56 protein-coding genes, 1 tRNA gene and 1 pseudogene (1 of these 58 running past the window's edge) are annotated in these 57,671 nt (G+C 44.3%); 29 read left to right on the top strand and 29 right to left on the bottom strand.

The window, feature by feature from the left end:
* The 5 genes from L8S15_RS19725 to ybaK form a co-directional block, all read left to right on the top strand.
* Window positions 1–166 carry the final stretch of a SirB2 family protein gene (locus L8S15_RS19725; protein WP_009848726.1) on the top strand. The gene continues 218 nt to the left of window position 1, outside the view, so the window shows 166 of its 384 coding nt (coding positions 219–384); its start codon lies beyond the left edge, outside the window; it ends in the stop codon at window positions 164–166.
* Between the two features lie 6 nt (window positions 167–172).
* Window positions 173–982 carry a SirB1 family protein gene (locus L8S15_RS19720; protein ID WP_016791949.1) on the top strand — a complete coding sequence of 270 codons (810 nt, stop codon included), beginning with the start codon at window positions 173–175 and terminating at the stop codon, window positions 980–982.
* A 22-nt stretch (window positions 983–1,004) separates the two neighbouring features.
* Window positions 1,005–1,859: a 3-deoxy-8-phosphooctulonate synthase gene (gene kdsA / locus L8S15_RS19715; protein ID WP_022570845.1), complete on the top strand. Its 855-nt coding sequence runs from the start codon at window positions 1,005–1,007 to the stop codon at window positions 1,857–1,859.
* A 473-nt stretch (window positions 1,860–2,332) separates the two neighbouring features.
* Entirely contained in the window at window positions 2,333–3,994 is a 1,662-nt protein-coding gene (gene ushA, locus L8S15_RS19710) for a bifunctional UDP-sugar hydrolase/5'-nucleotidase UshA (protein ID WP_280574794.1), read from the top strand.
* Window positions 3,995–4,112: 118 nt separating this feature from the next.
* Window positions 4,113–4,586, top strand: coding sequence for a Cys-tRNA(Pro) deacylase (gene ybaK / locus L8S15_RS19705; protein WP_280574792.1), 474 nt, complete (start codon window positions 4,113–4,115; stop codon window positions 4,584–4,586).
* A gap of 106 nt (window positions 4,587–4,692) precedes the next feature.
* Here the strand turns inward: ybaK and rluF are convergent, their stop codons facing one another.
* The 3 genes from rluF to L8S15_RS19690 all read right to left on the bottom strand — a co-directional run bounded on the left by rluF (window position 4,693) and on the right by L8S15_RS19690 (window position 6,902).
* Complete coding sequence (rluF, locus tag L8S15_RS19700) at window positions 4,693–5,832, bottom strand: 23S rRNA pseudouridine(2604) synthase RluF (protein ID WP_010439188.1); 1,140 nt, start codon at window positions 5,830–5,832, stop codon at window positions 4,693–4,695.
* Window positions 5,833–6,008: 176 nt separating this feature from the next.
* Entirely contained in the window at window positions 6,009–6,590 is a 582-nt protein-coding gene (smrA, locus tag L8S15_RS19695; RefSeq protein WP_010439191.1) for a DNA endonuclease SmrA, read from the bottom strand.
* Between the two features lie 171 nt (window positions 6,591–6,761).
* On the bottom strand, window positions 6,762–6,902 hold the full coding sequence (locus L8S15_RS19690) for a DUF3149 domain-containing protein (RefSeq protein ID WP_004736246.1): 141 nt from the start codon (window positions 6,900–6,902) through the stop codon (window positions 6,762–6,764).
* A gap of 255 nt (window positions 6,903–7,157) precedes the next feature.
* Here L8S15_RS19690 and L8S15_RS19685 point away from each other — a divergent pair.
* Window positions 7,158–7,234: transfer RNA gene (locus L8S15_RS19685), tRNA-Pro, on the top strand.
* A gap of 70 nt (window positions 7,235–7,304) precedes the next feature.
* Here L8S15_RS19685 and L8S15_RS19680 read toward each other — a convergent pair.
* The gene (locus tag L8S15_RS19680; RefSeq protein ID WP_010439194.1) at window positions 7,305–8,192 is read right to left on the bottom strand and encodes a TraB/GumN family protein; all 888 of its coding nucleotides are present in this window, start codon (window positions 8,190–8,192) and stop codon (window positions 7,305–7,307) included.
* Between the two features lie 405 nt (window positions 8,193–8,597).
* Between L8S15_RS19680 and L8S15_RS19675 the strand changes: the two genes are divergently transcribed.
* Window positions 8,598–11,249, top strand: a complete 2,652-nt coding sequence (locus L8S15_RS19675) for a beta-N-acetylhexosaminidase (RefSeq protein WP_280574789.1) — start codon at window positions 8,598–8,600, stop codon at window positions 11,247–11,249.
* 535 nt (window positions 11,250–11,784) lie between these two features.
* Window positions 11,785–12,477 (top strand): oligogalacturonate-specific porin KdgM family protein, encoded by a 693-nt coding sequence (locus L8S15_RS19670; RefSeq protein ID WP_010439198.1) that lies wholly within the window; start codon window positions 11,785–11,787, stop codon window positions 12,475–12,477.
* 261 nt (window positions 12,478–12,738) lie between these two features.
* Here the strand turns inward: L8S15_RS19670 and L8S15_RS19665 are convergent, their stop codons facing one another.
* A complete protein-coding gene (locus L8S15_RS19665; protein ID WP_010439200.1) occupies window positions 12,739–13,179 on the bottom strand; it encodes a DUF411 domain-containing protein in 441 nt (146 codons plus the stop codon).
* Window positions 13,169–15,952, bottom strand: a complete 2,784-nt coding sequence (locus L8S15_RS19660; RefSeq protein WP_280574786.1) for a heavy metal translocating P-type ATPase — start codon at window positions 15,950–15,952, stop codon at window positions 13,169–13,171. The genes L8S15_RS19665 and L8S15_RS19660 overlap by 11 nt, the downstream gene beginning before the upstream one ends.
* A gap of 331 nt (window positions 15,953–16,283) precedes the next feature.
* Between L8S15_RS19660 and gltX the strand changes: the two genes are divergently transcribed.
* Window positions 16,284–17,711, top strand: a complete 1,428-nt coding sequence (gltX, locus tag L8S15_RS19655) for a glutamate--tRNA ligase (protein WP_280574784.1) — start codon at window positions 16,284–16,286, stop codon at window positions 17,709–17,711.
* A 121-nt stretch (window positions 17,712–17,832) separates the two neighbouring features.
* Here the strand turns inward: gltX and L8S15_RS19650 are convergent, their stop codons facing one another.
* The 18 genes from L8S15_RS19650 to L8S15_RS19565 form a co-directional block, all read right to left on the bottom strand.
* Complete coding sequence (locus L8S15_RS19650) at window positions 17,833–18,297, bottom strand: Sbal_3080 family lipoprotein (protein ID WP_010439209.1); 465 nt, start codon at window positions 18,295–18,297, stop codon at window positions 17,833–17,835.
* A gap of 8 nt (window positions 18,298–18,305) precedes the next feature.
* Window positions 18,306–19,529: a beta-ketoacyl-ACP synthase gene (locus L8S15_RS19645; protein WP_016791957.1), complete on the bottom strand. Its 1,224-nt coding sequence runs from the start codon at window positions 19,527–19,529 to the stop codon at window positions 18,306–18,308.
* Window positions 19,526–20,251, bottom strand: coding sequence for a 3-ketoacyl-ACP reductase FabG2 (locus L8S15_RS19640; RefSeq protein WP_016767037.1), 726 nt, complete (start codon window positions 20,249–20,251; stop codon window positions 19,526–19,528). Before L8S15_RS19640 ends, L8S15_RS19645 begins: the two co-directional genes overlap by 4 nt.
* Window positions 20,248–20,712: a hotdog family protein gene (locus L8S15_RS19635; protein WP_016767038.1), complete on the bottom strand. Its 465-nt coding sequence runs from the start codon at window positions 20,710–20,712 to the stop codon at window positions 20,248–20,250. The genes L8S15_RS19640 and L8S15_RS19635 overlap by 4 nt, the downstream gene beginning before the upstream one ends.
* On the bottom strand, window positions 20,705–21,904 hold the full coding sequence (locus L8S15_RS19630; protein ID WP_016767039.1) for a beta-ketoacyl-[acyl-carrier-protein] synthase family protein: 1,200 nt from the start codon (window positions 21,902–21,904) through the stop codon (window positions 20,705–20,707). Before L8S15_RS19630 ends, L8S15_RS19635 begins: the two co-directional genes overlap by 8 nt.
* 5 nt (window positions 21,905–21,909) lie before the next feature.
* Complete coding sequence (locus tag L8S15_RS19625; RefSeq protein ID WP_280574780.1) at window positions 21,910–22,533, bottom strand: DUF3261 domain-containing protein; 624 nt, start codon at window positions 22,531–22,533, stop codon at window positions 21,910–21,912.
* Window positions 22,530–24,902, bottom strand: a complete 2,373-nt coding sequence (locus L8S15_RS19620) for an MMPL family transporter (RefSeq protein WP_280574778.1) — start codon at window positions 24,900–24,902, stop codon at window positions 22,530–22,532. Before L8S15_RS19620 ends, L8S15_RS19625 begins: the two co-directional genes overlap by 4 nt.
* Window positions 24,874–25,572 (bottom strand): outer membrane lipoprotein carrier protein LolA, encoded by a 699-nt coding sequence (locus tag L8S15_RS19615; RefSeq protein WP_010439226.1) that lies wholly within the window; start codon window positions 25,570–25,572, stop codon window positions 24,874–24,876. The genes L8S15_RS19620 and L8S15_RS19615 overlap by 29 nt, the downstream gene beginning before the upstream one ends.
* Window positions 25,559–26,062, bottom strand: a complete 504-nt coding sequence (locus L8S15_RS19610) for an acyl-CoA thioesterase (RefSeq protein WP_010439228.1) — start codon at window positions 26,060–26,062, stop codon at window positions 25,559–25,561. The genes L8S15_RS19615 and L8S15_RS19610 overlap by 14 nt, the downstream gene beginning before the upstream one ends.
* A 73-nt stretch (window positions 26,063–26,135) precedes the next feature.
* A complete protein-coding gene (locus L8S15_RS19605; RefSeq protein WP_016785786.1) occupies window positions 26,136–27,683 on the bottom strand; it encodes an aromatic amino acid ammonia-lyase in 1,548 nt (515 codons plus the stop codon).
* Window positions 27,661–29,502, bottom strand: a complete 1,842-nt coding sequence (locus L8S15_RS19600; protein ID WP_280574773.1) for a glycosyltransferase family 2 protein — start codon at window positions 29,500–29,502, stop codon at window positions 27,661–27,663. The genes L8S15_RS19605 and L8S15_RS19600 overlap by 23 nt, the downstream gene beginning before the upstream one ends.
* Window positions 29,495–29,857: a 3-hydroxyacyl-ACP dehydratase gene (locus L8S15_RS19595; RefSeq protein ID WP_010439237.1), complete on the bottom strand. Its 363-nt coding sequence runs from the start codon at window positions 29,855–29,857 to the stop codon at window positions 29,495–29,497. The genes L8S15_RS19600 and L8S15_RS19595 overlap by 8 nt, the downstream gene beginning before the upstream one ends.
* A gap of 89 nt (window positions 29,858–29,946) precedes the next feature.
* Window positions 29,947–31,329, bottom strand: coding sequence for an AMP-binding protein (locus tag L8S15_RS19590; RefSeq protein WP_280574771.1), 1,383 nt, complete (start codon window positions 31,327–31,329; stop codon window positions 29,947–29,949).
* Between the two features lie 6 nt (window positions 31,330–31,335).
* A complete protein-coding gene (locus tag L8S15_RS19585; protein ID WP_010439242.1) occupies window positions 31,336–31,893 on the bottom strand; it encodes a septation protein IspZ in 558 nt (185 codons plus the stop codon).
* On the bottom strand, window positions 31,893–32,150 hold the full coding sequence (locus tag L8S15_RS19580) for an acyl carrier protein (RefSeq protein ID WP_004739745.1): 258 nt from the start codon (window positions 32,148–32,150) through the stop codon (window positions 31,893–31,895). The genes L8S15_RS19585 and L8S15_RS19580 overlap by 1 nt, the downstream gene beginning before the upstream one ends.
* Before the next feature lie 10 nt (window positions 32,151–32,160).
* Window positions 32,161–32,421, bottom strand: coding sequence for a phosphopantetheine-binding protein (locus L8S15_RS19575; RefSeq protein ID WP_004736154.1), 261 nt, complete (start codon window positions 32,419–32,421; stop codon window positions 32,161–32,163).
* A gap of 105 nt (window positions 32,422–32,526) precedes the next feature.
* Complete coding sequence (locus tag L8S15_RS19570) at window positions 32,527–33,297, bottom strand: lysophospholipid acyltransferase family protein (protein ID WP_280574769.1); 771 nt, start codon at window positions 33,295–33,297, stop codon at window positions 32,527–32,529.
* Window positions 33,294–34,022: a beta-ketoacyl synthase chain length factor gene (locus L8S15_RS19565; RefSeq protein ID WP_016784739.1), complete on the bottom strand. Its 729-nt coding sequence runs from the start codon at window positions 34,020–34,022 to the stop codon at window positions 33,294–33,296. Before L8S15_RS19565 ends, L8S15_RS19570 begins: the two co-directional genes overlap by 4 nt.
* Window positions 34,023–34,115: 93 nt before the next feature.
* Between L8S15_RS19565 and L8S15_RS19560 the strand changes: the two genes are divergently transcribed.
* From L8S15_RS19560 to L8S15_RS19550, 3 genes are read left to right on the top strand one after another with little or no spacing between them, the layout of a single operon-like run.
* Window positions 34,116–34,505 (top strand): hypothetical protein, encoded by a 390-nt coding sequence (locus L8S15_RS19560; protein ID WP_010439254.1) that lies wholly within the window; start codon window positions 34,116–34,118, stop codon window positions 34,503–34,505.
* A 28-nt stretch (window positions 34,506–34,533) separates the two neighbouring features.
* Window positions 34,534–35,607: a methyltransferase gene (locus tag L8S15_RS19555; protein WP_010439258.1), complete on the top strand. Its 1,074-nt coding sequence runs from the start codon at window positions 34,534–34,536 to the stop codon at window positions 35,605–35,607.
* Window positions 35,608–35,631: 24 nt separating this feature from the next.
* Entirely contained in the window at window positions 35,632–36,873 is a 1,242-nt protein-coding gene (locus L8S15_RS19550) for an NAD(P)/FAD-dependent oxidoreductase (protein WP_010439260.1), read from the top strand.
* 125 nt (window positions 36,874–36,998) lie between these two features.
* Here L8S15_RS19550 and L8S15_RS19545 read toward each other — a convergent pair whose 3' ends face one another.
* Complete coding sequence (locus L8S15_RS19545) at window positions 36,999–37,505, bottom strand: Fe3+-citrate ABC transporter substrate-binding protein (RefSeq protein WP_280574765.1); 507 nt, start codon at window positions 37,503–37,505, stop codon at window positions 36,999–37,001.
* Between the two features lie 139 nt (window positions 37,506–37,644).
* Window positions 37,645–38,778: a flagellar assembly protein FlgT gene (locus L8S15_RS19540; protein WP_016767048.1), complete on the bottom strand. Its 1,134-nt coding sequence runs from the start codon at window positions 38,776–38,778 to the stop codon at window positions 37,645–37,647.
* A 192-nt stretch (window positions 38,779–38,970) separates the two neighbouring features.
* Here L8S15_RS19540 and L8S15_RS19535 point away from each other — a divergent pair, with 192 nt between their 5' ends.
* Together L8S15_RS19535 and flgP are read left to right on the top strand one after the other, a co-directional pair.
* Complete coding sequence (locus L8S15_RS19535; RefSeq protein ID WP_010439267.1) at window positions 38,971–39,606, top strand: FlgO family outer membrane protein; 636 nt, start codon at window positions 38,971–38,973, stop codon at window positions 39,604–39,606.
* A gap of 9 nt (window positions 39,607–39,615) precedes the next feature.
* Complete coding sequence (flgP, locus tag L8S15_RS19530) at window positions 39,616–40,047, top strand: flagellar assembly lipoprotein FlgP (RefSeq protein WP_010439270.1); 432 nt, start codon at window positions 39,616–39,618, stop codon at window positions 40,045–40,047.
* Window positions 40,048–40,367: 320 nt separating this feature from the next.
* On the opposite strand, the gene flgN is transcribed toward flgP, so the two are convergent.
* The 3 genes from flgN to flgA all read right to left on the bottom strand — a co-directional run bounded on the left by flgN (window position 40,368) and on the right by flgA (window position 42,103).
* Complete coding sequence (gene flgN, locus L8S15_RS19525) at window positions 40,368–40,793, bottom strand: flagellar export chaperone FlgN (protein WP_010439272.1); 426 nt, start codon at window positions 40,791–40,793, stop codon at window positions 40,368–40,370.
* Between the two features lie 66 nt (window positions 40,794–40,859).
* Window positions 40,860–41,177, bottom strand: coding sequence for a flagellar biosynthesis anti-sigma factor FlgM (gene flgM, locus L8S15_RS19520; protein WP_010439274.1), 318 nt, complete (start codon window positions 41,175–41,177; stop codon window positions 40,860–40,862).
* A 179-nt stretch (window positions 41,178–41,356) separates the two neighbouring features.
* On the bottom strand, window positions 41,357–42,103 hold the full coding sequence (gene flgA / locus L8S15_RS19515) for a flagellar basal body P-ring formation chaperone FlgA (RefSeq protein ID WP_029189226.1): 747 nt from the start codon (window positions 42,101–42,103) through the stop codon (window positions 41,357–41,359).
* 77 nt (window positions 42,104–42,180) lie between these two features.
* On the opposite strand from flgA, the gene L8S15_RS19510 reads away from it, so the two are divergent.
* The 15 genes and pseudogenes from L8S15_RS19510 to L8S15_RS19440 all read left to right on the top strand — a co-directional run.
* Window positions 42,181–43,107 (top strand): chemotaxis protein CheV, encoded by a 927-nt coding sequence (locus tag L8S15_RS19510; RefSeq protein WP_010439280.1) that lies wholly within the window; start codon window positions 42,181–42,183, stop codon window positions 43,105–43,107.
* Window positions 43,108–43,118: 11 nt separating this feature from the next.
* The gene (locus tag L8S15_RS19505; RefSeq protein ID WP_004736174.1) at window positions 43,119–43,946 is read left to right on the top strand and encodes a protein-glutamate O-methyltransferase; all 828 of its coding nucleotides are present in this window, start codon (window positions 43,119–43,121) and stop codon (window positions 43,944–43,946) included.
* Window positions 43,947–44,200: 254 nt separating this feature from the next.
* Entirely contained in the window at window positions 44,201–44,596 is a 396-nt protein-coding gene (gene flgB, locus L8S15_RS19500; protein WP_004736175.1) for a flagellar basal body rod protein FlgB, read from the top strand.
* A 4-nt stretch (window positions 44,597–44,600) separates the two neighbouring features.
* The gene (gene flgC / locus L8S15_RS19495; protein WP_004736176.1) at window positions 44,601–45,014 is read left to right on the top strand and encodes a flagellar basal body rod protein FlgC; all 414 of its coding nucleotides are present in this window, start codon (window positions 44,601–44,603) and stop codon (window positions 45,012–45,014) included.
* A 17-nt stretch (window positions 45,015–45,031) separates the two neighbouring features.
* A complete protein-coding gene (gene flgD, locus L8S15_RS19490) occupies window positions 45,032–45,745 on the top strand; it encodes a flagellar hook assembly protein FlgD (RefSeq protein WP_010439286.1) in 714 nt (237 codons plus the stop codon).
* Window positions 45,746–45,795: 50 nt separating this feature from the next.
* The gene (gene flgE / locus L8S15_RS19485) at window positions 45,796–47,100 is read left to right on the top strand and encodes a flagellar hook protein FlgE (RefSeq protein WP_010439292.1); all 1,305 of its coding nucleotides are present in this window, start codon (window positions 45,796–45,798) and stop codon (window positions 47,098–47,100) included.
* A 272-nt stretch (window positions 47,101–47,372) separates the two neighbouring features.
* A complete protein-coding gene (locus tag L8S15_RS19480) occupies window positions 47,373–48,122 on the top strand; it encodes a flagellar basal body rod protein FlgF (RefSeq protein ID WP_004736179.1) in 750 nt (249 codons plus the stop codon).
* A 21-nt stretch (window positions 48,123–48,143) separates the two neighbouring features.
* Entirely contained in the window at window positions 48,144–48,932 is a 789-nt protein-coding gene (gene flgG / locus L8S15_RS19475; protein ID WP_010439295.1) for a flagellar basal-body rod protein FlgG, read from the top strand.
* A 94-nt stretch (window positions 48,933–49,026) separates the two neighbouring features.
* Entirely contained in the window at window positions 49,027–49,803 is a 777-nt protein-coding gene (gene flgH / locus L8S15_RS19470) for a flagellar basal body L-ring protein FlgH (RefSeq protein ID WP_010439297.1), read from the top strand.
* A gap of 127 nt (window positions 49,804–49,930) precedes the next feature.
* Complete coding sequence (locus tag L8S15_RS19465) at window positions 49,931–51,022, top strand: flagellar basal body P-ring protein FlgI (RefSeq protein ID WP_010439299.1); 1,092 nt, start codon at window positions 49,931–49,933, stop codon at window positions 51,020–51,022.
* A gap of 10 nt (window positions 51,023–51,032) precedes the next feature.
* A complete protein-coding gene (gene flgJ, locus L8S15_RS19460) occupies window positions 51,033–51,950 on the top strand; it encodes a flagellar assembly peptidoglycan hydrolase FlgJ (protein WP_010439301.1) in 918 nt (305 codons plus the stop codon).
* A 221-nt stretch (window positions 51,951–52,171) separates the two neighbouring features.
* On the top strand, window positions 52,172–54,052 hold the full coding sequence (flgK, locus tag L8S15_RS19455) for a flagellar hook-associated protein FlgK (RefSeq protein ID WP_280574756.1): 1,881 nt from the start codon (window positions 52,172–52,174) through the stop codon (window positions 54,050–54,052).
* 9 nt (window positions 54,053–54,061) lie between these two features.
* On the top strand, window positions 54,062–55,252 hold the full coding sequence (gene flgL, locus L8S15_RS19450) for a flagellar hook-associated protein FlgL (protein ID WP_010439304.1): 1,191 nt from the start codon (window positions 54,062–54,064) through the stop codon (window positions 55,250–55,252).
* 438 nt (window positions 55,253–55,690) lie between these two features.
* Window positions 55,691–56,827 carry a flagellin gene (locus L8S15_RS19445; RefSeq protein WP_010439307.1) on the top strand — a complete coding sequence of 379 codons (1,137 nt, stop codon included), beginning with the start codon at window positions 55,691–55,693 and terminating at the stop codon, window positions 56,825–56,827.
* A 633-nt stretch (window positions 56,828–57,460) separates the two neighbouring features.
* Window positions 57,461–57,671: pseudogene (locus L8S15_RS19440) on the top strand (flagellin B); the annotation flags it as partial.

Raw genomic sequence — 57,671 nt, 5'->3', positions numbered from 1 at the left:
AACCGAAAAACTAACCTGTGTAATGGCTTACATCGCATTAGGTTTCTTTGCGCTTAAGTTAGGTAAGAACAAGCTATTGAGAGTTTTCTCATTCTTTGGAGCTCTAGGCTGGCTAGCAATGGCAGGCAAAATCGCAATGACAAAGACTCCAACATTTTTCGGTTAATGACGTATGTACGAATTTTTTGATGAAGACTTTGACCAGCTAGAACTTGCTGAAGGTGCATTGATCTTAAATAAGGCCATTGACCCTGAAACTCAAGATAGTTGGGCAGAGCAAGAGCTCGCAAGATTATTAAAAGACGCTGAGTTTGCATTAGTTAATGAAACCGACGAGCAACAGAAGTTTGAATCTTTTATTCGATTATTCTTTTACGAGTGGGGCTTCGCTGGCGATAAAGACGCTTACTTCTCATCGGAAAACGCGTTTATCGATAAAGTACTTGAGAGAAAGAAAGGGATCCCAGTCAGTCTTGGGGCAATCTTCCTTTTTCTTGGTCGCAAGCTAGGCTTTCCTGTAGAGGGTGTCTCTTTTCCGACTCAGTTTCTGCTTAAAGTCAGTTGGTATGGCCAAACTCCGGTCTATATTAATCCTTACAATGGCGAGTATGTTGGTCAGCAAACGTTACGAGCATGGTTAATTGGCCATGATGGCCCATTGGCTAAGCTTAAAAGTGAGCATTTGAAAGTCGCAGACCACCCAACCATTATTGGTAAGTGGTTGGCTTTATTGAAAAGTGCATTGCTGAGAGAAGAACGTTATACGCTTGCATTGAAGTGTACCGATCTTGCTTTGACGTTTGTGCCAGATGATCCATATGAAATCCGTGACCGTGGTTTCATCTATCAGCAACTGGATTGTCACCAGATTGCCGCCACCGATTATCAGTACTTTATTGATCAATGCCCAGATGACCCTGCATCTGAGTTACTCAAATCTCAAGTGAATGTCATGACGGAAAAAACCGTCGTCGTTCACTAATTAATTATTATTTAGAGAGAATATGATGGAACAGAAAATAGTTCACATTGGCGATATGCCAATTGCTAACGATAAGCCATTTACGCTATTTGCGGGCATGAACGTTCTTGAATCTCGCGATCTTGCTATGCAGATCTGTGAGCACTACGTGAAAGTAACAGAGAAGCTGGGCATCCCTTATGTATTTAAGGCGTCTTTTGATAAAGCGAACCGCAGCTCTGTTCACTCATACCGTGGTCCTGGTATGGAAGAAGGTCTCAAAATCTTCCAAGAGCTGAAAGATACCTTTGGCGTGAAGATCATCACTGATATTCACACTGAAGCACAAGCTCAGCCAGTTGCAGATGTGGTTGATGTAATCCAGCTTCCTGCGTTCCTTGCTCGTCAAACTGACCTTGTTGAAGCAATGGCTAAGACTGGCGCGGTTATCAATGTGAAGAAGCCTCAGTTCATGAGCCCAGATCAAGTGGGCAACATTGTCGACAAGTTTGCCGAATGCGGTAACGATAATATCATTCTTTGTGAACGTGGTTCTTGCATGGGCTATGACAACCTAGTCGTTGATATGCTAGGTTTTGGCGTGATGAAAAAATCGTCGAACGGCAGCCCAATCATATTCGATGTGACTCACGCGCTTCAAATGCGTGACCCATCAGGTGCTGCATCTGGTGGTCGTCGTGAGCAAACTGTAGAGCTTGCTAAAGCAGGTCTGGCTACAGGAGTTGCTGGTCTGTTTCTTGAGGCGCATCCTAACCCAGATCAAGCTCGTTGTGATGGTCCTTCAGCGCTACCTCTAGATAAGCTAGAGCCGTTCTTGAAGCAGATGAAAGCACTTGATGACCTTATCAAAGGCTTCGATCATATTGATATCAAGTAGTTGATTAAAATTAAGTCGTTCGTTGATATGCTAAATAGCTGAGGCAGTTATTTAACACCAGTCGAAACAAAAAACGCCCACTTTTCGAAGTGGGCGTTTTTTTATCTAGAATCTGCGTTGAGGTCATGTTCTAGTTTAAAGAGTTGTTAATGAAGCGTGTAATATCTCCAAAAATGAGTGCATGAGTGTGAGGTCTGTCCTGTAAGTTGTAAATTGCTGACATGCATCACACTTTGTAAGTAAACGATTGCCTGTGATGCAGGGGAAGTTTGAGTGTAATCTCATAAATTTGTTACACTTAACTATTGATCTATGCGTGACCAATTCGACATAAATATGAAATCGTCGTGTTACATCCAGAATGTTAATTTAATATAAGTCATGTTGAAGTCTTATTGTTCGAACTCTAGGAAAGGGTCGCAATAGGTCATAAAAAAGCAGTGGATTCCCCTAAAAAGTTCAAAGGTATGACAATGAAGCAACGCCTTATTCTAAAGACAGCACTCAGTGCTGCAATCCTAGCGACATTAGCTGGGTGTGCGTCTCAATCAACCCATGATTGGAACCAAGACGAAACTTACAAGCTAACGATTCTTCACACAAACGACAACCATGGTCGTTTCTGGCAGAACAAATACGGCGAATACGGCATGTCTGCACGTAAAACGCTAGTTGATCAACTTCGCGCAGAAGTTGAAGCTGAAGGCGGTAGCGTGTTGCTTCTATCTGGCGGTGACATCAACACTGGTGTACCAGAGTCAGATTTGCAGGATGCGGAACCTGATTTCAAAGGTATGAATAAAATTGGTTACGATGCAATGGCATTGGGTAATCACGAGTTTGATAACTCATTAGACGTACTACAAAAGCAGATCAACTGGGCTAATTTCCCAATGCTATCTGCAAATATCTACGATAAAGCAACAGGCGAACGCAAGTTCCAAGCTTACGAGATGTTTGAAAAGCAAGGTATTAAGATTGCGGTTATCGGCTTGACCACTGAAGACACGGCAAAAATCGGTAACCCTGAGTTTATCGCGAGCATTGACTTCCGTGACCCTAAAGAAGAAGCGAAGAAGCTGATCGCGGAACTTAAAGAAACAGAAAAGCCAGATTTAATCTTCGCTGTGACTCACATGGGTCACTACGAAAACGGCCAGCGTGGGGTTAACGCTCCGGGTGATGTAGCACTTGCTCGTTACCTAAACGAAGGTGACCTAGACATGATCGTTGGTGGTCACTCTCAAGAGCCTGTATGTATGGAAGGCCCTAACGTTGCGAAGAAAAACTTCAAGCCGGGTGATGAGTGTAAGCCAGACGTTCAAAACGGTACTTACATCGTTCAAGCTCATGAGTGGGGCAAGTACGTAGGCCGTGCTGATTACGAGTTCCGTAACGGCGAACTAGAGATGGTGAGCTACGATCTGGTTCCAGTTAACCTTAAGAAGAAAGTTAAGATTGACGGTAAGAAGCAACGTGTTCTTATTCAAGATGAAATCGCACAAGATCCAGAGTTGCTTGAATTCCTACGTCCTTTCCAAGAGCAAGGTCAAGCACAGCTAGAAGTTCAAATTGCAGAGACAAATGGCAAGCTTGAAGGTGATCGTAACGTGGTGCGTTTCCAACAAACTAACCTAGGTCGTTTGATTGCGACTTCTCACATGGAGCGTGCAAAAGCAGACTTTGCTGTGATGAACTCTGGTGGCGTACGTGACTCAATTGAAGCAGGTAATGTCACTTACAAAGATGTGCTGAAGGTACAACCTTTTGCAAATATCCTGACTTACACGGACATGACGGGTAAAGAAGTTCTAGATTACCTAAATGTCGTGGCAACTAAACCAATCGATTCTGGTGCTTACGCTCAGTTTGCTGGTATCTCAATGACAGTAGAAAACGGTGAAGTATCGAATGTGTTTATCGGTGGTAAGCAACTTCGTTTAGACGAAACTTACCGCTTCACAGTGCCAAGCTTTAACGCTGCTGGCGGTGATGGTTACCCTAAATTATCTGATCACCCTGGCTTTGTGAACACAGGTTTTGTTGATGCTGAAGTACTAAAAGAGTACCTAGAAGCGAACAGCCCGGTTGACGTGAACAAGTACGCACCTTCTGGTCAAATGGTTTATAAGTAATTGACCCCAGTTGATGAGTCAATAGGTGCTAAATTAGATTGACTCTAGCACCATGATAAATTTAACTAAAGCGACGCCTCGGCGTCGCTTTGTGTTTATCTATCGTTTGGATTTTGTTATGACCCCTGCAATCAACCTTGCCAAGAAAAAGAAAATTGTTCATACCGTGCATCAGTATCATCATGATGCGAATAACACGAACTATGGATTAGAAGCCGTTGAAGCGCTTGGTCAAGATCCCAAACGTGTATTCAAAACGCTCTTGTTCTGTTTGAATGGCGTGGCGAAAATTTTGGCGGTTGCCGTTATTCCCGTCGACCAGAAGCTAAATCTAAAGTTGGCAGCAAAAGTGGCGAAAGGTAAAAAAGCAGAGATGGCTGATCCTGATATTGCTCAGAAAACGACAGGTTATGTGGTGGGAGGAATCAGTCCTCTTGGTCAGAAAAAAGCATTGCCTACCTTTGTGCATTCCAGCGCTACCGATTTTGAAACGATATGTGTGAGTGCAGGGAAGAGAGGATTAGAGATAGAGTTAGATCCGAAAGACTTAGTACTACTTACGCGTGGCCAGTTTGCGGAACTATGCCTGTAGCTTGTACTTTCCATAACGATAAACGTACATACTCACAAATAAAAAAGCCCGCTAGACTAATCTAGCGGGCGTTTCTTTATCGACAGTCCACCGGAAAGGGTTGTGACTACTTTTTCAGGCCTAAAGTACCACCAACACGTTTAGCAGCTGGTTTGTTCGGTCTGTTTGAATCTTGGCTGCGGTTTGTCGGCTTACCGCTTCTACGTTCGTTATTGTCGCGATCTGTGCGATTGCGATCCGAACGGCTTTTATCTGAATTAGAACGCTCTGAACGAGAGTTTGATTTCCAGTTCTCGGTATTGCCACCGCCACTGCTTTCACCATTCGATGAATTACGGCCTCGTTTCGAGTTAGGTGCATGACGGAATTCGTCCGCATTGTTACCACGATAGGTGCGAGTACGATTTTCGTTTTGATTGCGGCGCGCTGTGGAAGTTTGGTTTTCTTCACGGCTGTCGAAAAGTTTTGCGTCTGTCGCTTTACGAATGCGTTGGCCCTTAGCGTTCATTTTTGACGCGTCTTCAGTACTTACAGAGCCTTCACACATCGCTAAAATTTCAGTGATCTCTTCGTCGCTCAGGTAGCGCCATTTTCCGTTAGGAATACCGTCTAGTGAGATGTTCATAATACGAACACGGCGCAGCTTAAATACTTCATAACCCAGAGCTTCACACATACGGCGAATTTGGCGGTTAAGGCCTTGCGTTAGTGTGATTCGGAACGAGAACTTAGTCTCTTTCTCTACCTTACATGGCAAGGTAACAGTATCGAGAATATGAACGCCAGCGCCCATTTGCTTCAAAAACTCAGTCGTAATTGGTTTGTCTACACGGACCACGTATTCTTTCTCGTGGTTGTTACCTGCACGTAGGATTTTGTTTACGATATCGCCATCGTTAGTTAAGAAGATAAGACCATCAGAAGGTTTATCTAGACGACCAATAGGGAAAATACGTTTGTGGTGGCCGATAAAGTCGACGATGTTGCCAGGAATATCACGTTCAGTGGTGCAGGTGATGCCTGTTGGTTTATTAAGAGCAATGTAGATCGGCTTCTCTTTTGAGCGAACAGGTTTATTGTCGATCTCAACATCATCACCGGGCAAGACTTTAGTACCCATTTCAGGGATCTTACCGTTAATAGTAACTCGGCCTGCATCAATGAGTTTGTCGGCTTCGCGGCGTGAGCAAAAGCCAGTTTCACTGATGTATTTATTAAGGCGTTTAGCTTGGGATTCTTGTGACATGATATTCTCTTAGCGTTTCACAACGGAAATATAGATAAACAAAAAGCAACCTTTGGATAGTTGCTTTGAGTTGGGGTTCGTTAACTAAAGACAATTTTAGCACTTGGTGTGAGTCTAGGCACTAAATATCGATCTTGATGCAAAATCGCTATCAGGTACTTATCTGTTTCAACGAGTTAACTGGTGCGTTTTTGATGGCGCTCTCTGTTCTCTAGCTTTTTGTCATTGCTCTTTCTGAGCATTACGTACACTGCGCCAGTACCACCATGAAATTGCTGAGCAGAATGAACACATTGAACATCGTTAATTTGCATGAGCCAATTCGCCACGTAGCTTTTCATCATAGCTGGTGGATTTGAGCGCTCACCTTTACCGTGAACAATGATGACGGTGCGAACATCCATTCTTAAACACTGGCGTAAAAATGAGAGCACTTCGTTACGAGCGTCTTTCAGTGTTTTTCTATGAAGGTCGAGTTTGGCTTGAATAGGATATTTTCCTAAGCGCAGCTTTTTGTATACGCCTTCTTGTACGCCATCTTTCTTATAAGCAATGACGTCGTCTGGTTTGACCATTGGAGAATAGTCGAGTGAAAGGTAATCTTTTTCATCCTCAGACAGCCACATCGCGGCTTCACGCTTGGCAAGGTGAGATTCGGTAACTCTATGTACCTTTTGATGTTCAGCGGTGTCATGGTCGATACGCTTAACATCGCCCATCATTTGTTGGAATAACTCTAAGTCGTCATCATGAGACATAGTGTTCATCTCAAGTTGGAGAAGGATAGGGTAAGTATACCTAAGTTGAGACAGGGTTTGAAAATGAAAAAACCGGAGCAGGCAAGAGATATCTACTCCGGTGCAAAGCGTTTTAACATTTATTTATCAAGAAAATGATACTTAAAAGTAAATGATCCAGGTTGAGCGATTCTAGTGAGGAGATTTTTCGGTCATAACTTTGTAGATGAAGAAGCCTCCATAGAACATCATGAGACCTAGAGCCCCGAATATTACTATCATTGAAGATAGTCCCACTGCATTACCAAATAGGAGTTCTAGCCAAAAGTCCATGTGTATACCTCAAAGTTATATGACACGGCTTAGTGTATTAACTGGTGTTATCAATTTACTGATCTGGATCAATCCTGTTTCATAAGTTAAATACTTGTTGGCAACTGTGTGTTTTTCGTCACATTGGCATTGGAGTTGTACGTCTTTTGTTCGAACGATTCGATATTGTAAAAAAGAGTGAAAAAAGCTCTTGCGCATAAATTCAGAATCCGTATTATACGCTTCATCGACAGGCAAACAGCCCGTTAGATATCTCGGTGAATAGCGCAGCTTGGTAGCGCATCTGGTTTGGGACCAGAGGGTCGGGGGTTCGAATCCCTCTTCACCGACCACATTTAGAAAGCCTGCTCATTGAGCAGGCTTTCGTCGTTTCAGAGCATTGAAAATGGGGTTTGAACCTCGCTAGTTTTTTGCATCTACCTCAAATTGACACTCGGCTTGTTGGCTTTGTGATTGTTGAGTGACAATGAAACCTTTCTCTTCTAATAACTGTAAAAGGTTGCCTTCTCCGATGAGGTGTAAAGTACCAACGACGAGCAAGTAGTGTCCCTTTGAATCCAGTTTCCAATCATTAGCGAAGAGCTTGTTTGCCCAGTCGATATTTCGATCGGTTAGGAATGCTTTTTCTAGGTCATGTGGCATTTCCGACAGTTTCGCAAACTGCTCTAGTTTCGCTATATCTCCCGCTTTCCAACTCTCGATTAAGCAGTGAGTGTCGTCATCAATATGATCGAATTGTTCGAGGCTAGTCGTTAACCATTCTTTACCAGAATCTTTTTGTCCTGAAATTAGATCTATTTGAAATTGTAGAGGCTCTAAGCTGATAACAGGCACATCTTGAATCGTCGCCTTGTAAGCCAAAGTAGCATCAACACCGCCGGCCGATGCGTAGCCAAGATTCTTCAACTGTTGCATTTGTATCGATATCGCTGTCGCCCAAGGTGGGGCATTAAGTAGTTGCTGAGTTGGCATGTCTAATGACTTTGTTATGTCGACCAGCATTTGTTCTTGCTCTTCGTTTAATACATCACTCGTAGTCACTTTAGGCGTGGGATATACAACGCCCTCTGACTTTCTGACATCCGTTTCGACAATTAGCCCGTCACTCTTTTTCAACGTGTCAGTGATCTGTGTGGGAAGCGGGTACATGCTCTCGTTACCTACATGTATCGATCCTAGGATAGTGAGCGTCAAATCATCCTTTTTTGCTTGCCAATAAAGAGGTTCGGCGACCGCTTGCTTTGCGGAAAAGGCGAGAGTGAGTAACGTAAAGTACAAGAATGTGCGCAAAGAGAGCTCCTTTAGAAAGAAATAAACTCGTTAAAAAGGGTTTTGACGGAGTTTTTTAACGGTTTTTTTTGAGAACGATGTCACGTTGTTTGTACGAAAAGTATAACAACACCAACAAACTGTTAAACCTTTCTCTCTATCAACGACATGATTTTATGAAATCCTTTGAAAAGATTGTGATTTAATTCTCAGTTATTACGTCAAAATAAAAGTGACGGAAGTGTCGTTAATCGTAACTTGATGATTTTATTGCAATTAAATTTATCAATATTTTTTAGATTTGAAGCTGATCACTGAATTGGCCTGATTTAATTCACGGCAAAAAATAAGCCCATATAGTTTATCTAACTTTCGAAGCGCTCCACTTTGCTTCTGACTCAATTTTTAAATTAATGGGTGAATACGATGTTGAAGAGAAACTTACTATCTGTAGCAGTATTGGCTGGCTTGACGGGTTGTGCAGTAATGCAAGCACCTGAGCAACGGGTTGTTAATGCACTGGCTGATAACCTTGACGTGCGATATGAAATCCTAACCAATCACGGTGCGAATGAGGGTATGGCTTGTCAGGACTTAGGTGCTGAGTGGGCGTCATGTAATAAAGTGAACATGACCTTGACCAATGACGGTGAAGCGATTGATTCGAAAGATTGGACTATCTACTTCCACAGTATTCGCCTTATTTTAGATGTTGATAACGAACAGTTTAAAATCACTCGTGTAACGGGTGACCTACACAAACTAGAGCCTACAGATAAGTTCGATGGTTTTGCGGCTGGTGAAGAAGTGATTCTTCCACTGACGAGTGAATACTGGCAACTGTTTGAAACCGACTTTATGCCAGGTGCATTCGTAACCGCGCCAAACGCAGAACCTAAGATGATTGCTTCATTGAATACGGAAGATGTCGCGTCATTCGTAACGGGCCTAGAGGGTAACAACCTTAAACGTACACCTGATGACAATAACGTAATGGCTACAGCGGTGACACGTTTCGAAAAGAATGCGGATCTAGCAACGCAAGACGTATCAACAACGCTATTACCAACGCCAATGTCGGTGGAAGCGGGTGAAGGTTCAGTCAGCATTGCTGGTGGTATTGCCCTACCAAAAGACGTATTCGATGCTGATCAGTTCGCTGCAATTGAAGAACGTGCAGATGTGGTAAACGTAGATGTGAGTGGTGACCTTCCAGTAAGTGTTACCGTTGTTCCTACTCAGTTTACGGGTGATTTAGCAAAATCTGGCGCTTATGAACTAAGCATCTCGGAAGAGGGGATTGCGATTAAAGCGTTTGATAAAACAGGTGCTTTCTACGCAGTTCAGTCTATTTTTGGCCTAATAGACAGTCAGAACGCTGAATCATTACCACAACTGTCGATCAAAGATGCGCCACGTTTCGATTACCGTGGTGTGATGGTGGATGTTGCTCGAAACTTCCACTCAAAAGATGCCATCCTAGCAACGCTAGATCAAATGGCGGCATACAAGATGAATAAACTGCACCTTCACTTAACAGATGATGAAGGCTGGCGTTTAGAAATCCCAGGTTTACCAGAGCTAACGGATGTAGGGTCTAATCGTTGTTTTGATTTGGAAGAGCAAAGCTGTTTACTGCCTCAGCTAGGTTCAGGTCCAACAACAGACAACTTTGGCTCTGGTTTCTTTAGTAAAGCGGATTACGTCGAGATTTTAAGCTACGCCAAAGCGCGCAGCATCGAAGTAATTCCAGAAATTGATATGCCAGCACACGCTCGTTCTGCTGTGGTATCGATGGAAGCGCGTTACACTCGCCTAATGGCGGATGGTAAAGAAGCGGAAGCAAATGAATACCGCTTGATGGATCCACAAGATACATCGAACGTGACGACTGTTCAGTTCTACGATAAGCAAAGCTTCATTAATCCATGTATGGAATCTTCATCTCACTTTGTTGATAAAGTGATCTCTGAAGTGGCAGCAATGCACCAAGAAGCGGGCGTTCCACTAACGACTTGGCACTTCGGCGGCGATGAAGCGAAAAACATCAAGTTAGGCGCTGGCTTACAAGATATTAATGCAGAAGATAAAGTGGCTTGGAAAGGCAACATCGATTTGTCTAAGCAAGATAAGCCATTCCAACAGTCTCCACAGTGTCAGTCTTTGATCACTGATGGAACGGTAAGCGACTTCGGTCATTTGCCAAGTCACTTTGCAGAGCAGGTATCTAAGATTGTTGCTGACAAAGGCATCCCTCACTTCCAAGCATGGCAAGATGGCCTTAAATACAGCGAAGGCGAGAAAGCATTTGCAACCGAAAGCACTCGCGTAAACTTCTGGGACGTTCTTTACTGGGGCGGAACTTCATCAGTATACGACTGGTCAGCTAAAGGGTATGACGTGATTGTCTCTAACCCGGACTACGTATACATGGATATGCCATACGAAGTTGATGCTGCAGAGCGCGGTTACTACTGGGCAACGCGTGCAACAGATACACGTAAGATGTTTGGCTTCGCACCAGAAAACATGCCACAAAACGCAGAAACATCATTAGACCGTGACGGCAATGGCTTCTCTGGTAAAGGCGAAATTGAAGCGAAACCTTTCTATGGTTTGTCTGCACAGCTTTGGTCTGAAACAGTACGTACCGACGAGCAGTATGAATACATGGTATTCCCTCGCGTACTTGCAGCAGCAGAGCGCGCATGGCACCGAGCTGATTGGGAAAATGACTACAAAGTGGGCGTTGAGTACTCTCAAGAAACCAACTTAGTGAATAAGCAGGCTCTAAACAGCGACTTTAATCGCTTTGCGAATATTGTTGGTCAACGTGAACTAGCTAAGCTTGAGAAAGCAGGCATTGATTATCGACTACCAGTACCGGGCGCTCAGGTTGTGGATGGCAAGCTAGCGATGAACGTTCAATTCCCAGGCGTAGAGCTTCAGTACTCTGCTGATGGCGAAAACTGGTTAACGTACGATGAGCAACAACGTCCATCGGTTTCTGGCGAAACTTACATCCGCTCTATCTCTGAAAGTGGCGAGAAAGTAAGTCGAGTAACCTCAGTTAAATAATCGATAAGCAACATTAATAGAAGAGCTCCCTCGTTATTATCTTACTCAAGGTAAAAAGTGGGAGCTCTTTTTGTTTGTTGCGAATTAGGCTCTCATCCAAAACGGAAACATATAGAAACCGTCTTGGTTTATAACGTCAACAGTGCACATAAGATGAGGTTCATCACAAAAGTGACGCACTTCTCATTATTCTCTTCAAAAAATAAGTCCTTCATAAAAAACTCTAAATCAAATGTGATTCAACTTACTGAATCTAATTTCGCACCGTAAAATAATGTGATCCCGATCTGTACATTTTTCCATCTTGAGTTTTTTATCAATTTTTATGTTTTTAAGTGACTGATTTTAATCTGTTAAATAAGTTGTTGTTTTTTGATAGTGAGAGAGATCACTCTGCCTACTCTTTTATTTTGAAACGCAAATTAATTCGAGCAACATAGATTTCATGCCAGGGAGGCGACCAACTACTCAAGCGGTGAAGGTGAATGATGTACCGAAGATATGCCGCTGAAAAATCAAACTAAGGCAGTTTACTATGAAAAAAATTATCGCTCTAAGTGCTCTTTCTCTTGCTTTCGCTTCTAGTGCTTTTGCTGGTTCTTCTTACGTAACAGGTAACATCCAAATTCATGACGATGGCCGTATTCACGGTTCTGACATGACCTCTACGCTAGAAGCTGGTCACACGTTTGACAACTCTCTAGGCGGCTTCACGGTTTACTCTGAGTTTGATGGCATCCAACTGGGTAAACTTGAATCTGAAAATGGCGGTGCAGGTAATACTACTCCTGGCATCACTGTCGGTGGTGAGCAATCTTTCAACATTACTGACAACCTATGGGTTGCTGCTGGTTACCAACACCTATTCTCTGCGGGTGAGAGCATTCAGTTCCGTCCACTAGTTAAGATTGGTTACAACTTCGATAACGGTATCTCTATTAGTAACCGTACTCGTGCACACATTGACGATACTTCTGCTGATGCTGACACAGACTACCGCATGGATAACCGCATTGCTTACACAGTGAATGCTGACCTAGCGCTTAGCTACAACAACGTATACATGATTGATGCTGAAGCGATGGACCACGAGTTACGTGCAACATGGACTCGTCAAGGCGTTCAACCTTACTTTGAGTTCCGTAGCCAAGCTAACGGTGTAGATTTCGCAAACGGCGACTCTAAGCAGAACAACGCCTTCGTATTCGGTGCTTCTTACGGCTTCTAGCTGATTCACTTGGCTGTTTAGTCGATTAGATTATTGGCCAAGTGAGCTTCTTCGTTAATTAGCTTTTTGTTAAATAGCGTATTCGCAAACTAGCGACGAAAATACAGCGGCACTAACAGCCCGGTTAGTGCTGCGATAAGATTTGCTTTACTGTCCAAAAGCAAAGAGCCTAGCAAGTAAACCACAGTCTTGGGTTTGCTTAATGCTAGGCTCTATTTTTATAACTTCTTAAATATTGCTGTGTGTCAGTTTATTTACGCTCTAATTACCATTGTAATGACGGTATTCAAACACCTGACCTTTCTCGTTAAACGCATACACAGAATACTCGTCTTTCTTATCGCCATGCTCCATGCCCGGAGAGCCCATAGGCATACCAGGAACAGCCAAGCCAATCGCATTGCGTGGTGGGTTTTCTAAAAAGGCCTTCACGTCTTCTGCTGGAATGTGCCCTTCAAATACGTAACCGTCGATCTCTGCCGTGTGGCAAGAGGAAAGCTCTGGCGTTACACCTAGCTTTTGTTTGATTGGATTCATGTCATCGTGGAGCTTCTCTGTAACATCGAACCCGGCATCTTGCATATGTTCTGTCCATTCTGTGCAGCAACCGCAGTATGGTGATTTGTGGTTTAAAACATCAGTAGCTAAAGCTTGTCCTGAAATTGCAGCGAGTGCTGTAAGAGTCATAACTTTACGAATCATGGTTGACCTCATGAATATGGTTTTTATTGATATTAGAATGAGTGGGCTTGAACAATCTCAGCCTGTTGGCATTGCTCACTACTGTAATTGACGACATCGCCATCGCTGCGCCTGCAACGACTGGGCTTAGTAGAAATCCGAAAAATGGGTAGAGCACACCGGCCGCGATAGGAATACCAAGTGAGTTATAGATGAAGGCACCAAAGAGGTTTTGCTTCATGTTTCTCACGGTCGCTTGGGACAGCTCTATCGCGTTACTGACAGATAAGGGCGACGAGTTGAGTAGCGTCATTTGAGCACTTTCAATCGCGACATCGCTGCCGCTGCCCATTGCTATACCTATATCCGCCTGAGCAAGTGCAGGCGCGTCGTTAATCCCGTCTCCGACCATGGCTACGCTCTTATACTGTTGTTGAAGCTGAACAATATGCTGAGCTTTCTGCTCTGGAAGCACCTCCGAGATAACCTCGTCGATACCGACACTTTTACCTATCGCTTGAGCAACAGAATCGTTGTCGCCTGTTAATAGCACGGTGTGAATTCCGGCGGATTTTAGTTGAGCAATGGCTTGTTTGCTATCTATTTTTAATGCGTCTGAAATGCCAAATATACCTTCCAGTTTTTGATCGATTACAACGAAGATGGGTGTCCATGCTTGTGTACGACAAAGCTCGACAAAGTCCGCGCCAATTTTAGTCTCAATGCCGAGTTGGGTGAGGTACTTTAGAGAGCCGACTTGAACGTTTTTGCCGTTAATTATTGCTTGTACGCCAAGCCCTCGTTGATTTTCGAAATCACTATGGGGTAGTGCTGAAACTTGTAAGCTCTCTGCATATTGGCAAACGGCTTTGGCTAATGGATGCTCTGACCCTACCTCTACCGAATAGGCGTACGCTAGCAGTTCTTGCTCTAATAAATCGCCATAAAAGGCTTGCTGAACGGTTGGCTTACCTTGGGTTAGGGTGCCTGTTTTATCAAACACGACAGCATCAATTTTGCTTGCAGATTGCAACACATCGGCATCTTTGATCAGAACGCCAAACTCAGCGGCTTTGCCAACGCCGACAGTAATTGAGAGCGGCGTTGCTAGGCCTAAGGCACATGGACAAGCGATGATCAGCACGGTAGTCGATACCACAAGCATGTAGCTTGCACTGGGTTGCGGGCCGACCAAAAACCAAACTAAGGCAGCAGTTGCTGCGATCGCGACCACAACAGGTACGAAAACAGCAGAAATAGAGTCAGCAAGCTTCGCAATCGCAGGCTTGCTGCTTTGTGCTTGGCGAACCATCTGAATGATTCGAGCCAACATGGTGCTTGAGCCAATCCCGGTCGCTTCAATGATCAGGCTGCCATCACCATTAATGGTGCCCGCCGAAACGCCATCATTAATCGATTTAACGTTGGGAAGCGGCTCGCCAGTCAGCATCGACTCATCGATATAAGATTCGCCAGATACCACGACACCATCGACAGGGACTTTTTCTCCCGGTTTCACTCGTACTTGCATACCGACTTGGATGACCTCTACGGCGATAGTTTGCTCTTTACCATCGACGATAACCACGGCTTTTTGAGGCTGTAAGTTTATCAGCGCCTGTAAAGACTTAGTGGTACGTGCTTTGGCTTTGGCTTCAATGTAGTGACCCAAAGAAATAAGGCCAACAATCATGGCGCTGGCTTCAAAATAGACATGACGAGAAGCTTCAGGGAACCACGATGGGATCAGAACAACCAACATTGAATAGAACCATGCTGCGCCTGTACCCAGAGCGACCAAGGTATCCATGGTCGCACGTTTATGCATCAGAGATTGCCAAGCATTGGTGAAGAAGCTGCGACCTGAGGTTGCAAGCAGTATCAAACAAACGACACCAACCAAGCCCCAAGTCAGTTGGTCGTTAAACGTGGCAATGGTCATGCTGCCACCGAACACGCCCCAAGCCATTAGCGGAGCACCGATAAGCAGCGCACTTACTGAGTTTCTAAGAAAGGCTTGTTGAGTACAAAGTTGTTGTTCTTGCTGTTTTTTTTGTTGAGTTGCCGCGTCATCAACGAACTCGGCACCATAACCTGCGTTTTTCACCGATTCTATGAGAGCGTTCTCGATGACGTCACGTTTTTTAGACGTGAAGACCAAGGCTGTCTGCTCTGCGAGGTTGATCTGAGCTTGGTCGACGAACTCATTCTTTTTCAGCGCTTTCTCTACCGAAGAAACACAACTCGCACACGTCATTCCCTCAAGAACCAGGTGATAGGTATATTGGCTAGCAGCAGGTTTATCTTGTGTCGGCTCCACTGGCGCTGTTTTTTTATCGTCTTCTGAATCTGAATTAGATAAAGGCTCATTAACTTCAGTGTAGGGAGCCGCGTGATAACCCACGCTTTCGATCAGCTCAATAAGATCGGGTTCTGAAAGCAGAGTAACCAAGGACAATTCATGTTTGCTGATTTCTAGGTCTGAGATTTGCTCGGTGTGTTCAAGTGCTTGAGTCAGCTTGCTCACGCACTTACCGCAGCTAAGACCGGATAACGAAAGGTGTAGTTTATTGCCCATGCTATAACCAAGCGTCGCTAACTTTTCGTTGAGTTGAACGTAACTAAAAGGAGTCGAAATATCGATGTATGTCGGCGATATATCATTGATCGTCGTATTGTCGAGTTCGCCAAACAGTGTGCGAACTTTCTTCGCACAACCCATGCAATTTAGGCCGTTGAGCGCAGTTGTGTAATGGTTCATATCGATACTCCAATTCTCATCTACGCCTAACATAAACCTTCCCGTAAGGGTAAGGTCAAACATAAATTCAAGAATTTGATATTAGTGGCATATTAATGGGTGGGGTACGCTGGTGAAATAAGCGGGAGTTAAAGAAAAGCGTGGCTATAATTTATTGGCTCAGACTATAGATTTGCTACATCGAAGCTGAATTTGGCCTTTCTACAGTGGCTTTCGCACAAGATCCGCGCATTAATCATTCACTACTGATTGTAGATTTAAGCGGTGGTGATAAAATAGCGCCCAAAATTTAGTGATATTTGGCTATTACAGACTTTGTATTAGACCCCACTAAAAGAATCACCTACATAATCAAGGTATTTAAATGACGGTTAAAACTCGTTTTGCTCCTAGCCCAACTGGCTATCTTCACGTTGGTGGTGCACGTACTGCACTTTACTCTTGGCTATTCGCTAAGAACCAAGGTGGTGAATTCGTTCTACGTATCGAAGACACGGACCTTGAGCGTAACTCTCAAGAAGCGGTTGATGCAATTCTAGAAGGCATGCAATGGATGGGTATGGAATGGGATGAAGGTCCTTACTACCAATCTAAGCGTTTTGACCGTTACAACGAAATGGTTGATAAGCTACTTGCTGAAGACAAAGCATTCAAATGTTACGCGTCTAAAGAGCTGCTTGACGAAATTCGTACAGAGCAAGAAGAAAACAAGGAAATGGCTCGTTACGATGCGAACCACCCTAAAATTGTTGCAGCAAACAAAGCAGCAAAAGAAGGTGATGCGTGCGTTATCCGTTTCCGTAACCCTAAAGAAGGCAGCGTAGTATTTGATGACCAAATTCGTGGTCGCATTGAAATTTCTAACAGCCAACTTGATGACCTAATCATTCGTCGTACAGACGGCGCTCCAACTTACAACTTCGTAGTTGTAGTGGATGACTGGGATATGGGTATTACACACGTTGTTCGTGGTGAAGATCACATCAACAACACACCTCGTCAAATCAACATCTACGAAGCACTAGGCGCGCCAGTTCCAACTTTCGCTCACTGTGCAATGATTCTTGGTGATGACGGTGCGAAACTTTCTAAGCGTCACGGTGCTGTTTCTGTAATGCAATACCGCGATGAAGGTTACCTACCAAATGCACTGAACAACTACCTAGTTCGTTTAGGTTGGTCTCACGGTGACCAAGAGATCTTCTCTCAAGAAGAGATGATTGAGTTCTTCAGCCTTAAAGCAATCAGCAAGTCTGCATCTGCATTCAACACTGAAAAGCTACTTTGGTTGAACAACCACTACATCAAGACTTCTGAGCCTGAGTACGTTGCAAAATACCTGCAATGGCACCTAGACGCACAGAAGATCGATATAACAAACGGCCCAGCGATCACTGAAGTGATCAAGCTAGTTGGCGAGCGTTGTAACACGCTTATCGAACTTGCTGAGCAGTCTCGTTACTTCTACGAAGACTTCTCTGAGTTTGAAGCTGGCGCAGCTAAGAAGCACCTACGTGGTGTTGCTAAAGGCCCACTAGAACTTGCTCTTGCTAAGGTTGAAGCACTTGAAGATTTCACTACTGTAAACATCAAAGATGGTGTGATTGCAGCGGTATGTGAAGAGCTAGAGATCGGCATGGGTAAAATCGGTATGCCACTTCGTGTAGCAGTAACAGGCGGTGGTCAGTCTCCTTCTGTTGATGCTGTGATGGAGCTTGTTGGTAAAGAGCGCGTAATCGCTCGTATCAAGATGGCTCTTGAGTTCATCGCTGAGCGTGAAGCTAACGCTTAATTGAGCGATTGCTAGATTTAAAAAAAGGGTCAGTAACTTGGTTACTGACCCTTTTTATTTGTCTTGAGCTTCGTCGCTTAGAGCTTTGCTGATTAGAACAGTGTCGATTAGAGTTGAATCGTTATAGCTTGTCGTCAGTAATCAGTTGGGTCGCTTGAGCCGCTGTTTTTTTATCGAACAAGATATCCATCATCGCTTTGATGCGTTCGATATCGTCGCCAAACTTTGATAAATTGCCGCTATTGGGCGCCTTAAATTCTACGTTGCCTACGCGCTGTTGATCTTGATAAGCTGAGATCTTGGCGTCTGCCACAAAGGTTCTGAAATCCCAACTCCAGCGAGATACGTAATCAAGCGTAATATCCTCTGGGTTATGTTCTGAACCGTCTGCAACGACTTTACATTTCACCTGATTGTTCAGGCACCAGTCGAGCATGGAATCGAGGAAAATGCTGCGTGTTTTTACATCTTCTACGATAGTGATATTTTCGACGTTATTTGCTTCAGGAAGTGCATTTCCTGAATACTTCGGGGCACTACAACCTGCGAGCAAAACGACAACAGCAACAACTAACCAGTTTTTCATTATCTATCCTAGATTTTTTTGAAGATGATTGAAGTGTTGATACCGCCAAAGGCAAAGTTATTGCTCATTAGGTATTCAACATTTAATTCACGGCCAGATCCTGTGATGTAATCAAGCTTGCCGCAGCGTTCGTCGATGTTCTCAAGGTTCAATGTTGGGCTGAACCAACCTGAATGCATCATTTCGAGGCTTAACCAAGCTTCAATCGCACCACATGCACCAAGTGTATGACCAAAGTAGCTTTTCAATGAACTGATTGGCACTTCGCCAAAAATGTTCGCCGTAGCATTACTTTCTGCAATATCGCCTTTTTCAGTGGCGGTACCGTGCGCAGAAACATAACCGATTTTTTCTGCCGGAAGTTGCGCATCTTTCAGAGCTTTTTCCATACAGATTTGCATGGTTTCCATCTGAGGTTGGGTCACATGAGCAGCATCGCAGTTGCTGGCAAAGCCGATGATCTCCGCGTAGATCTTTGCACCACGAGCCACGGCATGTTCATACTCTTCAAGAACAAGCGTGCCGGCACCTTCACCAATAACTAAGCCATCGCGCTCGCTGTCGTAAGGACTAGGGGATTTTTCTGGCGTGTCGTTTTTTAAACTGGTAGCAAAAAGGGTATCGAAAACAGCAGACTCAGTAGGGCATAGCTCTTCACCACCACCGGCAACCATTACGGTTTGGTAGCCGTGTTTGATCGCCTCATAGGCGTAACCAATCGCTTGGCTTCCTGAAGTACAGGCACTGCTGGTGGGAATCACGCGGCCGCGCAGGCCAAAGAACAATCCTACGTTGACCGCTGCGGTGTGTGGCATCATTTGCACGTAAGTTGTTGCGGTGATCGCTCGTGTCGACTTCTCGTTGAGCATTACGCCAAACGCGCCTACAGCATCAGTACTGCCGGTTGAAGACCCGTAGGCAATGCCCGTTTCTCCGTTAGTTAGAACATCATGTCCAATCAACCCTGCTTGCTCTAGTGCATCTTCAGTCGCGACAGTGGCTAAGCGAGAAACCCGACCCATGCCTCGAACCTGTTTACGTTTGTAGTGTTTTGGTAATTGGAAGTCATCAATAGGCGCAGCTAGTTTAGTGTTGAGGCCATCGTATTGCTCAAAACTTGGCATATATTGAGTGGCATTTTCACACGCTTTCAGTTTTGGTTCGATGTGCTGCCAATCATTACCAAACGCGGTAACACCAGACATGCCAGTTACAACAACGCGGCGGGTCATACTAAGCCTCCATTGACTGAAATCACTTGGCGAGTGACGTAGCCTGCAATATCAGACATTAGGTAGCTAACTAGGCCTGCCACTTCTTCCGGCTCACCCATTCGACGCAGTGGTACTTGAGGAAGCGCATGATCTTTCACATGCTCATCCACCATACCTGTATCGATCAAACCCGGAGCGACACAGTTTACTGTGATTTTACGTTTCGCTAGCTCTAAAGCCAGAGACTTAGTTGCGCCAATCACGCCCGCTTTTGCTGCTGCATAGTTGGTTTGACCGCGGTTACCCATGATGCCGGATACAGAAGCCAGAGTAACAATTCTACCGCCTTTGCGTTTTTGAACCATAGGCATCACGCACGGGTGAAGAACGTTGTAGAAGCTGTCGAGGTTGGTATGGATAACGCCGTCCCACTCTTCTTCCGTCATGGCTGGAAATGCGGTGTCACGAGTAATACCGGCATTATTCACAACACCATAGTAAGCGCCATGCTCGGCAATATCTGACTCAAGTGTTTCGCGACATTCGCTGCGATTACTGATATCAAATTGGATTAGACGTCCAGCACCACCGAGCTCAGTGATCGACTTTAATGTGTCTTCGGCACCCTGTTTGTCACCCATGTAATGAACGGCGATTTCAAATCCGTCTTTTGCGAGTTGAATAGCGATCGCTTTACCAATGCCTTTGCTGGCACCAGTGACTAAAACCTGTCGGGTCATGATGGGCTCCTAGTTTTCATTTCTTGTAATTTTTGTTCGGTCGGCACGTAGACGTTGAGTTGGCATTGAGCCACTATCTCACCTTGGTCTTCGACTCGGGCGGTAAACACAGCCATGCCACTGTCTTCCATCAGTTGCTCGGCGTAGATATCAAGGGTCTGACCTTGAGTGAACTCATCACACAGTGACTTGTAACGGCGAGAACCCAGCAAGAAGCCGATCGGGGGAGCAGTGCTGTTTTTTAATGCGTGGTATCCAGACCACGCGGCAACCGACTGCGCCATAAACTCGATACCAACATAAGCGGGTACGGTTTGAGTGTCTGCGTTAAAGAACAGGTTATGTGCTCCAATATCCACTTGGCAGTGAATCGATAACGCCTCTACGCTGATGGCACGATCGATTAATATCATCGGGTCATCATGTGGGAGAAGTTGGTCTACAGAGGGGATATCAGTCATTTACTACACCAAAAATCAGGCTAATGTTGTTGCCACCAAAAGCAAATGAGTTACTTAAGATGTTCTTTACTTTAAGTTTCTGGGCACAGTTTACCAAATCAATCTCAATATCCTCAGCTTTATCCTGACATTTTTGTAAGGGAAGCGGTAAGTCATATTTTAAAATATGCCATGCTATTGCAGCCTCTATCGCACTTGCAGCGCCAAGAGTATGCCCGGTGAGCGGCTTGGTTGAGCTAACGGGAACCTTGTTTGCAAAAATACGATGAATGGCTTTGCTTTCCATCGAGTCATTGAGCTGTGTTGCGGTGCCATGAGCATTGATGTAACCAATGTCATCCGCTTGTAACTGTGCAGAATATAAAGCTTTTCTCATAGCTTGTTCTGCGCCATTTCCTTCAGGGTGGGGCGCTGAAATGTGGTGTGCATCAGAGCTATCACCACAGCCTAATAAAGCAATGCTAGGTATATTCTGGTTTGTATCAGCGACATTCACTTTTGTTTTACTGAGCAACATAAATGCCGCTGCTTCACCGATGTTGATGCCATTTCGAGAGGCACTAAATGGCTGACAATGTGTGGTCGAAAGTGCTTCCAGACCATGAAAGCCATTGAGCGTCAGCTTACACAAGGTGTCTACACCTCCAACCAACACAGCATCAGCCATGCCTGAATCCAACAAGCGTTGAGCGGCCAGAAATACACGGCCACTGGACGAGCAAGCGGTCGAGATTGCGTAGCTTGGCCCTGTTAATGAGCAATATTGACTAACAAACTCAGAGGTATTCCCTAGCTCTTGTTTTGAGTAGTGATAGTGCTCAGGAAACTCACCGTTTACCAATTTATGTTTGAAAGCGGCTTCACCATCAGAAATCCCCGAGGTGCTTGTGCCGATAATCACAGCAATTCTATCTGCGTCAAATTGTGACTTTGCTTGCTCGATAGAATCTTTGATTTGCTCAAGAGCCGATAAAGCTAACTGATTGTTGCGAGTAGCGTATTCGGCAAGGTGCTGAGGGATTTCAGGCAGTTCACCAGTCACCTTACCGATGACAGTCGACTTGCCATCATTCAGCATATCACTGACTTCAACCATATTGGATTTACGTATGTCTTTGAGGCAGCCGTGAATGTCAGCAACGCTCGAGCCTAGCGCCGAGTGGAAACCACAATCTTGGATGTAAATAGGCATAGTGTTCAGCTCTTACTTGGGTTATCAGTAATCGTTGAGTTCAACGTTTGTATGGTGATGGTGTAGCCTTGGACCAAATGCTTGAAAACAATGTTTCCAGAGAGCTTCGGTTCATTAGTTTTTGCTTGATACTCGATACGAATAATGGCTCGTTGGCTACTATCAAACACGGTTCTTGTACTGTTAGAATCGACTATGTGCCAACCTATATTTTGCATAGGCTGAGTCCACGCTTCAACTGGCCATAGAGTCAGCATTAAATTGAATAGCACCTGCTCCGGTTGTGGCAAAGTTGCACCAAGCCCAGACAAAATTTGCGTATCAATCACTTGGTCTTGGTACTGCAGTGACAAAATTCGAGTGCCCCAAGATGAAAAACCAGCTAGCACCACTTTATCTGGTGTCACTTCAACTTGGACAGGAAGTTGTTGAGTTTCGTCTTGCCAGGTTGCGATAATCAACTGACTTGCCGTAAATGAAAATTCAAGCTCAGAAGGCAAGGGTAAGGTTAATTCGGTATCATTGTCGACAGACACACTTGCGCCAGCCGGCTGCTGAGAAACCATTGAACAGGCAGTGAGTAGAATACCCACTAGTGTGGCGAAGGTTATCTTATATATCTTGCTCATCGAAAAGCCTCTCGAGAGGTTGGTCGTTCTACGTTTTTACTACTGTTGATCGCGAGCGGCGAAAGTAGCCACGCGACAAAGATCCCTGTCAGAACAGTAACACCGAAGCTATGAATGGCATGAGTCTGACTTAGCGACAATAAGCCAAATGAAAGCAACGTTGTGAGACCCGATAGGGTAATCGCTAATAAGGTGCTTAGTGATTTTTTCTGCTCAGCAAAGAACAGGGTATAGTCGATACCAATCCCTAAAATTAGAATGAGTCCAAGCAGGTTAAACAGATTCAGTGTCGAGCCTAAAATGCCCGTGACCGCTAGCCCTGCGACTCCGGAAATCAATGAAGGCAACAGCATTAATAGGCTTTGCTTCACACCGTAGCGCCAACCTAAAACCATTCCAATTGCTGCCAATGCTATCAATAGTAGTTCGGTGATCTTGACTCTATATTCAGCAAAAAGCGACGAGATTTCATCGGCTTTATTAAGGTATTTAACACCTTGTTGCTGAGCAAAGCTTGAATCGAGCCATTGAGAGAACAGTGCTGAGTTTGTAACGTCTTTGATCAAAATGACTGACGCCGCTTGTCCATCGATAGGTTTTAACCAAAGTGGTCGAACAGGTTCTGACACCGGTGATTCTAAAAATCCAGATACTGTGATTGCTTCGAACTTAGGTAATTCTGGAAAGCTAGGCCAACCAAGCGTGTTCTGTAAGATATGGCTTTGCTGGCGATAGAGTTGTTCAACCAATTGATAGTTATCATGCTGGTCTTGTTTACTTAACAACTGCTGATTGATGCTGCGATATCCTGAGATACCTTGGCTATCGATTAAAGATTCTAAGCTCGCGGTGATTTCCGACAGTTTTTTGAGTAGCTTTTGGTCGCTCTTGGCAGTCACCAAAAGCATACTTTGACCACTGCCTAATCCTGATATCTCAGTAATGGCTTGTTCTTGCTGTTTGAGTTGATTAGGTATCGCTTGAAGTTGACGAATATCGTCGTCGTAGCGAATTTGGCTGAGTGACATCAAGCTAACGACAGTCACTATTAATGGTAAGCCAATTCTAAATTTTTGGTTGCTCCACAGGCTTAACCAAGTATGCCAAAGCTTCGACAAGGGAAGAGGGCGTTCTTGGCTTGGTTTTGCCGCTAAAACCGGATACCAACACACCACACTGGCGTAAGCGGCGAACAGTCCAATCGACGAAAAAAGAGCAAGTTGCTGTAAACCCGGGAAAGGTGCCACCAACAGACCTAGGTAACCAATCAAGCTGGTGATCAGACCCAAGGTGATCGCAACAATAATATGTTTCAAGCCTTTGTCGCTTTGCCACTTGCTTCCTGCTGCCAAGCGATCAGTCAGGTAGTGAAAGGAGTAGTCGATGGATACGCCAATCAAGCTGGCACCGAACACCAAACTAAACAGGTGAACCTTGCCGAAGATAGCGACGGTACTTGCCAGCGCGACCAATAAGCCGCTACTGATTGAAAGTAAGGATAAGGCAAGTGGGAGGGCGCTACGAAATGTTAGCCACACCAATAAAATTACACCTACCAATGAGCCCAAACCAATGGTGCTGATTTCTGATTTCGCACTTTCGGTACCGTAATTGGCGTAGAACACCACACCGGTATGCTGCACTTTGACACCAAACTGCTTTTCGATCTGGCGCTCAATTGAATCAAGATCTGGAAGCTGCTCTTGAATCGCTAAACTATAAGGCGAACCTGCCAGAGTCGCAGTCACCAAAATATGAGTTTGCTCATTAGACTGGACTGTGAGGTAGCCTTCTTTCAGAACAAAGTTGCTTGATTGAACGCCAACTGCACTGATGTAGTCTCGAAATAGCAGAAATGGGTCGAGAGATAGCTCTGCTGCAGTGACGCCTGAGAACGGATTGTACAGAGATTGAATGACATATTGAGCTCGCGAATCCGGCGAGTAGGTCAGCGTCTCTTTTTGTTGTTGGGTTAGAAGTTGAGCTCGGTGACGAAAATAGAAATCGCTCCACTGGCTTTGAGTGCTGGCGTTGATTTTGCCTTGAACTTGCTTAAACAGAGTTGGCTGATTTGAGAAAGCTCTTTGGTTAAGTTTTTTTTCAAAAGCGTCAGTCGCTGTTATAGCCTGTTCGACGTCGGAGGCACTTATGATAAACACCACTTGCTCACTCATCGAGCTAGATATTTGCTGAAAGGCTTGCTCTACCATGGGGTCTTGCTGGTTTTCTGGCAGCAATTTCATGATGTTGCTTTCAATGGGTACTGACGAAGAAAAAGCGAATTGTTTGATCAACAATCCGCTAAATAGCATTACGACAACAAGCCAAGCAAGGGCTAGGCTAGAATTGGAATTGTTGCGCTTCAGCATCTGATAATACTTCCGGTAGATGGCTTAACTGGCTAAATTCGATCACTGTGCTATCTCCACGAATTTCCTTTAGCTCAATGCGCTCAATATCATTGTGTCCTTGCAGCGTGATGGCTTCAAACACCGCATTCATTGGAGAACTTTTTGGTATTAGAGTGAGTGTCCATGACGCACTCTCTGTGCTTTTATTTGCACTTTCATCTGAGCTTGGCTCGTTCGCTGGTTCAAATGACAGAGAGAATTGTTCTTGAAGTTTTTGCGTATCGCCGTGGAATACTGACAAGAAGATATGGCTGAAATAAAATGCCATTGGGTTTTCTTTGTCAGTAATTATCTTAGCAGGTTGATCAGCAAACCTTTGACTCAGTTTGTTATCTGTGAGCACTAGGCTCACAGGAAACGGGGTTGCTTGCGTCCAAAGTAAACCACTCGACTTATCTAATAAAAACGTTCCTTGTGACGTCAGAGGTTGGGCAAACATTTCCATATTGCGTGTTTGAGTAAACTCGCCACGGACAATACTATTTGCGCTCAACACCGTTTTCAGTTCTGAAATAGAAGTTACGCTAGTTGTGTTCTCATTAGCGGTAGTAAGGCCACTTACCATCACAGAAGCAAGCCCTAGCAGCGCGATGCTAATGTGTTTGCGACTGCGTTTAAACAGACTCATGTTTCACCTGTTGGTTGTTAGAGGCTTGAGATTTATGTTCAGCAGCTAGAGGTAAGCAACCGAATTGGTGCCAATGCTTAACTTTATCGGTAAATATTTTCGGCGAAGCAAAACACATCTCTTGCTCTTCAATGGTTACCGCAACTTGCATGGTATGAGCGCGTGTCATACGAGCACCTGTGTTGGCATCGTGAATTTCGTAGTCAACACGCAAGCGGTTTTCCCATTCAGTTAACTTAGCGGATACCTTGATCTGATGATTAAACGGTATCGCTTTGATGTACTTTACACGCGTGTCGATGATCGGCCACATGTAGCCTGAATCCTTCATCTCATGATAGTTGTACTCAATCTTATCCATCATGATGCGCCTTACTTCTTCAAAAAATCGGAAGTAATTACCGTGATAGATCACGCCCATTGGATCGGCATCTTGGAATGAGGTTACTAAAGTAACCTCAGATTGTAATGGATGAAGGATTTCAGACATAAATCGCTCTCAACAATATTGCGTAAAGGGGTAGCTACTTTATGAGGTTAGCTACTTTATGAAGTTAACCACTCTATGAGTAAAGTGACCAATACTGACTTTGAATACGAGAAATAAAGTGGCGTAGATTGCCTTCAAGCGGACGATCCTCGACAATAAACTCAAACTCTTTGAGTACTTCGTCGCGAATGTGCTTCAGATTTTCACTCATGTGGTGCTCATCAAGCTCATTGTGGCGCTTACGAAGTTCAAGCGCTTGTGTACCCGCGAGAAGTGATGCTGCCGCTACTTGTTCAGTCAGTTCTAGAACACGTAGGCAATCACGAGCCGCTATGGTGCCCATGCTGACTTTGTCTTGGTTATGGCACTCGGTTGAACGAGAGAACACGCTTGCTGGCATGGTGTGTTTCAATGCCTCTGCTGTCCAAGCTGAAACGCCAATCTGTACTGCTTTGAAGCCGTGGTTAATCGGCTTACGTTCGCCTTCTGCACCGGTTAGGTTAAATGGTAAGCCGTTGTTGAACTTGTAATCCATCAACTGCGCCATTTGGCGATCAAGTAGGTCAGCAAGGTTGGCTACTGCTGTTTTTAGCGTATCCATTGCCATTGCGATATGACCACCGTAAAAGTGTCCACCATGCAGTACGCGCTCATTATCACCATCGATAATTGGGTTGTCGTTGGCGCTGTTTAGCTCGTTCTCGATCATTTGGCGAAGCCAAGGTAGGGAGTCTTGAACGACACCGATAACGTGTGGAGCACAACGCAATGAGTAACGATCTTGCAGACGGTCACTGTTGCGAGGTGGGCGTTCTGCTTGAAGGTCGTCGCGTAACCACGCTGCAATTTGTTGTTGACCAGGGTGAGGTTTCACTGCGAACAAGGCTTCATCGAAGTGGAAGTCATTTCCTTGCATACCCACAGATACCATCGCCGTTATCTTAGTCGATAGTTGTGCTAGGTATTCCGCGCGTTTGTAGGCGATACAAGCCAAAGCTGTCATTACTGACGTGCCATTCATCAAAGCTAAGCCTTCTTTTGGCTTAAGCTTGATAGGGTTAATGCCTAATTCTTTGTAGACGTCACTGGTCGGGCGAACTTCGCCTTTATAGATAACATCGCGCTCACCAATCAGTGCTGCCGCTAAGTAAGACAACGGCGTTAAATCACCACTGGCCCCAACCGATCCTTCTTGAGGAATACGTGGTGAGATATCTTGATTAATCAGAGTAACGATCTGGTTGAGCAGATCGTGAGTCACACCAGATACACCTTGTGACAATGAACACAGGCGCGTTGCTAATACTGCACGAGATTGTTCGTGAGACAATATTTCGCCTAAACCACAGCCATGAAAGCGCGTTAGATGCAGTGGGAGTTCGTCGACTAGGTTTGGCGGAATCGCAACGGTACATGAATCTCCGTAACCGGTTGTCACGCCATAAATCACGCCTTCTTCTTTCAACAGACGTTCTAAGAAAGCGACACCACGGTCGATCTTAGATGTGAAGGCTTCACTTGAGTTCATCGAAGCTTTTGCGCCTTGTGAGATAGCTACAACATCCTCAATTGTGAGGCGTTCGGCACCAAAAGTGATGCTATTTGGATTCTTTTTCGTCATGGTGCTGGTTGCTCAATGTCCAAAAATTAAAAAAGTTATACCACTGAAGCGGTGCTTTCAGTGTGTAGTGCTGAAGTCGATCTGCGTATTTTTGCACGACTTGCTGTAAAGATTGTTCGCGTGTCTTTCTTGGCAGCTCGATCTTGTCGCTGAAATGCTCGAAATAAACATTAAAGTGCGGCTTAGGTTGTGAGTCGTCACGCAGCCCAAATAATAAAAATACCGGCGCTTTGAGAACAGAGGCTAACATAAATGGTCCTTGAGGGAAGGGAGCTTCCTTACCCAAGAACTCCGCCCATACTGAACGGCTCTCTTTGCTGGTGGAGGTTCTATCGCCAACAATCACAATCCATTCGCCTTGTTCTAGTTTCTGCTGCAACAAGATAGCGGTATCTGGCCCCATTGAGGTCACTTGGATTAGGTTTAAATCAGACTGCGGATTGACTGCTTTCATTACCGAATTAAAACGCTCAGCGTGTTCGGTGAAAACCAGCGCATTGATTTTGATGTTCGAGTGTCTGCGACCCAAAGCTCGGCACAGTTCGATATTACCAAGGTGAGAACCCAGAATCACGACACCTTGTTGGTTGGCTACCATGCTCTCGAATTGCTCTTGACCATGTATGGTGAGGTTATCTACCGAGAAATCGCCTTTCCATGCCGCTAACTTGTCTAGCATCGTATGACCAAAAGAAAGCAGATGGTTATAGCTGGTTAATTCAGTGGGTAACTCAATATTCTGTTGTTCAGCGTAGGTTTTCAGTTGAAATAGATACTGTTCTGAGGCGTTTCGTGCACGTTTTCCCGTTAGATGGTAGTAACCCATCACACCGCGTAAAATCAGATTGAATACGCCTCTGCCTAACAAGGTATAAACGGCCAATAACAGTTTGATTCCCAGCACAGTGCCGCGCTCTTGAGTTCGCGACCAATGGGGTTGTTCTGAACCCATTTGTTCTGAACCCATTTGTTCGGAATTTACCTGTCTTGAATCTGCCGAGGAACCTTGGCTATTTTCAGCCGATAAATTGTTCGCTGAGTCCGACTTGAAATGACGAGTAATCAGTTTTGGCGCTCTTGGCAGCATGCCGAAGAACAGTCTTGTGTGCATCCAGCTGATTTTTACGTTATCCCACAGAGCGTCGAAATGAGAAACACCATTTTCAGGATAAATAACTCGTGTCTCAATAAAGTCGATGTCGCAACCTTCCCAGTAAAGGCGAACCAGAATCTCAATATCGAAGTCCATTCGAGACCCAACGTCGTATTTGCTGAGCACTGCCCGTGTTTGGTTGATAGGGTACGCTCGAAAGCCGCACATGCTGTCTTTAATTGATAACGAAAGGGTTTCTATCCATACCCAGATATGTGTCGCGTAGCGTCCGTATAGCCTTGCCTTAGGAACGCTCTCGTCATAAACAGGCTGACCTGATATCAAGCGCTGAGGTTTGTCTTGCGAAGCCTGGATTAATGCGGGTAGCGCTTCAAGGTCGTGTTGCCCATCAGCATCAATTTGAATAGCGTGGCTAAAACCGAGATTTTGCGCTCGCTTGATACCCGCTTTTACTGCGCCACCTTTGCCTTGGTTCTGCTCAAGTGTCACCAGAGTTACGTTTGGATTATCAGCAAGGGGAGTCAAAAACTGTTTGGTCGCGAGTTCACTGCCATCATCAACAATAATGATCGGAAGTTTGAAATTAAGAAGTGATGAGACCACCGAGGGCATGGTTGCGCCGTGGTTAAAGCACGGAATTAGGAAGCAAGCCTTGTAGTTGCTTTCTTCAAGTGCGTGTTGAGAAACAGCCTCAGCGCTATTCACTTTTCTCTCCCAGCTTCATTTTGCCTGAAGAGTGAATCTGTTCGCCGTTGTTTGAGGTGTAACTAAAGCTCAGTTTGTCTTTGTCAGCGTCCCACTTTAATGACAACTGAATAGTCGAGTCTGGCAGGATCGGTTCTTGGAATTTGATGACTTCCATGCCTTTAAAGAAACCAGGGACACTCAGTTCTTGGACTGCGTAGTGAAGTGCCCAATCAATCTGTGTAACACCAGGAAGAATAGGAAAGCTCTTGAAGTGCCCCTTAAAATCGGTGATGTCACCAGCAATATGGAGTGTCAGGGTCGATTCTTTCTCTGCAGTGTCAACAGCAATGACGTTTGGTTTTCTCTTATCCATAGCGTGTGCTTAGAATCCTTGGGCTGAAAATGGGTGTTCTGACAAAAATATAAAAAGATAATCTCAGTGTAAAATACGAACAGCGGTTTCTATGATTTTATTAGCTGTTCGATATGAGAGGTTAGTCGCTTACCTTGGCTGTTGAGGGGAATTTCATCAACAATGCGATATTTTCTTGGGATAGCGATCGGTTCTAACCATTTTCTAAGTTCTGAACGCAGCATCAACCAGAATTTACCTTTACTCATGGTGGCGAATTTCGCTTGGCCTTCCTCTGATAATACCAAAACCGACGCCAAGATTAAGCGTTCCGGTTCTTCGAATGGAATCACCACGCATTCGGTTATCCAAGGCAGTTGCTCTAATCGTTTTTCCACTTCTACCAGTGATACTCGTTTCTCTTCTATCTTGATCACTCGGTCGGTTCGGCCTTTCAATATGAATTGACTCTCCGAGACCATTTCGCACTCATCAGCGGTTTGATACCAGTTGTTTTTATCGATGTACGGCGACAATAACTTAATGCAATTCTCACTGTTGAGACTAGCCTCAATACAGTCGAAAAGCTGCCAAGGTGTTTTCGCGCTCTCTTGCTGACGAAATGCGATGCCTCCGGTTTCAGTGCTGCCAAAAACCTCGATAGGTAAATAGCCGAGTAACTTCCGCGATTGGTGAGCGGACTCTGTAGGCAACGGGCCACCAGAAGAGAATATTGCAGCAAGCTGCGCGGTATTGATTTCGTTCTTTAATCGTTTGAGTAGAGCTGGGCTGCTGATCAGCACACAGTTTTTATTGGCGTGAGACAGAATCTGCTCAGGGTACTCAAGGTTGCTTCGAGCAAATGGAACACCAGAGCATAGTGGCCATAAGATTCTAAACAGCAAACCATAGATATGCTGGTGCGAGACGGTACTGTGAACTCGATTACCTCTGATCAATTCTCCCCAGTTCTTATCTAGCTGAGCCGTTTCAATATCTAGGTGTTCTAATGTTTTATTGATTGCCTTGGGTGTACCGCTTGAACCTGAAGTAAACAGGGTCAAATGGATTTCTGCCAAATCAACGGGCGGAAGATTATCGGTTCGAGGCTCGCGTGTTTCGGTGTCTAATAAGGTTTGGACATTGCGAACGTCACTAACCTTTACTTCGCCAATCGAATCATCAACTAACAGGCAGTCAAAATGTTCACTTAACTCGGCAAGCGCACAAGGTTGATAGTTGCCGGGCAAGATGATGTGCTTTTTGTTGACTGCACATGCCAAAAAGGCCAACGAAAATAGGTAGCTGTCTTGGGTACAAATCGCGACTCGTTGAACAGGGAATGGAGATAAAAGGTGTACGAGTTGAGATAAGTCGTCGTTAAATGTTTGCCATGTAATCTCGCAATTGTCGTCAAAGCAAACAATAGAGTCAGGCGATCTATTTTGACTGAGAAGATCAGACAACGAAACATAGGTTACAGTTTGGGTCATAACAATTTAACTCTGGCGAATGCGCTGTCTAACTACCCACTCACCCGCAAAGAGTAACCCGGCAAACAAATAGCTGAGTAGGCCATTGTATAAGGTCCATATTTCAAGCGGTTGGAAGCAAGTGTAAAGTGCGATTGAGCCATTAATAACGAAGAACAGACACCAAACTTTGGTGACTTTTCGTGTGTAATCAACGCCACTTTGCGGAAGTTCAGGTTCTTGGATGCGAGCAAGGCGTTCGATAATTGTTTGAGGTTGCCATAGGCTTGTAGCAAATACAGCCAACATACAAACGTTAACGATAACGGGATAGTAGGTTAACCAACCATGTTGCTTGAACGTTAACCCTAATACCAACAGAACAATTCCGGCACTTCCACTGATCCAAGCTAAGTGTTTTAGCTCTTTGATTTTAGCCTGACCACCAGTGAAAATGCGTACAGTAAAGATAACGGCCAGAACAATGCCAACGGTTTGTAGACCAAACTTGTTGAGCCCAAAGTAAACCGCTATTGGATAAGTGAAAAGTATGATTGCCGACAATAAAGTCAGCAGAGGACGCATTATGCGTCCTTCAATAGTTCAACCACAGACTCTACAACGTCATTAACGGTGCGTACTGCTTTGAACTCTTCAGGTTTGATCTTTTTACCCGTTACGTTTTGTAGATGTACGACTAGATCAACGGCATCAATGCTGTCTAGGTCAAGATCGAGATAAAGGTGAGCTTCAGGAGTGATATCTTCAGCATCAAGCTCAAACAGCTCAATCAGCGCATCTTTAACCTGGTTGTATACTTCTTGTTGGTTAGCTTGTGTCATAAAGATCTGTCTAGTTGTTCGTTTGAGATGAGATGTAATTAGCTAGGTTTTCAACCGAAGCAAAGTGCTGGCGAGTGTTTGAATCGTCGGCATCGATAACAATGTTATATTTTTTCTTGATAGCAAGACCAAGCTCAAGGGCGTCGATAGAATCCAGTCCAAGTCCATCGCCAAATAGTGGAGCCTCTGTTTCAATTTCATCAATGCTCATATCTTCAAGGTTCAGTGCGTCGATGATCAGTTGTTTTAATTCGTTGTGTAATGTTTCCACTTTGGCCTACTTAGTGCTTTATCTGAAATACTGCTTCAAGGGGGCGATTCTACATTATGCGTTGTATTTTCGAAATGCTGATATCGCCGTCGTTTTATTGAAGAGCTAAATACTTTCTTCGGAAGGGAAAATACTTTGTGCAAGATGATGGTTAAGGCGTCTTGCTGCCGAAGTTAAGTTGTTCGAATTCTCAATAAATGGTGCGACTTCTATTTTACCTTTCACCGTGACATGAAAAAAGGGTTTCGTAGCAGGAACTTGATACCATTTTTTCTCTTTCGTTAAGAATGTCGGAGAAACCGTAATGTGAATCACGCGTAAATCGGTTTGCGTTCGAGTGGCTATTTGTGCTGCACCACGTTGTAATGATGGTTCAACTCCTGGCGTTGTGCGAGTTCCTTCAGGAAAAACAAGCAACACGTTGCCACGTGAAAAACGTTCTTCACAGCGCTCTAAAAGGTCGTCAGGTGCTTGGTTAGGTATGTATCCCGCCGCTTTGACGATCCTTTTCATAAAAGGGTTTTCCCATATTGCAGCCTTAACGAGGCAATCGCATTGCGGCAGTTGAGAGGCGATCAGCACGTAGTCAATCAAACTTGGGTGATTGGCGATGATGATGCAGTTGCGATCTTCACGGAGCAGTTCGGCGCCATCAATTCGATAGTCAATAGCGCCAGTGAACTTCATTATTTGGCAAAAAGCATTGAATGAAAAGCGAATCAGTCGTTGAGCTTTAAGCTCTTTTTTAATGGTGTTAGATGTGGTGAGTGCGATCGACGGCAAGATCAAGAAGCTGAGAACTAAGCCTCCTAGACCAAAGATGGAGAAGCAAAGCCCTGTCGCGAATACTCGCCAATATTGATCGACCTTACTCATTCTTGAGTTCCAGTTTTTACGTTGTTGACCCACGACCAAGCTTGGTGCTTGCCTGCAATCGTCCAACGTTGGGTATCCAAAAGGATATGTTGTAGCGCTTGAAGGCCTTGTGGCAACTCGGATACTGATTGACTTGTTTCTACTGCTCTATAAATAGAGTAGTCATCGCCCGCAGTGAGAATTAAACCTAACGCGTAATCTGCGTAGTTTTGCGTCTCATATTCCTGGTAGAGCTCTGGCAGAGGTTGGTCGAAATCAATGACTAAAACACGGTGCGATGGATGTTGGTAGAGGTAAAGGTACGCCTCAATCAATGCATTATGGAAGGTGTCTTGTCCGGCCGCTATTGAGGTCAGTGGAATTGGTGCTTTCGCGGCAATCGTTGTGAGACCAGCAGCCGTGTTGTGTACTGATTGCGAGAATGCCATTGGCGAGGCATCATCACCTTCTAATATAGATTGAATTAAGATGGCGGTTCGGTGCAGTTCACCATGCCGACTGGCAAACACTAGGTAATCAATCGAGGTGTCTTTTAACAGAACCAATGCGGTTTGGACAGCAAGCTTGCTTTGTACGCTCATTCGGCGGCGCATCATTGGCGGGATGGCTTTAAATTCAGCTGTACCATTGTCTGGCCAAGCTAAATTAGCGCTCCATGTTTGCCATTCGGCATCAGAATTAAGACCGGCCGCATTTGCAGACCATTTCTCAATATTAAACGACATTAATTTGGATTGATTTGACATAGAGTATTGATTTGCTTTGGGTCTAACTAAATACTATGCGCGCTTATAAATAAACACAGGTAAGGGATTTAAATGAAATTACTAAAAATAGCCGTTTCAATATTGTTCATATTCGTTCTTGCAGGCTGCGGACGTGTACAGCCAGTAATGAATGTTGAGGATACTCCAGTTGCACTGAATCTTCAAAGTAAACAGGTGAAATCAGCTATTTATGAATCAGCTGAGAACCGAGGTTGGTTGGTTTCAGAGATAAAGCCTGGCTTGATCCGTGCAGAGCTGTATGTTCGCTCACACCATGCTGTGGTTGAAATTCCTTATAGTGACAAATTTTACTCTATTCTTTACGTTGAATCAGAGAATTTGAAGTATGACGATGGTGAAATACACCGTAATTACAACCGTTGGGTTAATAACTTAAACGTTGATATTAAACGTAAGCTTGCACAAATGGCAGCTGAGTAATCCTCTATTATTTAAAGTTAGGTTTTTCGTGTCGGAATATAAATTAGATCCATTCAACGCTTTAGAAGCAAAAACAGAAGCGCAGAAGTTGTCTTTCGCTCCCATTGTTTTTCATACTGCCCGTACACTTCGTGATTTAGGTATCTTGAAATCGTTAGATGACGCGGGTATTAGTGGTTTACCTGCGGAGACTCTTTCGGAAATAACGGGCGTATCTGAGTACGGCGTAAAAGTTCTGCTCGATATGGCGTTAAGTGCTCATATTGTTATTTGGGACAAACCTAACTATAAAATGGCTAACCTTGGTTTCTACCTTCTGCACGATGGGATGACCAACGCGAACATGGACTTCACGGCTGATGTTTGTTACGCCGCGATGATGCATTTAACGGAAGCGATTGAAGAAGGCACACCTGCGGGCTTAAAAGAGCTAGGTGACTGGGAAACCATTTACCAAGGTTTGTCTCAATTGCCAGAAAAAGCAAAAGAGAGCTGGTTTAAGTTTGATCATTTCTATTCAGACCGTTCGTTCCCTGTTTTGCTTGAGAAGGTCTTCAGCAAGAAACCTAAGTCGCTGGTGGATATCGGCGGTAATACGGGTAAATGGGCGATGCAGTGCTGCAACCACGACTCAGATGTTGATATAACGATTGTAGATTTGCCACAGCAACTAGAAATGGCAATGGCAAACGCGACACTACATGGCCATCAAGACCGAGTAACGCCATTCCCAGCCAACATGCTCGACAAACAACAAGTGTTGCCGACGGGTGCGGATGTGTGGTGGATGAGCCAGTTCCTTGACTGCTTCTCGCCAATGGAAATTCTAAGCATATTAAAACGAGTTCGCTCTCATATGTCAGAAGAGGCGACTGTCTATATCCTGGAACTGTTTTGGGATGCACAGAAATACGATGCGGCGTCTTATAGTTTAAATGCGACTTCTCTTTACTTTACTTGTTTGGCCAACGGTAACAGCCGTTTTTACCGCAGTGAAGATTTCTTAGAAATCGTTGAGGAAGCTGGCTTTGAAGTGGTGACTCGTACCGACGATATCGGCCTCGGTCACACACTGCTTGAATTGAAAGCTAGCGCGCAATAAAAATAACAAATATGGCTTAAATAAATGAAGAAAATATCAACTCAAGTGGTGATCATCGGAGCTGGACCATCAGGGTCTGTTGCCGCGTCTTTGCTTCACAAGAAAGGCATCGATGTTCGAGTGATTGAAAAGAGTCTTTTTCCTCGCTTTTCTATTGGCGAAAGCCTGTTACCTGCTTGTATGGAAGTGATTGAACAAGCCGGTATGAGCAAAGCAGTAGCTGAAGCTAACTTCCAATTTAAAGATGGCGCGGCTTTCCGTAAAAATGACGTTTATACGGCGTTCAATTTTGAAGATAAGTTCTCTTCTGGACCGGGAACCACGTTTCAAGTTCAACGAGGCGCCTTTGATAAGGTGTTAGCCGATGCTGCTGAAGCACAAGGTATTACCATTGATTATCAACATGAGTTGATGGGCATTGATTTCACCGAAGGCAGCACGACTTTAGATGTCCAAGTTCTTGATGGAGAGCGTTATCAGCTCGAAGCTCAGTACGTTTTGGATGGCAGTGGCTTTGGCCGAGTACTGCCTAAAATGCTTAACTTGGAAGAGCCGTCATCGCTTCCTCCACGCAAAGCTATTTTCACGCACATTAACGATCATGTTTTAGACGTTGATACTGAACTAGAATATGACCGCAATAAAATTCTCATATCAGTGCATCCATCTAATCCTGATGTTTGGTACTGGTTAATTCCGTTTAGCAACGGCGTCTCATCATTTGGTGTCGTCGGTGAGCCTAAGTTCTTCGAGTCATACCCGGAAGATAAGATTGCCGCTCTTAAGCAATTAGCAACCGAAGAGCCTGGATTAGCTGAAATTTTAGCAAATGCCGAATACCCAAACCCTGCAGGTGAAATAGGTGGCTATTCTGCCAACGTAAAGCACCTTGCAACGGATAAGTATGCGCTGCTGGGTAATGCCGGTGAGTTTCTTGACCCTGTATTTTCATCAGGCGTTACGATTGCGATGAAGTCGGCCCAGTTTGCCGTTGAGTGTGTGGAAAAGCAGCTTAATGGTGAGAACGTCGATTGGGAGCGCGATTATGCGGCTCCGTTGATGGTGGGCGTAAACACTTTTAGAACGTATGTTGAGGGGTGGTACTCAGGTACTTTGCAGGATGTGATTTTCTATCAAGATCCAAACCTGAAGATTAAGCAAATGGTATGCTCGATTTTAGCTGGTTACGCATGGGATCAAACTAATCCGTACGTGAAAGAATCGCAGCGTCGATTGGCGACACTGGCAGAGATATGCCGAAGCTAGGTAGTCTATTCAGTGTGTGAGAGTATCTTCAAGCGCTAAGGTGACTAACCTACAAACAAAAACAGCCGCAAATGCGGCTGTTTTTGTTTCTGAAAATATGGGATTTCAATTCAATCGAGTGAAGACTACTTCAAGTCGATGCTGTTCAGTCGTCCCATAAATATCAACAGATCAATCACATCTTTATGGGCATCAAGCAGGGCGCGTTTGGTTTGGCTATAAGCGGCAAGTCGTCCATGCTTTCTGATTGAGCACACTTTGGTTTTGTATTTGTAGTCGCCGTTATCTGAGAATACACGCCACTTAGCGATGTAGCATTCGTCGCGGTGTTCAGGATCAGTCTGGGTAGGATTAGGCTTGAATACAACTTTTGGCTCTAAACTATGAGGTAGGCGCGTCATCAGATAGGGCTCTTTGAGGACTTTGGGCCAAAACTTGCCCCAAAGCTGTCTGCCCAGTTCGTCTCGTAACTTGATGGTTTTCTTTAGTGCTTTGTCTTCACCCATGCGAACAAAGCCGACAGAACGATGCAGTACCGTATCATCGGGTGTATGGATGTGAATTTTAAAAGCGGTTTTACCTTTCGATATGAAGCGGTAACCGGTAGCACCAATTAGATTATTCAGGCTCATAGTTTGCTAAATGATGATTATGTTATTAATAAGATTACGACAAATACGTAAAAACCGAAACTAATCATCATGAAAAAAATAAAGCCTTAGTACTTTTGCTAAGGCCTTATTAGAAACTATGAGCTGGGAGTGACACTAACTACATGATTTTCTGCATCACATCACCAATTTGAATGCTTCCTGCAAGGCTAGGCTGATCAATCGTGAGTTCGGCTTCATTTTCATAAACACGAGAAACCGTCAGAGTGATATCACTTTGAGATACTTTGTTACGTGGTAAGCCTCTTTGGTCGATAAACGAACCCGTGTGCCACAATTGCAGTTTGTCACCTTGTTGCACGCCATGCATTCGACCAAGATCAATGGTTACTGTATTGCCGTAGACCGCCGCAACTTCCGGAAGGGTAATCTTACACGATACTTCTGATTCCAAGTCCAGCATGATATTACGGCTGACGCGAAGCATCATGCTGCCATAAGTGGATGCCCAGAAGCGCGCGCTGCGTGTATCGACTTCACTGGTTTTAGCAAATGGCCATTTTGCTACTTCACGATAGCTACGATTGTAAACTTGGTGACCTGTTTTACCGTCGAACACTTGCATCTCTAGTGCAAACTGTCGGTTGATAACGTCATCTTTCAACAACTTAGATTCGACGGTTGCCGTTAAGTCGGTAATGTCGCCACCAATGATGTACTGCGCGCCTGTGTCTTGAGCGATCATCTTGATTATGTCAGGTCGACGCTTATCGATGTCATAATTTGTTGTACCAACCGAGACAAAGCTACGAGACTCTTTTGCCAACTGTCGATCAACGACATGGCCGAAATCATCACCGATGTTATAAATTCTTCCCATTACGGCTTGTTGAGGGGAGGTCACATCAATGTTGCCGACCAAAAATGTCTTCTTGTACTGACTTTCATGGCAAGCATTTGCCGAAGGATAGATGTCGATCCTTGCGGTGATCATTAGGTTGCCACCGCGAGTCTTTACTTTATCAACCAATATGTAGCGTACTTCGTGATTAGTAAACTGGAACTCTTTTTTACTCGCATCCAGATAAGGCGTGAGGTTGGAGATACTACCGATATCAGCACCAGAGAACTGAACCGCTTTATATACCGCGTCTTCCAGAGCGTGGACTCTTGCGGATTCTTCCGACGATACGATGGCTGCTGTACCGGTAACCTCATACCAAGAGGCATGAGCACTGAAGCTTATGGTTATCAGTGAACTTATTGAAAATAAGTAAGAAATTATTTTTTTCATCTATTCGTTACCAGTTGGGTATAAATATTGCTTAACAAATAACTATAAGCTTGAAGCTGACTTAAGTGCGTTTTTCTTAATCTGAACTATTAACGAAAAGCAAAGACTGTTCCAACATTGTAATCCATTGAAAAGAATAATGGTGAGAACATATTGGAACAGGCAGCACTAAAACTATCTGGAGATTAGATAATGAAAAAATGGCTCGTAGTTATGAGTGTCGTGTTACTGACATCATGCGCTTATTCGCCGATCTATAACGGCAAGTCTGAATATTCAGGCAGTCAGTTTATGTTGATGGACAGCCCTCGTCACACCATGGATTTTTTCGTGGAAAGTATGACCGAAGATTTAATCGTGTCGAATACGAGTATCTCAGCAAGAACACCGATTGCGATTACCTCGTTTGTTGATCTACAACACATGGATACAACCAACTGGCTAGGAAATTCGGTATCGGAAGGTTTCATTCATCAGTTTCAGCGTCGTGGCTTCAAGGTTGTCGATTTTAAAACGACGGGTTCTATCCAAGTGACTCACCAAGGTGACTTTGCGTTAAGCCGTGATTGGAAAGATTTAGCTCAAGAGCAAGACGTCCAATACGTGCTGACGGGGACTATGCTTCGCCAAGAGGGTGGTGTTCTAGTTAACGCTCGTGTGGTTGGAATGCAAACTCGTATTGTGGTTGCTTCTGCACAAGGCTTCTTGCCGGCAGACCGTATTGGTCGTGACCTTGATACTCTGAACAGTATTCGAACTCAAGATGGCGTTATTATTCGTTCTGACCCAACGATCAGCCAGCCTTACACTGTTATTCTTCGCCCTTAGGAGTTCGAGATGAAGAAGTTAATATTTGTTGTTGCCGCTTTATTGCTTGTTGGTTGTCAGCCACTGCAAAGTATGAGGCCTGATGATTTCTTGGTTGCGGTTGGTTACGCGAGTATCAGTGAGCAAAAAGGTCGTAACGACGAAGAAAGGCGCATCCGTGCGATGAGAGCCTCTAAGATTGACGCTTATCGTGAGCTTGCTGAACAGGTTTACGGTATGCGAGTAAGCGGCCGAGCTGAACTTGAAGATCAGCGCCTTGGTACTGAACGAACTTCAGGTGCGGTTGATGGTGTTATTCGTGGCGCAGAAGTAGTACGTAGTTACCCTGTGGGTGATAGTTATGTAACGGAACTTCAATTAGATATTCGTAAGATGGACCAACTACGTAATTACGGTGAAGTGCAGGCTGTGCCAGAAAAGAGACAACAAACGCTATTCTAGTTGTATGATCTCTTAGGCTGTAGGTTAATGATCATCGAGTTCTGTTTATCTAGTTAAAAGATTACCCAGTTATATGAGTTGCCACTCGTTTTCCAGATGGCGTAGCGGCAATTGATAACTGACGTAAATAAAAAAGCGGCAAGTATGAAGATACTTGCCGCTTTTTTATTTATCGATTTTGTCAGGGCGCTCAAAGGCTGATTAGACGTTTTGATAAAGAATAACGACAGGAATAGTCTGGGATACAGATACAGATACAGATACAGATACAGATACAGGCAGAAGGTTAATAAGGGGTATTACTGAAGAGGGAGGCTTAACTAGGCTTTTACGTTGGTTCCCAGCGTAGAAATCGTATGCGTTTGACCACCGGCATTGTAGGTCATGCCAATTTTACCGTGGCTTTGTTGCATCATATTACTGAGTTTTTTGAAGCTAAGGTGTGCTCGATTCAAGGCTTCGCCATTAACCAGGTTCGCTTGATGGCAATCGTGCACTATGGACTTGATGGTTGCGACTAACTGAGCTAGTTCAGAGTTCTCGGTCAGTTCTGAGATATTGGTATGGGCTGCGATTCGTTGATCGGTTGACCTTAGTTGCTCAACTAGGACCACTTTTTCTTTGGCGATTCTCTCAATATCGTTTGATTGTCGGCTCGTGATCGCGGTTTTCTCTGAACTTAATAATTCAGATAAGGCTTTGGCATTTTGAAGTTGAAAATTAACTAAATCTGCTAGTGCCGCCATAACGTAAACCTATTCATAACCTCGTGTGCTTTAAGGCAATCACTTTAATCAAAAGTGATAGTTGGCTTAAAGACCTTTTAATTCATCTTCGAACTTGATCATATTGTCTGCCAGTTTTTCTGGATCGACAGTGTATGAACCGTTCGCAATCGCTTCTTTGATCGCCGCAACTTTTACAGAGTCAAAACTCGGTTGTGCCGCCATATCTTGGTGGAGTTGACCAATGGCTTTGCCTTGTTGGCTAAGCGAAACCGCATCTTTGCTTGCTGGTGATTTAGTTGATACATCAGAGCGTGATGCCTCAGAGCTAGAATCAGAGCGTACTGCTGATCGGTTGGGGGTCGTTAGGGTTTGCCCTGAACGAATATTATCAATGCCTGCCATAGTTAAGCCTTTTTCTTCAAAAATGGGAACCTGTACAGTCATTATCGACCATGGGTTCGAATACTTTAGCAATTTTTAGCTCAATAGTCGAAAAGGGACAAAACACTGTAGCCGTTATATTTGGCGTTAAGAGTGGAGAGCAAAATGGCTAACGATACCGTCAATTTAGAAGTAGAGAGTTAAAAGTAAACCGTGACTTCAGACATGCTGGTAACAATACCTTCAATTATACGTTGTGATTTATCATTTTTCACTCTTACTTGATCGCCCATTGAGCCATCCGTAAGTGCAGTACCTTTAGTGGTAATGGTCATGCCACCTTTAACTGCCTGTATGATAACCTTCTCATTTCGGCAAACGACACAAATATCGCCTCTTTCAACGACATCACCCGGTCTTAGGTTCTTTTTTACTTTGGCACCGATAACCTGTTGTGGGTTGGTGAAACCTTGGCGGCGAAATTTGTTAAGAGAAATCATGTCGGTAGTCACATCGTATTGACCGACAATCTCGCCTCTTGCAATTGAGCGCGTGGTGGTGACGAGTGGGACTGACATTGATAAGCGTACGGGCACATAAACTCGCCACTCGTCAGGAATGCATTGCACTAAAACCGTAATGCTACTGCGGGTATTGGTGGTGGTTGATGCGCTAGTTTCAAGCGGCACTGGACAGTCTGTTGCTTTAATTCTTGAGTCAACATTTGCTGAATTAACAAAGAGTTCGCCGCCTTGTGGCTGCTCAACCGTATCATGGATGTGTTGCTCGGCCGCAGACTGGATTATTTCAATTTGCTCTGGAGTCGCAGCTTGCACAAAAAAACTAAACAATATTGATAAAATGCCGATAAACTTAGCGACAGTTTTAAAAGTAGCTCTACACATTGCTATGGAAAGAGGTGGCAAATTTATTTTATAATATGTCATTCCGTTTCTCTGGTGGTTCGTAGCCTGCAGTAGACTAACACTTTTTATACAAAAAAGTTTGATATGGAGATGAGCTCATGACGGGTATTCTTGATTCGGTGAATCAGCGTACGCAACTCGTCGGTCAAAACCGATTAGAATTACTAACCTTTCGCCTAATGGGGCGTCAGCGCTACGGCATTAATGTCTTTAAAGTAAAAGAAGTGCTTCAATGCCCTAAGCTGACAAAGATGCCAAACTTGAACCCACTGGTTAAAGGTGTAGCACACATTCGTGGCCAAACGATCTCTGTTATCGATTTGAGCTTAGCGATTGGTGGCCGTCCTACAACGGATGTTGAAAAGTGTTTTGTGGTTATTTCTGAGTTTAACCGAACTATTCAAGGTTTCTTGGTCAGTTCAGTAGAGCGCATTATTAACATGCACTGGGAGTCAATTCTTCCGCCGCCGGATGGCGCTGGTCGAGCGAACTACCTGACAGCGGTAACTAATATCGATAATGAATTAGTTGAAATTCTTGATGTTGAAAAAATTCTTGCTGAAATTTCGCCTGTTGATGAAACAATGGACAGCAGAATTGCTGAAGAAATCGCAGAAGTAGAACAAGAGAAAGAATTGGTTCGCCGTATCTTGATTGCTGATGATTCAACTGTTGCTCGTAAGCAAGTTCAACGCGCCATTGAATCGATCGGATTTGAGGTTATCGCGGTGAAAGATGGTAAAGAAGCCTATGAAAAGCTGGTGCAAATGTCATCAGAGGGTAGTATTTACGATCAAATTTCATTAGTGATCTCGGATATCGAAATGCCAGAGATGGATGGATACACGCTGACTGCTGAGATTCGTCGTCACGCCGAACTTAAAGATTTATACGTAATTTTACACTCATCCTTGAGTGGTGTATTTAACCAGGCCATGGTTGAGCGTGTTGGGGCGAACTCCTTCATTGCAAAATTCAACCCTGATGAGCTTGGGGCAGCGGTTAAAGCTGCGTTAACTAACTAAAAGAGACATTAATGACTGCTATAACAATAAGTGATCAAGAGTATCGCGATTTCAGCCGTTTTTTAGAATCTCAATGTGGCATTGTATTAGGTGACAGCAAGCAATATTTAGTGCGCAGTCGTTTAAGCCCATTAGTAACGAAGTTTAAGTTAGCTTCGTTATCTGATTTGTTGAGAGATGTAGTAACTGGTCGAAACCGTGAGTTGAGAGTGGCAGCTGTCGATGCCATGACGACGAACGAGACACTTTGGTTCCGAGATACTTACCCGTTTGCTGTACTTGCGGATAAGCTACTACCGGAAATAGCGGCAAATAAACGACCTATTAAGATTTGGTCTGCAGCAAGCTCTTCAGGCCAAGAAGCATACTCAATGGCAATGACGATTCTTGAGACTCAAGCTCGCAAGCCGGGTATGTTGCCAAATGTATCGATTACCGCAACCGACATCTCTGCAAGTATGTTGGATATGTGCCGCACAGGCGCATACGACAACCTTGCATTGGGACGTGGACTTTCTCCTGAGCGCCGTCGTACTTTCTTTGAAGATGCGGGCGATGGTCGTATGAAAGTCAAAGACAACGTTAAGCGCATGGTGAACTTCCGTCCACAAAACTTGATGGACAGTTATGCGTTATTAGGTAAGTTCGACATCATTTTCTGTCGTAATGTATTGATTTATTTTTCGCCAGACATGAAGTCAAAGGTACTTAACCAGATGGCAAACAGCCTCAATCCTGGTGGTTACTTGTTGTTGGGTGCATCTGAATCGTTAACAGGCTTAACGGATCGTTTTGAAATGGTTCGCTGTAATCCAGGCATCATCTACAAATTAAAGTAATGAGTGGCACCAGTATTAGGTGTAACGTTACTGTCTAACTTCAAAACCCAGCCAAGTGCTGGGTTTTCTTTTTCCGGCTTAACCTATATCTTTAAGTCAGAGTGACATTCCAACCCACTCTATTTTTGGCTTGTATATTGCAAGTTTACCTACGAGTAACCTGTAAAAGTAATGGTCGGCCACTTTGTTTTAAAAGTTGGTATATATATTGCTTTGGTTATCTCATAACAGTCAGTTCTTGAGTTGAGGTTTACATGGCTATTTCTTTTGATAATGCTTTAGGCATTCACCAGCACACAGTTGGTGTACGTGAGCGTAACGCTGAGGTGCTTTCCACCAATATCGCGCAAGCGAACACGCCTGGGTATAAAGCAAAGGGACTAGATTTTAAGAAATCACTGCAAGCGGCAAGTTCTGGGGCAAGCATTGGTCTTAGCCGTACAGATGGTCGGCACATTTCTGCCTCAACAACGGTGAACGGGGAAACGAAGTATCGAATTCCTACCCAACCTGATACAGGAGATGGCAATACGGTTGATTTGGATTTGGAAAGAAACCTTTTCATGCAAAACCAAATTAGGCATCAAGCCTCTCTCGACTTCTTAGGAAGTAAGTTCAAGAATTTAACTAAAGCGATTAAAGGGGAATAATTAGATGAGCTTATTTAATGTATTCAATGTGACCGGTTCTGCGATGAGTGCTGAATCTGTTCGTCTAAATACGACCTCGAGCAACCTTGCGAACGCAGACAGTGTAAGTAGTTCTGCTGAAGAAACTTACAAAGCTCGTCACGCAGTGTTTGGCGCTGAGTTAAATAAAGCACGCAATAGTGGTCACACTGTGCCGGTGAAAGTATTAGGTATTGTGGAAAGCGATAAGCCGCTTAGTGCGGAGTACAACCCAGATCACCCACTAGCGAACAACGAAGGCTATATCTACAAGCCTAACGTGAACGTTATGGAAGAAATGGCAAACATGATTTCGGCATCACGTGCGTACCAAACGAACGTACAGGTTGCTGACTCGAGTAAACAAATGCTGCTGCGTACGCTGCAGATGGGTCAATAAGGATAAGGAGGTAGCATATGGCTGGAATCAACAACAATGTTGGTCAAAGCGGCTTGTCCTATGTTGACCAGCTGAAGAGTCTTCAAGATGGCGCTAAGAAGCCCGACGAAACAACAGGTAAGCAGGATCTTAAACAAGAAGATTTCTTATCTCTGTTGACTAAGCAACTTGCACAACAAGACCCTTTTAAGCCGGTTAGCAATGACCAGATGATTGCGCAAATGGCTTCATTTGCGACCGTAGATGGCATTGGTAAAATGAATACACAGTTTGAAAGCTTGAATTCATCAATGACTTCTAACCAAGCGCTTCAGGCCTCTTCTTTAGTAGGTCGTGATGTATTGGTTCCTGGTGCGGCAGGTGTGAAACCCGGTGATGGCGGTATGGCGGCAATGGTTAAGCTCCCTCAAGCCATGGACAATGTAATGGTCCGTGTTGAGAACGAAGTTGGTCAGTTGGTTCGTACATTTGATATCGGTTCTAAACCATCAGGTGACACGCGTGTTGAATGGGACGGAAAAGACGAAGACGGTAACCCATTGCCGGCTGGTAAATACAACGTTAAGGCGTCGGGTTTACTGGATGGCGAGAACACAGAGTTCCAAGTTTCCAGTTATGCGAACGTGAACAGTGTGCTTCTTGGTAAGGGTGATGGCAACGTACTACTCAATCTGGCTGGTTTTACATCGCCAGTACGACTTGCTGAAGTACTAGAAGTTGGTAAAGCGTAACTCTTTAAAAGAGTGATTATGCTAGCTAGATAGATTAGGAGAATATTGGAATGTCATATGTAGCTTTGAGCGGCCTATCCGCTGCACAATTAGATCTGAATACAACCAGTAACAATATTGCGAATGCAAACACGTTTGGCTTTAAAGAGTCTCGAGCAGAGTTCGGCGATGTGTATTCAAGCTCGTTGTTTACTAACGGAAAGACTACCCCTGGTGGTGGTGCTCAAGCAAATAAAGTTGCGCAACAGTTTCACGAAGGTTCAAGTATTTATACAAATAACCCAATGGACTTACGTGTCAGTGGTACAGGTTTTTTTGCAGTATCGAAAGACCGCATGGTGCCAGAGATCAACGAACTAACGCGTAACGGAGCTTTTCACTTAAATAAAGACAACTTCATGGTAACCTCGAATGATGAATTTCTTTTAGGTTACGATGTTGACCCAAACTCGGGTGAAGTTCTTTCTTACGCGCCAAAGCCTCTCGACATTCCTGCTGAGTTTGGTAAGCCAAAACAGACAGAAAACATTGAAGTAGGAGTTAACCTTCCTGCAAATGGTGATCTTAAAGACCCGGCTGCATTTAACTACCAAGATTCTGACACTTATAATCGAGCAACGTCTTCGACGGTATACGATTCTATGGGTCAGTCTTACAAGTTAACGACTTACTACCTCAAAGATCAGACTCAACCAAACACTTGGCAGACGTACTACACCATGTCAGATGAGAACGGTGAAAAGCCGGTCAACATTACTGGTGGTGATGCGACGAATGCACAAGGTCATGTTGGTCACACAATGAAGTTCAACAACGACGGTACGTTAGCAAGCCTGAACAATGGTCAGCCGATTAACTCGGAACCACTTGGTGCTGGCGCGAACCCAATTGACTTGAACGGTGCTGATCCAACTCAAGTGCTTAAGTTTGGTCTGGATTCTTCAACTCAGTTTGCTGCTCCGTTTGAATTGACTAAGTTTGATGAAGATGGTGCAACAACAGGTTTCTTAACAAAAATCGATTTCGATGAGTACGGCAGTGTTCTGGGTACTTACTCAAATGGTGAAAACGTGATGCTTGGCCGTGTAGGCTTGGTTCGCGTACCCAATGAGCAAGGTCTAGATAAGAAAGGCGGCACTCAGTGGGATTCTACTAATGACTCAGGTTCTAAAATCTGGGGTGAATCGAACAAAGGTTCATTTGGTAGCATTAACAACGGTTCGCTAGAGCAGTCGAACATCGATATGACTCAAGAATTGGTTGATTTGATTTCTGCTCAACGTAACTTCCAAGCGAACTCACGTTCTCTAGAAGTACACAACCAACTGCAACAGAATATTCTTCAGATTCGTTAATCGTTTCGAGCGTTTGAATCATCTGTGAATACCCAATTCAATGTTATTGAATTGGGTATTGTTGGTGAATTTAAATATGGCTGTTTGTCTTCTTATTTGCCGCCCCTATTGCCGCACGGTAATGCCACTGGCAATAACTCCTCCTCAATGATCCTTTAATGATCACCCCTCTTTGTTTGTTTCCTATTTAAATTATTGATAAATAACAGTTAAAAATATTGGCACAGTGTTTGCTTTATAAGCTTTAGAAGATGATTTTTTGGAGCAAAATTATGGATCGCGCACTGTTTCTTGCCATGAGTGGCGCAAAGCAAAATATGCAGGCTTTGCAGCTACGTGCAAACAACCTTGCCAACGTTAGTACAACGGGTTTCCGTGCCGATTTAGCACAAGCACGTTCAATGCAAGCGTATGGTGAAGGCATGCCTACTCGTGTTTTCAGCATGACAGAACGTCCGGGTCATAATTTCGCACAAGGTAGTGTGGTCACTACTGGTCGCGATCTCGATGTCACGATACAAGGTGATGGCTGGATTTCGGTAATGGACAACACTGGCCGTGAAGGTTTAACACGTAACGGTAACCTAAAGGTTGACCAAAACGGTTTGCTAACTAACGCAAGCGGCCATTTGGTGTTAGGCGAGAATGACGCACCTATCACGTTACCTATTCCTATTAGTAAAGTAGAAATCGGCACAGACGGTACTATTTCGGTGATTCCTCAAGGCGCTCCAGCTGAAGAATTAGCGATTGTCGACCGAATCAAACTTGTGCGTCCAGATAATCAAAGCTTATTTAAAGATACGAATGGTCTATTCCGTTCGAAAAACCCAGATCAGGCATACGAAGCAGATGCAGCGGTAACGTTGCTAAAAGGTGCCATTGAAGGCAGTAACGTAAATGCTGTCGGTGAGATGACCAGCCTAATTGACTTACAACGTCAATTCGAAATGCAGGTCAAGATGATGAGCACTGCAGAGGAAATGGACAAGTCGTCTGATTCACTGCTTCGTATGAGCTAATAGAATTTAAAGGAATTTGCTATGCATCCAGCATTATGGGTAAGTAAAACAGGCTTAGACGCCCAACAAACCAATATCTCAACCATTTCAAACAACCTTGCCAACGCCTCAACCATTGGCTTTAAAAAGAGTCGTGCGGTATTTGAAGATTTGTTCTATCAGAACATCAATCAGCCGGGTGGCCAATCGTCGCAGAATACCGAGCTGCCAAGTGGTTTGATGTTGGGTGCCGGTTCTAAAGTCGTGGCAACTCAAAAAGTTCACACCCACGGTAACGCACAAACGACATCGAACAGCCTAGATATGATGATCGAAGGTGACGGCTTCTTCCAAGTTGAAATGCCAGACGGTGAGACAGGCTATAGCCGAAATGGTCAGTTCACGCTGAACGGTGAAGGCGCAATCGTAACCTCAGGTCAAGGTTATGCTCTACAGCCAGAAATCGTGATTCCAGAAGATGCGATCTCGGTGACGGTTGGTAACGATGGTGAAGTATCAGTTCGCCTACGTGGTGAGCAAAACAACGTCGTGGTTGGCCAAATCACCATTACTGACTTCGTAAACCCAGGTGGTTTAGAGCCTGTAGGTCAAAACCTTTATTTACCAACGGGAGCAAGTGGCGATCCGCAAGAGGGCGTTCCGGGCTTTGATGGTTTGGGTAACATCCGTCAGTCGATGTTAGAAACATCGAACGTAAACGTAACCGAAGAGCTGGTTAATATGATTGAAGCTCAACGTGTTTACGAAATGAACTCGAAAGTTATCTCGTCGGTAGACAAGATGATGAGCTTTGTTAACCAACAGCTGTAATTGGTTTATTTGCCGTTTACGTACTTATTCATAATTAATAGATCTGCTTCTAGTCATTGATCTATTTACCATTGCCTGCTGAGAGTATATCGCCATGAAACGTATTTTTTGTTTAGTTTTGTTAGCTTCTATGACCGGGTGTACTGTGTTGGATCCGATCGAGACTCCGGCACAAGAAAACGCAACCACAGTGGTTGATGCGGTAGAAGGCGATAAGTCGGCTGATGAAAGCTCAGGCATTATCGATACACTTCGTGGTAGAACAGACCCAATTGCAGGCGATCCTGCATGGGCGCCGATCAATCCAAAAGAAAAACCAGAGCATTACGCAGCGGCAACAGGTTCACTGTTCAATATCAACCATATTGGCAGTATGTACGATGATTCAAAGCCTCGCGGCATTGGTGATATTATTACCGTTGCGTTAGATGAAAATACTCGAGCGACCAAAAAAGCTAATGCTGACATGTCTAAGTCTAACGATGCATCGATGGAGCCTTTGGCTGTTGGCGGCCAAGAGTTGACTATTGACAAGTACAACTTCTCTTATGATCTGAGCAATACCAACACCTTTGCTGGTGATGCATCAGCCAACCAAAGTAACAGCATTAGTGGCTACATTACCGTTGAAGTCATCGAAGTATTAGCCAATGGAAATCTAGTGGTTCGTGGTGAAAAGTGGATGACACTGAATACAGGTGATGAGTATATCCGCCTAAGTGGTACTATCCGCCCTGACGATATAGATTTCGAAAATACCATCGCTTCAAACCGTGTTTCTAACGCACGAATTCAGTACTCAGGGACTGGAGTGCAAAAAGATATGCAAGAGCCTGGATTCTTGGCACGATTCTTTAATGTATCACTGTAGAGCTTGAGAGGATGTCGGCTTACTGACAGCCTTTACCACTCGGCCATATTTAGCTAAGTTCTTGTAAATTAAATTATTATAATTACATAGCTACTATAAATTGAAAGCAATACAGACAGGTTACTCAATGAAAAAACTAACACTCGTACTACTTGGCATGCTATTTCTTGCCACCAGTGCCCATGCTGCACGTATTAAAGATGTGGCAAAAGTGGCGGGTGTTCGTAGTAACCAACTTGTCGGTTATGGTTTGGTCACGGGCTTGCCGGGTACAGGTGAGACAACTCCCTTTACTGATCAAACGTTTAACGCAATGCTGCAAAATTTTGGCATCCAATTGCCGCCCGGCACTAAGCCAAAAACCAAAAACGTAGCGGCAGTAATTGTTACCGCTGAATTGCCAGCCTTCTCTAAGCAAGGTCAGGAAGTTGATGTAACGGTGTCTTCTATCGGTTCAGCAAAAAGCCTTCGTGGTGGTACCTTACTGCAGACTTTCCTGAAAGGTCTAGACGGTCAAGTGTACGCGGTAGCACAAGGTAACTTGGTGGTGAGTGGCTTTAGTGCTCAAGGTAATGATGGTTCTAAGATTGTCGGTAACAATCCTAATGTCGGCATCATCTCTAGCGGCGCGACGGTCGAACAAGAAATCCCAACGCCATTCGGTCGTGGTGACTACATCACGTTCAACCTAATCCAATCAGATTTCACAACGGCGCAGCGCTTAGCTGATGCAGTTAATAATTTTCTAGGCCCACAAATGGCTTCAGCGGTTGATGCGACTTCAGTAAAGGTTCGCGCACCACGTGAAATCAGCCAGCGTGTGGCTTTCTTATCGGCAATCGAAAACATCGAGTTCGATCCTGCAGAGGGTTCAGCAAAAATCATTGTTAACTCTCGTACTGGTACGATTGTGGTTGGTAAACATGTTCGCTTAAAAGCGGCAGCGGTAACACACGGTGGTATGACGGTAGCAATCAAAGAAAACCTCAACGTGAGCCAACCGAATGCATTTTCTGGTGGTCAAACCGTAGTGGTTCCTGATTCTGATATCGAAGTCACAGAAGCCGATGGCAAGATGTTCAAGTTTGAACCGGGTCTAACGCTGGATGATTTGGTTCGTGCAGTCAATGAAGTGGGCGCAGCGCCTTCTGATTTAATGGCAATCCTTCAAGCACTGAAACAAGCTGGTGCAATTGAAGGTCAATTGATCATTATCTAAGGAATAAAGCATGATTAAGAATAACAATGACATCGGCTTTATTCACGATATCGGTAGCTTAGATCGTCTTCGTCAACAAGCAGTAAATGGTGAAGAAGGCAGCGAAAAAGAGGCACTAACTGCTGCGGCAAAACAGTTTGAATCGATTTTCACTTCGATGCTGTTTAAGTCGATGCGTGATGCGAACTCTAGCTTTAAGTCGGATATGCTGAACAGCCAGAACGAGCAGTTTTATCGTCAGATGCAAGATGACCAAATGGCGAGTGAGTTGAGTGCTTCAGGTTCATTAGGCCTTGCGGACATGATCGTTGCTCAGTTAAGCGCCGGTCAAGCAAGCGATGCGACAGAAGATAAGGTTCGTAGTGAAGGTTTTGATACTTCACTGCAAAGACCTCAGTATTCAGGCCGTTCAGAAGACAGAGTATCTGAAGTTCAACCTGCTTCCGCTGTTAAACAACCAGTATCCTTCGATTCTCCAGAGTCGTTTGTTACCTCAATGAAGCCTTACGCTGAAAAAGCGGCGAGTGCACTTGGTGTGGATTCATCTCTGCTATTGGCACAAGCGGCACTTGAAACAGGTTGGGGTTCTAAAATGGTTAAGAACTCTTTGGGGAACAGCAATAACTTATTCAACATCAAAGCAGATAGAAGTTGGAAGGGCGATAAGGTTGCTACGCAAACTTTAGAGTTCCATGGCAAAACTGCCGTTAAAGAATTGGCATCTTTCCGTTCTTACTCAAACTTTGAAGACAGCTTTAATGATTACGTGAAGTTCTTGAACGAAAATCCAAGATACGAAACGGCATTACAGCATCAAGGCAATTCAGAGAACTTTATCAAAGGCATCCATCAAGCTGGTTACGCAACTGACCCTAACTATGCAGACAAGGTGTTGCGCGTTAAAGCTAAAATCGATGAGATGAATTAGCCCCATCAATTAACAATGAGAGCTTGCCATGGCAGGCTCTTCTCTTATCCGCTCCTTCATATCTGGCCCTATTGTTTTTAGTTATTTCCTTACACTTCAATAAATTATGGTCTTTTAATCTTTCATTGTCTCTATTGGCACATATATTGCTTATTATCTTGGTAATATGCTGTTGTAGTTAATCAGTTCAACCTGATTTTATTAAGTTTTTTGGGGGCATTATGGCGTCGGATCTTCTGAATGTAGGGGCACAAAGTGTTCTTACGGCTCAGAGACAGCTAAACACCACAGGTCATAACATTTCTAACGCCAACACAGAGGGCTATAGCCGTCAGTCTGTGATTCAAGGTGTGAATGACCCGCGCCAGTACGGTGGGCAATCCTACGGTATGGGTGTTCATGTGGAAAATGTTCGCCGCTCTTGGGATCAGTTTGCCGTTAAAGAACTTAACTTATCGACAACCAATGCCGCTAACAAAGGCGATACCGAAGCCAACCTCGATATGTTGTCGAGCATGTTGTCATCGGTTGCTTCAAAGAAGATCCCAGAAAACCTCAATGAATGGTTTGATTCTGTTAAAACTCTCGCCGATACCCCGAATGATGTGGGTGCGCGTAAAGTCGTTTTAGAGAAAGCAGGGCTTGTCACTAAAACCTTGAACGAATTTCATGAAACGGTACGTCAACAGTCTGATTCAACGAACAAAAAATTAGAAGTCGGCATTGAACGAGTAAACCAAATTGCGGTTGAGATTCGTGATGTTCAGCGTCTGATGATGCGAACGCCAGGGCCTCATAATGATTTACGAGACCAACACGAAAAGCTGATCAATGAGCTATCTGGTTACACCAAAGTGACGGTAACGCCGCGCTCGAATGCGGAAGGATTTAACGTCCATATTGGTAATGGTCATACCTTGGTTTCTGGTAGTGAAGCAAGTCAACTGAAGTTGGTTGATGGCCTACCTGATACGCATCAGCGCCGACTAGCGATAGTTGAAGGTAAGTCTTTGAAGCCGATTACCAGCAATGATATCGATGGAAAAATCGGTGCCATGCTCGATATGCGAGACGAACATATCCCTGACATCATGGGTGAATTAGGACGTTTGGCGACGGCTTTCTCTGAGAAAGTAAACTCACTTCAATCACAAGGTTTGGATCTCAATGGCAACGTTGGCCAAGATATCTTCACCGATGTGAACTCTGAGCGGGTGGCTAAATCACGCGTGACGGCTGGTAGCCAATCAAAGGCAGACGTAGCGGTATATATTGATGACACCTCTGCCTTAAAAGGCGGCGAGTATGGCCTTAAGTATGACGGCAGTGACTATGTCGTGACCAAGCCTGACGGCGAAACGGTCAAAGTCAGCACCAATTCAACAGGTAATGCTTTTTATCTAGATGGTATGCGAGTCGAAGTTCGAAACCCGCCGGAATTGAGTGAGAAACTGTTACTGCGCCCAACTCGTAACTTTGCTGCTCAGATTCAGATGGAAACCAAAGACCCTAGAGATATTGCCGCACAAAGTTATGAGGCATCGACCACGTTCGCGAAAGGCTCGGCGGGGTTCAAGATCCTAGCGGCCGGTCAATTGCGTGAGTTTGAAGTGATTGTTTCACCAAAAGGTGAGCAGTTTGCCGTGACTGATCCGAAAGGCAATATTTTAATGCAACCGCAGCCGTACCCACCTGAAGGGCCGGTTACGATTAATGGCACGACTTTCGAGTTGACCTCTGGCGCGGTGGCAAACGATAAATTTACGGCAAACCTTGTCCCATCAGAGGGTGACAACGGTAACTTGCGTAAGCTGCAAGATCTCCAAACCGGTAAGATCTTGAATGATGGTGAGTCTACGATTTTAGACCTTTACCACAACTTGAATACCAACACGGGCCTGAAAGCGTCGACGGCAAATCGCTTAAGCGATATTGCCACCTTAGAAAAGGAATCCGCTCAGGAACGTATTGCTTCAGTGTCGGGGGTTAACCTCGATGAAGAAGCGGCAAATATGATGAAATTTCAGCAAGCGTACATGGCTTCTTCACGCATCATGCAAGCAGCTAATGATACGTTCAATACTATTTTGGCTCTGAGGTAGGAAGTATAAATGTTGAATCGTATTTCTAGCTTCCACAACTACCAATCTGTTCAGAACGACTTGCGCCGTCAAGAAAACAAAATACATCACAACCAAGCACAACTTGCTTCTGGCAAGAAGTTACAGTCGCCAAGTGATGATCCTTTGGCGACCCACTATTTACAAAATATTGGTCAGCAATCAGAGCAGCTTAAGCAATATAGTGATGCAATCGTCTTAGTTCGTAATCGATTGGAGCATCATGAGGTATTGATCTCCAACACCGAAGGCTTTGCTGATGAAGCAAAACGAACCGTGATGGAAATGATTAACGGTGCGCTTTCTCCAGAGGACCGTTTAGCGAAAAAGCGCGAGCTCCAAGAGTTATCGAATAACTTTTTGCATTTAGCTAACTCTCAAGATGAGTCGGGTAACTACACGTTTGCGGGTACTAAACCGAAGAATCAACCCTTCTTTAGAGATAACCAAGGCAACGTCAGTTATCAGGGCGATGACTATCAGCGAAAAATGCGTGTAGCGAGTAGTTTCGAGATGGCGATGAATGATCCAGGCAGCAAGTTATTTATGGAAATAGATAACCCGTTTGGTGATTACGAACCTCAGTACGAGCTTGAACCCGCGTCTGAATTGCTTTTGGAACGTGCGACGAACTCAGCTGACGATGGGTCAACGTATAAAGTCACTTTTGTTGATATGCAGACAGGAAATTATGCTTACCAACTTGAAAAGGATGGTGCAGTGGTTGCCGCTGAAGACTTTGATCCCTCTACTGGCATTGTCTACGAAGGGTTGAATATTCAAATAAAAGGTCAGATCACCAAAGGCGATTCGATCACGTTAGAGCCAAGAGAGACATTCTCTATCTTTGATACGTTCAAAGAGGCGTCTGAACAGGCTGAAAACCCGGTATCAGATGCTTCAGCCACTGCGAAATTACATCAAGTGACTGAAGAATTTCATGCTGCGTTTATTCATCTAACGAAGGCTAGAACCGATGTCGGTGCACGCTTGAGCACATTGGATATTCAAGAGCAGCAACATGAAGATTTTAAGTTGTCTTTAGCGAAAGCGAAAAGCAACTTTGAAGACTTGGATTATTCGAAAGCCATTATTGAATTTAATGAGAACTCTCGAGCACTCCAAGCTTCACAACAAGCGTTTGGTAAAACAAAAGACCTAACCTTGTTTAACTATATTTAACGACCAATCGGTATTGAATGACCAATAGGTATTTAGTGATGAATCAAGGTTCATCATTGAAGTCGATTCTTTGCCTTATGTGCTATGCCATAAGAGCGAATCACTTCAACGTTTGCCGTTTTTTTATACAGAATACAATGTGTTCGATATAAGCGGCAAAAAGCGGCAATGAGCGAAGGAGTTCAACTCACTATTTCGCTCTAGTAGTATAATATCGAGCCAGGTTTATCTCTAACTTATTGATTTTAATGTTTTATAAAAATAATCAATAGAATATTAAACTTGGCATACAACTTGTATCTGTATTTGTCATAAATGATTTATACAGTTCTTAATCCTTGAATAAGGTTTAACGAGTAATACACGGTCAGTGCTTATCCATATGAGAGTAAAGCTGGCCGCTTCGCAGAAAGTTTGCGAACTCATAAGGAGAGCAAAATGGCTATCAATGTAAGCACTAACGTATCTGCTATGACAGCACAGCGTTACCTGAATAAAGCGTCTAATGACTTAGCGACTTCTATGGAGCGCTTGTCATCAGGTCATAAAATTAATAGCGCAAAAGACGATGCAGCGGGTTTGCAAATCTCTAACCGCTTAACAGCGCAGTCTCGTGGCCTTGATGTGGCAATGCGTAATGCCAATGATGGTATTTCGATTGCTCAGACCGCTGAAGGTGCGATGAACGAATCAACGAACATATTACAACGTATGCGTGATTTGGCGATTCAATCATCAAACGGCACTAACTCGCCGGCAGAACGTACCGCGCTAAACGAAGAGTCAATGGCACTTCAAGATGAGCTTAACCGTATTGCGGAGACAACGTCGTTTGGCGGACGTCGTTTGTTGAATGGATCATTTGGTGAAGCATCATTCCAGATAGGTTCTAGCTCCGGTGAAGCGATGATTATGGGATTAACCAGTGTTCGTGCTGATGATTTCCGTATGGGTGGTACTACGTTCGATTCAGAAAACGCGAAAGACAAAGATTGGCAGGTGCCACCGACAGCAAGCGATCTTAAGTTCGAATTCAGAACCAAAGATGGTGAAGACATCGTTCTAGATATTAACACCAAAGCGGGTGACGATATCGAAGAACTCGCCACTTACATTAATGGTCAATCTGATTTGCTGAACGCATCGGTTACTGACGAAGGCCGTCTACAGCTATTCGTTGCTGAACCTGATCTTGAAGGTGCAATGTCGATCTCTGGTGGTCTAGCATCTGAACTAGGCATTAAGAGTGAAGGCCGCCCTACATCAGTTCAAGACATTAGCTTAATGACTGTTGCTGGTTCACAGAACGCAATCAGCGTGATTGATTCAGCAATGAAGTATGTAGATTCACAACGTGCTGATTTGGGTGCGAAACAGAACCGTCTAAGTCACAGTATTAACAACTTGGCGAATGTTCAAGAGAATGTAGACGCTTCTAACAGTCGAATCAAAGATACGGACTTTGCGAAAGAGACGACGCAAATGACCAAATCACAAATTCTGCAACAAGCAGGTACTTCTATACTTGCTCAAGCAAAACAGTTGCCTAACTCTGCAATGACACTATTGCAATAGTTATAGGTTGAACTTGCTGCTCGTGTTCAGACGTGAGCCATGCAGTAAGGGAAACTGGCAAGCATACTTACTATTGAATGTTTAGCTCTCTCATCTCTCACCTGCTATCCATTTTTACAGTAAGAATGCAACGGCAAGTCGGAAATGTGTTCATTTCTCGATGATCTCCACACAGGCTCTGACGCGCCAACTAGCCCCGGTTCTCTCAAAGGAAAAGGGGCTTTTTCCTTTCTGTCTTTCCACTATTTTTCTAGACTTAGTTTTCTGATCAGTACTTCTTCGATTTAACCAACTCGTTTTACCTCAAATAACCCTCTTTGCGACACAAGATCGACGTTGGTCTGAGATCTTTGGTGATTGTTCATTTCTCTACGTTGAGTAGTTCAAATATTAATTAGTGTGTTTTTTGAACGTTTTTAGATCTTTTCTCTGTTGAAGTCTTCCGCTGCTTTAGAAAATAATAAATATTAAGTTACTGATAAATAATGGTTTAATATTTTTTTTGTGGTTTTCTAAAAGTTTTTCTAAAGCTTCTGTATTTCGAGCCGTTATTAAAAGTAACTTTGAGAGAACTACTTGGTTTTCCGAGACGTCGGAAACCGCTATACCGGAAAATCAATTGGAGAAATCACCATGGCAGTGAATGTAAATACCAACGTTTCAGCGATGACAGCGCAACGTTACCTAAACAATGCTAACAGCGCACAACAAACATCAATGGAGCGCCTAGCTTCAGGCTCTAAAATCAACAGCGCAAAAGATGACGCTGCGGGCCTACAAATCTCTAACCGTTTGAACGTTCAGAGCCGCGGCCTTGATGTTGCTGTTCGTAACGCGAACGACG

Origin of the sequence: Vibrio sp. S/42/10 (assembly GCF_029890535.1) — a bacterium.
Lineage (GTDB): Bacteria > Pseudomonadota > Gammaproteobacteria > Enterobacterales > Vibrionaceae > Vibrio > Vibrio cyclitrophicus.
Note: the sequence above shows the minus strand (reverse complement) of the source record. Positions and strands in the feature narration are given on the sequence as shown.

Bases quoted from the DNA above. Each gene is read 5' to 3' on its own strand.
- L8S15_RS19590 (WP_280574771.1), bottom strand. From the start codon at position 31,329: ATGACCCAAACTGTAACCTATGTTTCGTTGTCTGATCTTCTCAGTCAA.
- L8S15_RS19535 (WP_010439267.1), top strand. From the start codon at position 38,971: ATGAAAAAATGGCTCGTAGTTATGAGTGTCGTGTTACTGACATCATGC.
- L8S15_RS19540 (WP_016767048.1), bottom strand. From the start codon at position 38,778: ATGAAAAAAATAATTTCTTACTTATTTTCAATAAGTTCACTGATAACC.
- L8S15_RS19645 (WP_016791957.1), bottom strand. From the start codon at position 19,529: ATGACCCGCCGCGTTGTTGTAACTGGCATGTCTGGTGTTACCGCGTTT.
- L8S15_RS19650 (WP_010439209.1), bottom strand. From the start codon at position 18,297: ATGAAAAACTGGTTAGTTGTTGCTGTTGTCGTTTTGCTCGCAGGTTGT.
- L8S15_RS19660 (WP_280574786.1), bottom strand. From the start codon at position 15,952: ATGTTAGGCGTAGATGAGAATTGGAGTATCGATATGAACCATTACACA.
- flgA (WP_029189226.1), bottom strand. From the start codon at position 42,103: ATGACATATTATAAAATAAATTTGCCACCTCTTTCCATAGCAATGTGT.
- L8S15_RS19625 (WP_280574780.1), bottom strand. From the start codon at position 22,533: ATGAGCAAGATATATAAGATAACCTTCGCCACACTAGTGGGTATTCTA.
- flgN (WP_010439272.1), bottom strand. From the start codon at position 40,793: ATGGCGGCACTAGCAGATTTAGTTAATTTTCAACTTCAAAATGCCAAA.
- L8S15_RS19640 (WP_016767037.1), bottom strand. From the start codon at position 20,251: ATGACCCGACAGGTTTTAGTCACTGGTGCCAGCAAAGGCATTGGTAAA.
- flgE (WP_010439292.1), top strand. From the start codon at position 45,796: ATGTCATATGTAGCTTTGAGCGGCCTATCCGCTGCACAATTAGATCTG.
- smrA (WP_010439191.1), bottom strand. From the start codon at position 6,590: ATGTCTCATGATGACGACTTAGAGTTATTCCAACAAATGATGGGCGAT.
- L8S15_RS19635 (WP_016767038.1), bottom strand. From the start codon at position 20,712: ATGACTGATATCCCCTCTGTAGACCAACTTCTCCCACATGATGACCCG.
- L8S15_RS19545 (WP_280574765.1), bottom strand. From the start codon at position 37,505: ATGAGCCTGAATAATCTAATTGGTGCTACCGGTTACCGCTTCATATCG.
- L8S15_RS19480 (WP_004736179.1), top strand. From the start codon at position 47,373: ATGGATCGCGCACTGTTTCTTGCCATGAGTGGCGCAAAGCAAAATATG.
- L8S15_RS19665 (WP_010439200.1), bottom strand. From the start codon at position 13,179: ATGATTCGTAAAGTTATGACTCTTACAGCACTCGCTGCAATTTCAGGA.
- L8S15_RS19615 (WP_010439226.1), bottom strand. From the start codon at position 25,572: ATGAGTCTGTTTAAACGCAGTCGCAAACACATTAGCATCGCGCTGCTA.
- ushA (WP_280574794.1), top strand. From the start codon at position 2,333: ATGAAGCAACGCCTTATTCTAAAGACAGCACTCAGTGCTGCAATCCTA.
- L8S15_RS19720 (WP_016791949.1), top strand. From the start codon at position 173: ATGTACGAATTTTTTGATGAAGACTTTGACCAGCTAGAACTTGCTGAA.
- L8S15_RS19510 (WP_010439280.1), top strand. From the start codon at position 42,181: ATGACGGGTATTCTTGATTCGGTGAATCAGCGTACGCAACTCGTCGGT.
- flgK (WP_280574756.1), top strand. From the start codon at position 52,172: ATGGCGTCGGATCTTCTGAATGTAGGGGCACAAAGTGTTCTTACGGCT.
- L8S15_RS19610 (WP_010439228.1), bottom strand. From the start codon at position 26,062: ATGTCTGAAATCCTTCATCCATTACAATCTGAGGTTACTTTAGTAACC.
- L8S15_RS19465 (WP_010439299.1), top strand. From the start codon at position 49,931: ATGAAAAAACTAACACTCGTACTACTTGGCATGCTATTTCTTGCCACC.
- L8S15_RS19605 (WP_016785786.1), bottom strand. From the start codon at position 27,683: ATGACGAAAAAGAATCCAAATAGCATCACTTTTGGTGCCGAACGCCTC.
- flgJ (WP_010439301.1), top strand. From the start codon at position 51,033: ATGATTAAGAATAACAATGACATCGGCTTTATTCACGATATCGGTAGC.
- L8S15_RS19580 (WP_004739745.1), bottom strand. From the start codon at position 32,150: ATGACACAAGCTAACCAACAAGAAGTATACAACCAGGTTAAAGATGCG.
- L8S15_RS19690 (WP_004736246.1), bottom strand. From the start codon at position 6,902: ATGGACTTTTGGCTAGAACTCCTATTTGGTAATGCAGTGGGACTATCT.
- flgB (WP_004736175.1), top strand. From the start codon at position 44,201: ATGGCTATTTCTTTTGATAATGCTTTAGGCATTCACCAGCACACAGTT.
- flgC (WP_004736176.1), top strand. From the start codon at position 44,601: ATGAGCTTATTTAATGTATTCAATGTGACCGGTTCTGCGATGAGTGCT.
- flgH (WP_010439297.1), top strand. From the start codon at position 49,027: ATGAAACGTATTTTTTGTTTAGTTTTGTTAGCTTCTATGACCGGGTGT.
- L8S15_RS19630 (WP_016767039.1), bottom strand. From the start codon at position 21,904: ATGCCTATTTACATCCAAGATTGTGGTTTCCACTCGGCGCTAGGCTCG.
- flgD (WP_010439286.1), top strand. From the start codon at position 45,032: ATGGCTGGAATCAACAACAATGTTGGTCAAAGCGGCTTGTCCTATGTT.
- rluF (WP_010439188.1), bottom strand. From the start codon at position 5,832: ATGTCACAAGAATCCCAAGCTAAACGCCTTAATAAATACATCAGTGAA.
- L8S15_RS19620 (WP_280574778.1), bottom strand. From the start codon at position 24,902: ATGCTGAAGCGCAACAATTCCAATTCTAGCCTAGCCCTTGCTTGGCTT.
- flgG (WP_010439295.1), top strand. From the start codon at position 48,144: ATGCATCCAGCATTATGGGTAAGTAAAACAGGCTTAGACGCCCAACAA.
- L8S15_RS19595 (WP_010439237.1), bottom strand. From the start codon at position 29,857: ATGGATAAGAGAAAACCAAACGTCATTGCTGTTGACACTGCAGAGAAA.
- L8S15_RS19505 (WP_004736174.1), top strand. From the start codon at position 43,119: ATGACTGCTATAACAATAAGTGATCAAGAGTATCGCGATTTCAGCCGT.
- L8S15_RS19670 (WP_010439198.1), top strand. From the start codon at position 11,785: ATGAAAAAAATTATCGCTCTAAGTGCTCTTTCTCTTGCTTTCGCTTCT.
- kdsA (WP_022570845.1), top strand. From the start codon at position 1,005: ATGATGGAACAGAAAATAGTTCACATTGGCGATATGCCAATTGCTAAC.
- L8S15_RS19550 (WP_010439260.1), top strand. From the start codon at position 35,632: ATGAAGAAAATATCAACTCAAGTGGTGATCATCGGAGCTGGACCATCA.
- flgL (WP_010439304.1), top strand. From the start codon at position 54,062: ATGTTGAATCGTATTTCTAGCTTCCACAACTACCAATCTGTTCAGAAC.
- L8S15_RS19565 (WP_016784739.1), bottom strand. From the start codon at position 34,022: ATGTCGTTTAATATTGAGAAATGGTCTGCAAATGCGGCCGGTCTTAAT.
- gltX (WP_280574784.1), top strand. From the start codon at position 16,284: ATGACGGTTAAAACTCGTTTTGCTCCTAGCCCAACTGGCTATCTTCAC.
- flgM (WP_010439274.1), bottom strand. From the start codon at position 41,177: ATGGCAGGCATTGATAATATTCGTTCAGGGCAAACCCTAACGACCCCC.
- ybaK (WP_280574792.1), top strand. From the start codon at position 4,113: ATGACCCCTGCAATCAACCTTGCCAAGAAAAAGAAAATTGTTCATACC.
- L8S15_RS19560 (WP_010439254.1), top strand. From the start codon at position 34,116: ATGAAATTACTAAAAATAGCCGTTTCAATATTGTTCATATTCGTTCTT.
- L8S15_RS19585 (WP_010439242.1), bottom strand. From the start codon at position 31,893: ATGCGTCCTCTGCTGACTTTATTGTCGGCAATCATACTTTTCACTTAT.
- L8S15_RS19445 (WP_010439307.1), top strand. From the start codon at position 55,691: ATGGCTATCAATGTAAGCACTAACGTATCTGCTATGACAGCACAGCGT.
- L8S15_RS19675 (WP_280574789.1), top strand. From the start codon at position 8,598: ATGTTGAAGAGAAACTTACTATCTGTAGCAGTATTGGCTGGCTTGACG.
- flgP (WP_010439270.1), top strand. From the start codon at position 39,616: ATGAAGAAGTTAATATTTGTTGTTGCCGCTTTATTGCTTGTTGGTTGT.
- L8S15_RS19570 (WP_280574769.1), bottom strand. From the start codon at position 33,297: ATGAGTAAGGTCGATCAATATTGGCGAGTATTCGCGACAGGGCTTTGC.